General features: G+C 66.5%; 45 protein-coding genes and 1 tRNA gene. 28 read left to right on the forward strand and 18 right to left on the reverse strand.

Features of this window, described 5'->3' with window-relative positions; translation table 11 throughout:
- Positions 1 to 254 precede the first annotated feature (254 nt).
- The 7 genes from AC13GA_RS20090 to AC13GA_RS20120 all read left to right on the forward strand — a co-directional run bounded on the left by AC13GA_RS20090 (position 255) and on the right by AC13GA_RS20120 (position 10471).
- Positions 255 to 686 (forward strand): DUF2946 domain-containing protein, encoded by a 432-nt coding sequence (locus AC13GA_RS20090; RefSeq protein WP_482998820.1) that lies wholly within the window; start codon positions 255 to 257, stop codon positions 684 to 686.
- Between the two features lie 72 nt (positions 687 to 758).
- Positions 759 to 2828, forward strand: a complete 2070-nt coding sequence (locus AC13GA_RS20095) for a TonB-dependent copper receptor (RefSeq protein WP_482998821.1) — start codon at positions 759 to 761, stop codon at positions 2826 to 2828.
- A 302-nt stretch (positions 2829 to 3130) separates the two neighbouring features.
- Positions 3131 to 4237 carry an efflux RND transporter periplasmic adaptor subunit gene (locus tag AC13GA_RS20100; RefSeq protein ID WP_046985475.1) on the forward strand — a complete coding sequence of 369 codons (1107 nt, stop codon included), beginning with the start codon at positions 3131 to 3133 and terminating at the stop codon, positions 4235 to 4237.
- Positions 4234 to 7359: an efflux RND transporter permease subunit gene (locus tag AC13GA_RS20105; RefSeq protein ID WP_046985474.1), complete on the forward strand. Its 3126-nt coding sequence runs from the start codon at positions 4234 to 4236 to the stop codon at positions 7357 to 7359. Before AC13GA_RS20100 ends, AC13GA_RS20105 begins: the two co-directional genes overlap by 4 nt.
- Positions 7352 to 7936, forward strand: a complete 585-nt coding sequence (locus AC13GA_RS20110; RefSeq protein WP_482998822.1) for a GNAT family N-acetyltransferase — start codon at positions 7352 to 7354, stop codon at positions 7934 to 7936. The genes AC13GA_RS20105 and AC13GA_RS20110 overlap by 8 nt, the downstream gene beginning before the upstream one ends.
- 188 nt (positions 7937 to 8124) lie before the next feature.
- Complete coding sequence (locus AC13GA_RS20115) at positions 8125 to 9642, forward strand: alanine/glycine:cation symporter family protein (protein WP_478473952.1); 1518 nt, start codon at positions 8125 to 8127, stop codon at positions 9640 to 9642.
- Entirely contained in the window at positions 9635 to 10471 is an 837-nt protein-coding gene (locus AC13GA_RS20120) for a TrmH family RNA methyltransferase (protein WP_046985471.1), read from the forward strand. Before AC13GA_RS20115 ends, AC13GA_RS20120 begins: the two co-directional genes overlap by 8 nt.
- Positions 10472 to 10617: 146 nt before the next feature.
- Here the strand turns inward: AC13GA_RS20120 and AC13GA_RS20125 are convergent, their stop codons facing one another.
- The 4 genes from AC13GA_RS20125 to AC13GA_RS20140 form a co-directional block, all read right to left on the reverse strand.
- Positions 10618 to 12039 (reverse strand): M28 family peptidase, encoded by a 1422-nt coding sequence (locus AC13GA_RS20125; protein ID WP_136639340.1) that lies wholly within the window; start codon positions 12037 to 12039, stop codon positions 10618 to 10620.
- A gap of 225 nt (positions 12040 to 12264) precedes the next feature.
- Complete coding sequence (gene mscL / locus AC13GA_RS20130) at positions 12265 to 12669, reverse strand: large-conductance mechanosensitive channel protein MscL (protein ID WP_482998823.1); 405 nt, start codon at positions 12667 to 12669, stop codon at positions 12265 to 12267.
- Positions 12670 to 12724: 55 nt separating this feature from the next.
- Entirely contained in the window at positions 12725 to 13441 is a 717-nt protein-coding gene (locus AC13GA_RS20135) for a fumarylacetoacetate hydrolase family protein (protein WP_482998824.1), read from the reverse strand.
- A 75-nt stretch (positions 13442 to 13516) separates the two neighbouring features.
- On the reverse strand, positions 13517 to 13798 hold the full coding sequence (locus tag AC13GA_RS20140; protein ID WP_046985468.1) for a hypothetical protein: 282 nt from the start codon (positions 13796 to 13798) through the stop codon (positions 13517 to 13519).
- Between the two features lie 178 nt (positions 13799 to 13976).
- Between AC13GA_RS20140 and AC13GA_RS20145 the strand changes: the two genes are divergently transcribed.
- On the forward strand, positions 13977 to 14312 hold the full coding sequence (locus tag AC13GA_RS20145) for a Rieske (2Fe-2S) protein (protein ID WP_478473948.1): 336 nt from the start codon (positions 13977 to 13979) through the stop codon (positions 14310 to 14312).
- A 377-nt stretch (positions 14313 to 14689) separates the two neighbouring features.
- On the opposite strand, the gene AC13GA_RS20150 is transcribed toward AC13GA_RS20145, so the two are convergent.
- The 4 genes from AC13GA_RS20150 to thiS form a co-directional block, all read right to left on the reverse strand.
- Positions 14690 to 16537: an SLC13 family permease gene (locus AC13GA_RS20150; protein WP_046985466.1), complete on the reverse strand. Its 1848-nt coding sequence runs from the start codon at positions 16535 to 16537 to the stop codon at positions 14690 to 14692.
- Between the two features lie 27 nt (positions 16538 to 16564).
- The gene (gene trmB / locus AC13GA_RS20155) at positions 16565 to 17299 is read right to left on the reverse strand and encodes a tRNA (guanosine(46)-N7)-methyltransferase TrmB (protein WP_136639339.1); all 735 of its coding nucleotides are present in this window, start codon (positions 17297 to 17299) and stop codon (positions 16565 to 16567) included.
- On the reverse strand, positions 17299 to 18093 hold the full coding sequence (locus tag AC13GA_RS20160) for a thiazole synthase (RefSeq protein ID WP_006387459.1): 795 nt from the start codon (positions 18091 to 18093) through the stop codon (positions 17299 to 17301). The genes trmB and AC13GA_RS20160 overlap by 1 nt, the downstream gene beginning before the upstream one ends.
- 145 nt (positions 18094 to 18238) lie before the next feature.
- A complete protein-coding gene (gene thiS, locus AC13GA_RS20165) occupies positions 18239 to 18439 on the reverse strand; it encodes a sulfur carrier protein ThiS (RefSeq protein ID WP_046985464.1) in 201 nt (66 codons plus the stop codon).
- A 207-nt stretch (positions 18440 to 18646) separates the two neighbouring features.
- On the opposite strand from thiS, the gene AC13GA_RS20170 reads away from it, so the two are divergent.
- The 3 genes from AC13GA_RS20170 (at position 18647) to AC13GA_RS20180 (ending at position 21440) form a co-directional block, all read left to right on the forward strand.
- On the forward strand, positions 18647 to 20482 hold the full coding sequence (locus AC13GA_RS20170) for an autotransporter domain-containing esterase (RefSeq protein ID WP_046985463.1): 1836 nt from the start codon (positions 18647 to 18649) through the stop codon (positions 20480 to 20482).
- Between the two features lie 121 nt (positions 20483 to 20603).
- A tRNA-Gly gene (locus tag AC13GA_RS20175) sits at positions 20604 to 20677 on the forward strand.
- A 358-nt stretch (positions 20678 to 21035) separates the two neighbouring features.
- On the forward strand, positions 21036 to 21440 hold the full coding sequence (locus AC13GA_RS20180; RefSeq protein ID WP_295381748.1) for a DUF805 domain-containing protein: 405 nt from the start codon (positions 21036 to 21038) through the stop codon (positions 21438 to 21440).
- Between the two features lies 1 nt (position 21441).
- Here AC13GA_RS20180 and AC13GA_RS20185 read toward each other — a convergent pair whose 3' ends face one another.
- The gene (locus AC13GA_RS20185; protein ID WP_482998825.1) at positions 21442 to 22482 is read right to left on the reverse strand and encodes a PoNe immunity protein domain-containing protein; all 1041 of its coding nucleotides are present in this window, start codon (positions 22480 to 22482) and stop codon (positions 21442 to 21444) included.
- A 28-nt stretch (positions 22483 to 22510) separates the two neighbouring features.
- On the opposite strand from AC13GA_RS20185, the gene AC13GA_RS20190 reads away from it, so the two are divergent.
- Positions 22511 to 23596 (forward strand): hypothetical protein, encoded by a 1086-nt coding sequence (locus tag AC13GA_RS20190; RefSeq protein ID WP_482998833.1) that lies wholly within the window; start codon positions 22511 to 22513, stop codon positions 23594 to 23596.
- 80 nt (positions 23597 to 23676) lie between these two features.
- Here the strand turns inward: AC13GA_RS20190 and AC13GA_RS20195 are convergent, their stop codons facing one another.
- Together AC13GA_RS20195 and AC13GA_RS20200 are read right to left on the reverse strand one after the other, a co-directional pair.
- Positions 23677 to 24099, reverse strand: a complete 423-nt coding sequence (locus AC13GA_RS20195) for an acyl-CoA thioesterase (protein WP_482998826.1) — start codon at positions 24097 to 24099, stop codon at positions 23677 to 23679.
- Positions 24100 to 24178: 79 nt separating this feature from the next.
- Positions 24179 to 24544: a hypothetical protein gene (locus AC13GA_RS20200; RefSeq protein WP_426355335.1), complete on the reverse strand. Its 366-nt coding sequence runs from the start codon at positions 24542 to 24544 to the stop codon at positions 24179 to 24181.
- 166 nt (positions 24545 to 24710) lie between these two features.
- Between AC13GA_RS20200 and rimK the strand changes: the two genes are divergently transcribed.
- From rimK to AC13GA_RS20230, 6 genes are all read left to right on the forward strand, one after another.
- Entirely contained in the window at positions 24711 to 25589 is an 879-nt protein-coding gene (rimK, locus tag AC13GA_RS20205) for a 30S ribosomal protein S6--L-glutamate ligase (protein ID WP_482998834.1), read from the forward strand.
- Between the two features lie 246 nt (positions 25590 to 25835).
- Positions 25836 to 26312 carry a hypothetical protein gene (locus tag AC13GA_RS20210; RefSeq protein ID WP_046985458.1) on the forward strand — a complete coding sequence of 159 codons (477 nt, stop codon included), beginning with the start codon at positions 25836 to 25838 and terminating at the stop codon, positions 26310 to 26312.
- 94 nt (positions 26313 to 26406) lie between these two features.
- Entirely contained in the window at positions 26407 to 26877 is a 471-nt protein-coding gene (locus AC13GA_RS20215) for a hypothetical protein (protein WP_046985457.1), read from the forward strand.
- A 102-nt stretch (positions 26878 to 26979) separates the two neighbouring features.
- Positions 26980 to 27441 (forward strand): hypothetical protein, encoded by a 462-nt coding sequence (locus AC13GA_RS20220; protein ID WP_295381761.1) that lies wholly within the window; start codon positions 26980 to 26982, stop codon positions 27439 to 27441.
- Between the two features lie 166 nt (positions 27442 to 27607).
- Positions 27608 to 28285, forward strand: coding sequence for a response regulator transcription factor (locus tag AC13GA_RS20225; RefSeq protein ID WP_005410804.1), 678 nt, complete (start codon positions 27608 to 27610; stop codon positions 28283 to 28285).
- 4 nt (positions 28286 to 28289) lie between these two features.
- Positions 28290 to 29618 (forward strand): sensor histidine kinase, encoded by a 1329-nt coding sequence (locus AC13GA_RS20230; RefSeq protein ID WP_478473939.1) that lies wholly within the window; start codon positions 28290 to 28292, stop codon positions 29616 to 29618.
- A gap of 201 nt (positions 29619 to 29819) precedes the next feature.
- Here the strand turns inward: AC13GA_RS20230 and coaE are convergent, their stop codons facing one another.
- From coaE to AC13GA_RS20245, 3 genes are read right to left on the reverse strand one after another with little or no spacing between them, the layout of a single operon-like run.
- A complete protein-coding gene (gene coaE / locus AC13GA_RS20235) occupies positions 29820 to 30431 on the reverse strand; it encodes a dephospho-CoA kinase (protein WP_482998827.1) in 612 nt (203 codons plus the stop codon).
- 11 nt (positions 30432 to 30442) lie between these two features.
- Positions 30443 to 31306 (reverse strand): prepilin peptidase, encoded by an 864-nt coding sequence (locus AC13GA_RS20240; RefSeq protein WP_046985453.1) that lies wholly within the window; start codon positions 31304 to 31306, stop codon positions 30443 to 30445.
- A 7-nt stretch (positions 31307 to 31313) separates the two neighbouring features.
- The gene (locus AC13GA_RS20245) at positions 31314 to 32573 is read right to left on the reverse strand and encodes a type II secretion system F family protein (RefSeq protein WP_482998828.1); all 1260 of its coding nucleotides are present in this window, start codon (positions 32571 to 32573) and stop codon (positions 31314 to 31316) included.
- Positions 32574 to 32925: 352 nt separating this feature from the next.
- Between AC13GA_RS20245 and AC13GA_RS20250 the strand changes: the two genes are divergently transcribed.
- The 3 genes from AC13GA_RS20250 (at position 32926) to pilB (ending at position 35876) form a co-directional block, all read left to right on the forward strand.
- Positions 32926 to 33354 (forward strand): pilin, encoded by a 429-nt coding sequence (locus AC13GA_RS20250; protein ID WP_046985451.1) that lies wholly within the window; start codon positions 32926 to 32928, stop codon positions 33352 to 33354.
- Between the two features lie 159 nt (positions 33355 to 33513).
- Positions 33514 to 33921, forward strand: coding sequence for a pilin (locus tag AC13GA_RS20255; RefSeq protein WP_482998829.1), 408 nt, complete (start codon positions 33514 to 33516; stop codon positions 33919 to 33921).
- 221 nt (positions 33922 to 34142) lie between these two features.
- A complete protein-coding gene (gene pilB / locus AC13GA_RS20260; RefSeq protein WP_478473936.1) occupies positions 34143 to 35876 on the forward strand; it encodes a type IV-A pilus assembly ATPase PilB in 1734 nt (577 codons plus the stop codon).
- Between the two features lie 83 nt (positions 35877 to 35959).
- On the opposite strand, the gene AC13GA_RS20265 is transcribed toward pilB, so the two are convergent.
- Positions 35960 to 37333 carry a sigma-54-dependent transcriptional regulator gene (locus AC13GA_RS20265; RefSeq protein ID WP_482998830.1) on the reverse strand — a complete coding sequence of 458 codons (1374 nt, stop codon included), beginning with the start codon at positions 37331 to 37333 and terminating at the stop codon, positions 35960 to 35962.
- Positions 37334 to 37393: 60 nt separating this feature from the next.
- Positions 37394 to 39007, reverse strand: a complete 1614-nt coding sequence (locus tag AC13GA_RS20270) for a sensor histidine kinase (protein WP_046985447.1) — start codon at positions 39005 to 39007, stop codon at positions 37394 to 37396.
- A gap of 376 nt (positions 39008 to 39383) precedes the next feature.
- On the opposite strand from AC13GA_RS20270, the gene sucC reads away from it, so the two are divergent.
- The 3 genes from sucC (at position 39384) to AC13GA_RS20285 (ending at position 43264) form a co-directional block, all read left to right on the forward strand.
- Entirely contained in the window at positions 39384 to 40553 is a 1170-nt protein-coding gene (sucC, locus tag AC13GA_RS20275) for an ADP-forming succinate--CoA ligase subunit beta (RefSeq protein ID WP_004154430.1), read from the forward strand.
- A 20-nt stretch (positions 40554 to 40573) separates the two neighbouring features.
- A complete protein-coding gene (sucD, locus tag AC13GA_RS20280; protein ID WP_005410793.1) occupies positions 40574 to 41449 on the forward strand; it encodes a succinate--CoA ligase subunit alpha in 876 nt (291 codons plus the stop codon).
- A gap of 180 nt (positions 41450 to 41629) precedes the next feature.
- Positions 41630 to 43264: an NAD+ synthase gene (locus tag AC13GA_RS20285; protein ID WP_046985446.1), complete on the forward strand. Its 1635-nt coding sequence runs from the start codon at positions 41630 to 41632 to the stop codon at positions 43262 to 43264.
- A 92-nt stretch (positions 43265 to 43356) separates the two neighbouring features.
- On the opposite strand, the gene AC13GA_RS20290 is transcribed toward AC13GA_RS20285, so the two are convergent.
- Together AC13GA_RS20290 and AC13GA_RS20295 are read right to left on the reverse strand one after the other, a co-directional pair.
- Positions 43357 to 44559: an alpha/beta hydrolase family protein gene (locus tag AC13GA_RS20290; RefSeq protein ID WP_482998831.1), complete on the reverse strand. Its 1203-nt coding sequence runs from the start codon at positions 44557 to 44559 to the stop codon at positions 43357 to 43359.
- Positions 44560 to 44769: 210 nt separating this feature from the next.
- Positions 44770 to 45657 carry an outer membrane protein assembly factor BamD gene (locus AC13GA_RS20295; RefSeq protein WP_046985444.1) on the reverse strand — a complete coding sequence of 296 codons (888 nt, stop codon included), beginning with the start codon at positions 45655 to 45657 and terminating at the stop codon, positions 44770 to 44772.
- A 113-nt stretch (positions 45658 to 45770) separates the two neighbouring features.
- On the opposite strand from AC13GA_RS20295, the gene rluD reads away from it, so the two are divergent.
- From rluD to AC13GA_RS20315, 4 genes are read left to right on the forward strand one after another with little or no spacing between them, the layout of a single operon-like run.
- Positions 45771 to 46760 (forward strand): 23S rRNA pseudouridine(1911/1915/1917) synthase RluD, encoded by a 990-nt coding sequence (rluD, locus tag AC13GA_RS20300; RefSeq protein WP_080103094.1) that lies wholly within the window; start codon positions 45771 to 45773, stop codon positions 46758 to 46760.
- A complete protein-coding gene (gene pgeF / locus AC13GA_RS20305) occupies positions 46760 to 47530 on the forward strand; it encodes a peptidoglycan editing factor PgeF (protein ID WP_136639329.1) in 771 nt (256 codons plus the stop codon). The genes rluD and pgeF overlap by 1 nt, the downstream gene beginning before the upstream one ends.
- Before the next feature lie 2 nt (positions 47531 to 47532).
- Positions 47533 to 48057 (forward strand): DUF4166 domain-containing protein, encoded by a 525-nt coding sequence (locus tag AC13GA_RS20310; protein WP_169050352.1) that lies wholly within the window; start codon positions 47533 to 47535, stop codon positions 48055 to 48057.
- On the forward strand, positions 48032 to 48469 hold the full coding sequence (locus AC13GA_RS20315; RefSeq protein ID WP_482998832.1) for a thiol-disulfide oxidoreductase DCC family protein: 438 nt from the start codon (positions 48032 to 48034) through the stop codon (positions 48467 to 48469). The genes AC13GA_RS20310 and AC13GA_RS20315 overlap by 26 nt, the downstream gene beginning before the upstream one ends.
- Positions 48470 to 48536 lie beyond the last annotated feature (67 nt).

Here is a 48536-nt window from a genome sequence, read left to right on the forward strand (position 1 = left end):
CGAAGGCGGGGTGGGTCCGGTTGCGGGAGTGTCCGCGGCATGGATGCCGCGGCCAAGCCCCCAGGGATGGGTTTACGGCGTCTCCCGCAACCGGACCCACCCCGCCTACCCACAGGAAGCCCGCTTCTGCTTCGGCTGTTGCTGTTGCTGTTGCTCCAGCTCGCAGCGGGTGCAGGGCGCAGCCCTGCCGATAAACCCCCTCCTGCGACGGTTCGTCGCACGGGTAACCCTGGACCCCGCTCTACACTAGCGGGGTGACCCGCCTGTCCCGCCCGCAGCGCCTTCTGCTCCAGCTCGCCATCCTGGCGACGCTGCTGATGGTGCTTGCGCCACTGGTCAGCCGCGCGCTGCAGGCACAGCCGATGGAGCACGCCGCGATGGCAGGCATGGACCACGCCGCCATGGGCCATGACATGCACGCCATGGCCATGGCCGGGCAAGATCGGCACGGCGCGGCGCCTGCAGCGCCCAGCCGTCCGGCCGACCCCCACGCCATGCATGGCGAAGCCTGCGAATACTGCGTGCTGGCGATGCGCCTGCTGCCGTGGCTGGCCGTGCTGGTGCTGCTGTTGCCGCTGTTGTGGCGGCCGCAGCTGGCGTTCCCATGGTCGCAGCAGGTGCTGCCGGCACTGCGGTGGCCGGCACATGCCGCGCGTGGGCCGCCGCGCTTCTCCATCGTTCGCTGATGTCCCTATCGAATCCGCCGCACGACGCCTGACCGGGCGCCGTGCGCGCGTGCGTACTTTGGAGCTGTTCCGATGAAAATGACTTCCCGCCCTGCGGGCGCCTGCGCGCGCCTGCCGGTTGCCCTTGGCCTGGCCGTGGCCGCATCACTGGCACACGCCGCGCCTGCCGACGAGGCGCGCACTCTCGACACCCTGGTGGTGACCGCCGCTGCACCGTCCTCGCCGCTGCACTGGGTGACCGATCCGCGCCTGCCTCGGCAGCCGGTGCCCGCCAGCGACGGTGCCGATTACCTGAAAACCGTCCCCGGCTTCTCCGCCATCCGCAACGGCGGCACCAATGGCGACCCGGTGCTGCGCGGCATGTTCGGTTCGCGCCTGAACATCCTCAGCAACGATGGCAACCTGATCGGTGCCTGCCCGTCGCGCATGGACAATCCGCTGTCCTACATCGCGCCGGAAAGCTTCGACCGGCTGACCATCATCAAGGGCCCGCAGAGCGTGCGCTGGGGCGCAGGTGCCTCGGCCGGCACCGTGCGTTTCGAGCGCGATACGCCGCGTTTCGACGAGCCGGGCCTGCGTGCCGATGCCAGTGCGCTGGTCGGTTCGCGCAACCGCAACGACCAGGTGCTGGACCTGACCCTGGGCAATCCGACCGGTTACGTGCGTGCGAGCGGCAACCGTTCCGAAGCCGATGACTACAAGGATGGCAATGGCGACGTGGTGCCGTCGAAGTGGCGCAAGTGGAACGGCGACGTGGCCATCGGCTGGACGCCGGATGCCGACACGCTGCTGGAAATCTCCGCCGGTGCCGGTGATGCGATCGCGCGCTACGCGGGCCGTGGCATGGACGGTGCCGCGTTCGAGCGCACCAGCTACGCGGCGCGCTTCGAGAAGCGCAACCTGCCGGGTGCGTGGGACACGCTGCAGGCCAACGTGTACTACAACAATGCCGACCACGTGATGGACAACTACACGCTGCGCACGCCGAACCCGCACAGCATGATGCCGATGCCGATGCCGATGGCCTCGAACGTGGACCGCCGTACCCAGGGCGGGCGGGTCAGTTCCGAATGGCGCTGGCAGGATGTGCAGCTGGTGGCCGGTGTGGATGGCGAGGACAGTCGTCACCGCGGCCGCATGGGCATGGGCCGCGACACCTACCGGCAGGCAGCCTGGGAGACCGATGCCAACTTCCGCCGCTATGGCGTGTTCACCGAACTCACCCTCGGCGCCGGCACCGACCAGCGCTGGATCAGCGGGCTGCGCATCGATCGCGCGAGCGTCCGCGATGAGCGGCAGTCGGTGCGCGGGATGATGGGCAACCGGCCGAACCCGACCGCTGGCCTGCAGCGCAAGGAATGGCTGGGCAGTGGCTTCCTGCGCTACGAGCAGGATCTGGCCGACGGCTTGACCTGGTACGCAGGCCTCGGCCACAGCGAGCGCATGCCTGACTACTGGGAGCTCTTCTCGCCCAACCAGGGACCGGCCGGCACGGTGAATGCATTCAGCGGCGTGCAGCCCGAGCGCACCACCCAGCTTGATGTGGGCATGCAGTACAAGGGCCCGCGCGTGCAGGCCTGGCTCTCGGCGTACGCCGGTCAGATCCAGGACTACATCCTGTTCACCTACCACGGCAGCGGGATGATGGGCATGAGCCAGGCCCGCAACGTCGATGCCCGCATTGCCGGGGCCGAGGCGGGCGTGGAAGTGGCGCTGGCCGAACAGTGGAAGCTGGGCGGCACGCTGGCCTATGCCTGGGGCGAGAACCGCGACCAGCAGCGACCGCTGCCGCAGATGCCGCCGCTGGAGGCGCGCCTGAGTGCGAACTGGGAAGGCCAGCGCTGGAGTGCTGGTGCGCTGCTGCGTGCGGTGACCCACCAGCACCGTGTCGCCGATGGCCAGGGCAACGTGGTCGCCCAGGACCTGGGGCCGAGCGCCGGCTTCGCCACCTTCGCGCTCAATGCGGCTTACCGCTTCAGCTCGCAGCTGCAGCTCAGCGCGGGTGTCGACAACCTGTTTGATCGCACCTACAGCGAGCACCTGAACCTGGCCGGCAGCGCCGACTTCGGCTTCCCGGCCGACCCGGTACGCATCAACGAGCCGGGCCGCAGCGTGTGGATGAAGGTGAACTACCGGTATTGATCCGCCGGGCATGGCCCGGCGCTACCGTCACGCGCCGGGCAAAAAAAACGGGGCCGGATCCCCGCCAGGATCCGTCCCCGCCCGACGCCCTCTGTCGGGCAGCTTCGACTCTACGATGGCAACGTCGGTAATGGGTCGCTGGATACACCCCGACACAAGCCGACACCGCCAGCACCAGCCTTGCACGGAACCGGTTGAAGGCGCTAGCGCGGTGCCGGTTCCACGCCGGTAAACGCTTGGCACATACCGCTTTTGCGGGCCCTTGCCTACACTCGGCGGCCGTGGATCAATCAGGACCGTTCATGTTGGCTCGTATCGCTTCGACCCTGGCCTTCGGCCTCAGCCTGGCCGTGCTGGCCGGGTGCGCAGGCAAACAGGAGGCTGCCGCACGTCGGCAGGGCGAAGCAGTGCCGGTCACCGCGCAGGTCGTGCAGCCCACGCAGTGGAACGACACCCTGCAGGCGCTGGGCACGGCCAAGGCGCGCGAATCGATCAGCGTCACCGCCAAGGTCAGCGAAATCGTCGAGAAGGTGCACTTCGAGAGCGGCCAGCACATCGCCGCCGGTGCGCCGATCGTGACCCTGCGCGGGCAGGCCCAGGAAGCGGCACTGGTGCAGGCCCAGGCCACCTTCCACGAGGCCGACCAGCTGTACAGGCGCCAGCGCGAGCTGGCCACGCAGCGGCTGGTATCCAGTGCCACGCTGGATACGCAGAAGTCGATCCGCGATGCCGCCGAAGCGCGCGTGGCGCAGATGCAGTCGGACATCGGTGACCGCCGTGTGCGTGCGCCGTTTGCCGGCGTGCTCGGCATCCGCCAGGTCAGCCCGGGCACGCTGCTGACGCCGACCACGGTGATCGCCACGCTCGACGACATCGAACACATGCACATCGATTTCCAGGTGCCGGAAGTGGAACTGGCCGCACTCGGCGTCGGCGACAAGGTCAGCGCATCCAGCGTGGCCTGGCCGGGCCGCACCTTCGAAGGCGTGGTCAGTACCATCGATGCACGCATCGATCCGGCGACCCGTGCAGTGACCGTGCGCGCCGACTTCGCCAACAGCGACCACGCGCTACGTCCGGGCATGCTGCTGGACGTACGCCTGTTCCATCCCGAACGGCCGGCGCTGGTGGTTCCGGAAATCGCGGTGGTGCAGGTCGGCCGCGATACCTTCGTGTATCGCATCAAAAGCGACGACAGCGTCGAGCGCGTGGATGTGGTCACCGGTGCGCGCCGTGCCGGCGTGGTCGAGATCAAGCAGGGCCTGGAAGCGGGCCAGCGAATCGTGGTCGATGGCACCGGCAAGCTGCGCCCGGGACTGAAGGTAGCCGCCAAGGACGCAGCACCGGCGAGCGGCGCCAAGCCGGCTGACGCGCCGGCGGCGGTGGTCGCCGAGGGCCACGGCGGATGAAGCTGTCCGACACCTCCATCCAGCGGCCGGTGTTCGCCGTGGTGATGAGCCTGCTGCTGCTGGTGCTGGGCGTGATGTCCTTCACCCGCCTGACCCTGCGTGAGCTGCCTGCCATCGATCCGCCGATCGTTTCGGTGTCGGTGGATTACACCGGTGCCTCGGCGGCGGTCATCGAAAGCCGCATCACCCAGGTGCTGGAAGACGCGCTGGCCGGTATCGAAGGCATCGATACGATCAACGCGCGCAGCACCAATGGCCGCTCGCAGGTCAGCATCGAATTCACCTCCAACCGCGATATCGAGGCCGCAGCCAACGACGTGCGTGATGCGGTCAGCCGCGTTGCCGACCGCATGCCGGAAGAAGCGCGTCCGCCGGAAATCGCCAAGGTCGAAAGCGATGCCGACCCGATCATCTGGTTCAACATGGTCTCCTCGACCATGGACACGCTGGAACTGAGCGACTACGCCGACCGCTACGTGGTCGACCGTTTCTCCAGCCTCGACGGCGTGGCCCAGGTCCGCATCGGCGGGCGCCAGCGCTATGCGATGCGCATCTGGCTGGACCGTGACCAGCTGGCCGCGCGCGGGCTGACCACCGGCGACGTGGAAACCGCGCTGCGCAACGAGAACGTGGAACTGCCGGCCGGCCGCATCGAATCGACCGACCGCGACTTCACCCTGCGCGTGGAGCGCAACTACATCAAGCCCGAAGACTTCGCGACCATCCCGCTGGGCAAGGGCCGCGACGGCTACGTGGTGCGCATGGGCGACGTGGCGAAGATCGAGCTGGCTTCGGCCGAGCGTCGCGCCTACTACCGCAGCAACGGTGAACCGGGCATCGGCCTGGGCATCGTCAAGACCTCCACCGCCAACTCGCTGGATGTGGCACGCACCGCGCGCGCTGAGGCGGAGCGGGTCGCGCTGACGCTGCCCAAGGGCACGCAGATTTTCGTTGCCTTCGACAACACCACCTTCATCGAAGCCGCAGTGGACCGTGTTTACGCCACGCTGGTGGAAGCGATGATCCTGGTGCTGGCGGTGATCTGGCTGTTCCTCGGCAGCTTCCGTGCTGCACTGATTCCGGCAGTGACGGTGCCGGTGTGCCTGGTCGCCGCCTTCATCGCGCTATATGCGTTCGACTTCTCGATCAACCTGCTGACCCTGCTGGCGCTGGTGCTGTGCATCGGCCTGGTGGTGGACGACGCGATCGTGGTGGTGGAGAACGTGCAGCGCCGCATCGATCTGGGTGAACCGCCGTTGGTGGCGTCCAAACGCGGTACCGCGCAGGTGGCGTTCGCGGTGATCGCCACCACGGCCGTGCTGGTGGCGGTGTTCCTGCCGGTCGGTTTCCTTGAGGGCAACACGGGACGGCTGTTCCGTGAACTGGCAGTGGCGCTGGCTGCGGCAGTGGCATTGTCCGCGTTCGTGGCGCTGACGCTGACGCCGATGATGGCCTCCAAGCTGCTCAAGCCCCATACCGGGCAGGCGCCGCGTGGCCTGCATGGTTTCATCAACCGCAACCTGGAGCGCCTGGCCGGGGCCTATGGGCGGGTGCTCGACCACCACGTCGATCGCACCTGGATCTACCTGCTGGTGATGGTGGCTGCCCTGGCCGCCAGCTGGGGCCTGCTCAAGCTGCTGCCATCGGAACTGGCACCGGCCGAAGACCGCGGTTCGTTCCAGATCATGATCGACGGCCCGGAAGGTGCCGGCTACGACTACACCGTGCAGCAGGTGCAGCAGGTGGAAGCGATGCTGGCACCGCATGTCGGCCCTGACAAACCGATCGTGCGCGCCAACCCGCGCGTGCCGGGTGGATGGGGCGCCAGCGAGGAAATGCACACCGGCCGCGTCAGCATCTTCCTGCAGCCGTGGCGCCAGCGCAGCGAGGGCACGCCGGAAGTGGCCAATGAGCTGCAGAAGGAACTGGACACCATCCGCGGCGTGCGCGTACGTACGCAGGTGGGCGGTGGCCTGGTGCGCAGCGGCGGCCAGCCGTTCCAGATCGTGCTGGGCGGCCCGGAATACGCCGAGATCGCGCAGTGGCGCGACCGCATCCTGCTGCGCATGGCCGACAACCCCGGCCTGGTCGGCCCAGACTCGGACTACAAGGAAACCCGCCCGCAGATGCGGGTCAACATCGACCGTCAGCGTGCGGCCGATCTGGGCGTGCCGGTCACCGCGATCGGTTCGGCACTGGAAACCATGATGGGCTCGCGCCGCGTCACCACCTTCGTCGACAACGGCGAAGAGTACGACGTGCTGGTCCAGGCCGGCCGCGATGGTCGCGCCAGCCCGGCCGACCTCGCCGCGATCCGTGTGCGCGCCACCTCCGGCGAACTGGTGCCGCTGTCCAACCTGGTCACGCTGAGCGAAGTGGCCGAGGCCGGCACCCTGAACCGCTTCAACCGGCTGCGTTCGATCACCATCAATGCCGGCCTGGCGCCGGGCTATCCGCTGGGCGAGGCGATTGCCTGGGCGCAGCAGGTCACGCGCGAGGAGCTGCCGCAGTATGCGCAGGTGAACTGGAAGGGCGAATCGCGCGAATACCAGAGTGCCGGCGGCGCGGTGCTGCTGACCTTCGCCATGGCGCTGCTGGTGGTGTACCTGGTGCTGGCCGCGCAGTTCGAGAGCTTCATCCACCCGCTGACCATCATGCTGACCGTGCCGCTGGGCGTGCTCGGTGCGCTGGTCGGTCTGTGGGTCAGCGGTGGCACGGTGAACCTGTTCAGCCAGATCGGCATCGTCATGCTGGTCGGCCTGGCCGCGAAGAACGGCATCCTGATCGTCGAATTCGCCAACCAGCTGCGCGACGACGGGAGAACCGTGCGCGAGGCGATCATCGAATCGGCGATGGTGCGCCTGCGTCCGATCCTGATGACCTCGATCGCCACCGTGGTCGGTGCGGTCCCGCTGGTGGTGGCCGGTGGCCCCGGTTCGGCCAGCCGTGGCACCATCGGCATCGTGATCATCTTCGGCGTGACCCTCTCGACGTTCCTGTCGCTGTTCGTGGTGCCGGCGTTCTACGCGCGGCTGGCGCCATACACGCGCTCGCCGGAAGCGGTGAAGCGCGAGCTGGAGAAGCAGGAGGCGGAGTCGCCGTCGGTGGGTGGGCATGCCTGACCTGACCGCCAGCGGGGTCGGATCCCTTTCCCAAGAGGAAAGGGCTCTGACCCCACACCTGCAGGGCGACGGCTTCCTCCTGCGTCCCTGGCGCAATGAAGACCTCGAATCGCTGCTGCGCCATGCCAACGACGCCGAGGTGTCGCGCGGCCTGCGCGATCGCTTCCCGTACCCGTACACGCGCGAGGATGGCGAGGCCTTTCTGGCTGGCCGCGTGCTGGCGCCGGGCACGCTCAACCTGGCCATCGAGATCGACGGCCAGGCCTGCGGCAGCGTCGGGGCCCAGCAGGGCCATGCCGAGCGCGGGCACATGGCGGAACTGGGCTACTGGCTGGGCCAGTCCTACTGGGGCCAAGGCCTGATGACCCGGGTGGTCGGCCTGTTCGCACCGTGGGTGATGGACGAACTGCGCCTGTTCAGGCTGCAGGCCGGGGTGGTCGACTTCAACCTCGGTTCGGCCCGGGTGCTGGAAAAGAACGGCTTCCAGGAAGAGGGCGTGGACCGCTGCGCGGTCTACAAGCGCGGCGTGCTGCACGACCTGCGCCGCTTCGCCCGGGTGCGCACGCAGCTTCCGTAACCGGCCGCCGGGCACGGTCCGGCGCTAACGTGGGGGGCACGGTCATTGCCGGTAGCGCCGGGCCATGCCCGGCGGAGAACACGCCCCCACATCCGGCGCTATCGCAGCGACCTTCGATCAGGGAGAATCGACCGGTCCCTTCCAGCCGACGGGACGTCCTCACAACCCGCCGACTGGAGAGAGCGCGCGTGGAAGCTACCGTACATTTCATCAACAGCATCATCTGGAGCAAGGCGCTGATCTTCATGTGCCTGGCCGCCGGCCTGTTCTTCAGCCTGCGCACCCGCTTCATGCAGATCCGTGGTTTCGTCGAGATGTGCCGCCTGACCGTGTCCGGCGAGAAGTCCGAGGCCGGCGTGTCTTCCTTCCAGGCGCTGGCCATGTCGATGGCCGGGCGCATGGGCATCGGCAACATCGCCGGCGTGGCCACCGCCATCGCCTTTGGCGGACCCGGCGCCATCTTCTGGATGTGGGTCATGGGCTTCCTCGGCGCCTCCACCTCGTACGTGGAATGCACGCTGGCGCAGATCTACAAGACCAAGGACGCCGAAGGCCGCTACCGCGGTGGCCCGGCCTACTACATTGAAAAGGCCATGGGCCTGAAGTGGTATGCCATGGCCTTCGCCATCGCCACGATCATCGCCGCCGGTTTCCTGATGCCGGGCGTGCAGGCCAATGCCATCGCCGACAGCGTCATCAATGCCTGCCGTGGTACCGCGCTGTGCGGCCCGCTCGATGGCCAGGCCTTCGGCATGGAATCGGCGCAGGCGCTGAAGCTGGGCATCGGCATCGTGGTCGCCCTGTTGCTGGGCGTGGTGATCTTCGGCGGCGTCAAGCGCATCGCCAACTTCGCCGAAGTGGTGGTGCCGTTCATGGCCGCCGGCTTCATCCTGATGGCCATCGTCATCATGATCATCAACTACGACCGCGTGCCGGAAATGTTCGGCATCATCTTCAAGAGTGCTTTCGGTACCCATGCTGCATTCGGCGCGATGATGGGCCTGGCGGTGGAGTGGGGCATCAAGCGTGGTATCTACGCCAACGAGGCCGGCCAGGGCTCGGGCCCGCATGCGGCCGCTGCGTCCGAGGTCTCGCACCCGGCCAAGCAGGGCTACGTGCAGGCGTTCGCCATCTACTTCGACACCATGATGGTGTGCACCGCCACCGCATTCCTGATCCTGGCCAGCGGCACCTACAACGTGTACTCGCCGGTGCCGGGTGGCGCGCCGATCTTCCAGGGCCTGGCCGGCATTCCGGAAGGCGCGGGCTATGCGCAGGCCGGTGTTGAAGCGGTGCTGCCGGGCTGGGGCTCGGCCTTCGTGTCGGTGGCGATCTTCTTCTTCGCCTTCACCACCATCATGGCCTATTACTACATGGCCGAAACCAACCTGACCTACGTCAACCACAACAAGAAGCGCCCGCTGACCGTGCTGCTGCTGCGCCTGGGCATCATCGGCATGGTGGTGTTCGGTGCCTTCCACAACGCCACCCTGGCCTGGGCGCTGGGTGACATCGGCGTGGGCCTGATGGCCTGGCTGAACATCATCGCCATCCTCATCATCCAGAAGCCGGCCATGCTTGCCCTGCGCGATTACGAGCGGCAGAAGAAGCTGGGCCTGGATCCGATTTTCGACCCCGATGCCCTGGGCATCAAGAACGCCGATTTCTGGCGTCAACGCAAGCTGGAGTTGTCCCGTAGTGAATGATCCCTGGAAGAATGCCCGCCGCCCGTCGTCGCGACCGCCGCGGGCCACCCCGCTGCCACCGCGTGAGGGCGGCACCCCGCCACCGCCGGGGCGTGGCAATGACGAACTGCGCCTGTATGGCTGGAACGCCGTGCAGGCCCTGTTCGACAAGCGCCCGCAGGCACTGCGCAAGCTGTACCTGGTGGAATCGCTGATTCCGCGCATGCAGCCGGTGCTGAAGTGGTGCGTGGCCAACCGCGTGGGCTATCGCGTGGTGGAGGAGGGCGACCTCAACAAGCTGGCTGCCACCACCCATCACGAAGGCCTGGTGGCCGACGTGCTGCGTGCGCCGGTGCTGGCGCTGGACGCATGGCTGGCGACGCTGCCGGCTGATGCACCGGCGCTGGCGTTGTGGCTGGACGGTGTCGGCAATCCCCACAACTTCGGCGCGATCCTGCGCTCGGCCGCGCACTTCGGCGTCAAGGCGCTGCTGCTGCCGGCCGGCAGCACGCTGGCGCTGTCCGGCGCCGCGGCACGCGTTGCCGAAGGTGGCGCCGAATCGGTGCCGCTGGTGCAGTTGCCGGACAACGCACAGGCGATGGCGCAGCTGCGAGCGGCCGGTTTCGGGCTGGCAGCGACCCTGGTCGAGGGCGGTGAGGACGTGTTCCGCGCATCGCTGCCGGCACGACTGGTCTACGTGATGGGTGCCGAAGGCGAAGGCATGGACCGCAGCCTTGCCAGCGAATGCGACCTGCAGGTCTCGATTCCCGGCAGCGGCGCGGTGGAGAGCCTGAACGTGGCCTCGGCCACGGCCGTGCTGTTGGCTCAGTGGGTCAGTCGCCGCGATTGAACCTCTGCGCGGGGTCAGATCCCTCGCCACGGCGAGGGCTCTGACCCCGTCCGGTTCCCGATGCAGGATCTGCCGTGGTGGGTGCGAACCTTGGTTCGCACCGCTCCCGCCGCTGCGCTCGCCGGGCATGGCCCGGCGCTACTGCGTCATTCGTTCGGCGGCGTGGTCGCCTTGGCTTCGCTGCCGAAGCTGCCATCGGCTTCCGCCGCCAGATACGCGAACACGGTGTAGGCGGCCACGTTCTGTGCCAGCGCCTTCGGGTCGATCTTGTCCAGCGTGTCGTCGGCGGTGTGGTGCAGGTGGAAATAGTCCGAGCCGTCCTGCGCCAGCCACGCCCATGCACCGCCCTTGGCCGCCAGCGGGCCGACGTCCGGGCCCGGACCACCCTTGTCGGCCTGGTACTCGATGCCCAGCGGCTTCATCACTTCGGCAATCTGCTTCGTCGCTTCGCGCGAGCCTTCCGGGTTCGGCGAACCGGTGTTGAAGGCGTAGATGCGGCCAGCACCGAAGTCGCTCTCGGCGGCCAGCTGGTGCAGGGCCACATCCTTGGCATGCGCTTCGGCGTAGGCCTTGCCGCCATACAGGCCCTGTTCTTCGTTGGCGAACGCGATCACGCGGATGGTGCGCTTCGGCGCCTGCTTCAGCTGGCCGATCAGATGGCCAGCGGCCATGGTGATGCCCACGCCTGCACCGTCATCCACCGCGCCGGTGCCCAGGTCCCAGGAATCCAGGTGACCACCGATCACCACCACTTCCTTGGGCAGGCTGCGGCCGGTGATCTCGCCGATCACGTTGTACGAGGTGGCGGTGCCATCCCAGCCGCAGTCCAGCGCCACCTTCACCGTGGTGCTGCCACGGGCCAGCAGGCGGGCCAGCTGATCGGCGTCGGGCACCGACAGTGCCGCCGACGGCACCGGGGTCAGGCCGTCGTCGAAGCGGGTGATGCCGGTATGCGGCACGCGGTGGGAATCGGTACCGGCCGAACGCATCAGGAAACCGACCGCGCCCTTGCGGATCGCCTCGGACGGGCCCTTGCTGCGGATCGCGCCGCCACGGCCGTAGTCGCGTCCATCGCGGAAGGGCAGCATCTGGTAATCGACGAAGGCGATCTTGCCCTTCAACGAACCGGCCGGTGCTGCCTGCAGCGCAGCCAGGTCGGCGAAGCGCACGACTTCGGCTTCGACCGTACCGCCCGGGCTGCCGCCCAGCGCGGTGATCTGCAGCGGCTGCGGGTTCCTGCCGGTTACGGCGGCGTGTTCACTGCGGCGCTCCCATTTCGGGAAGGTCACCGGCTCTTTCCAGACCTTGTCGAAACCGAGTGCCTTGAACTTGGCTTCGGCCCAGGCCACTGCGCGAGCGTCAGCTTCGCTGCCGGCGATGCGCGGGCCGATCTCGGTGGTCAGCGATTCGACCACCTTCCAGCCGGTGTCGTCAGCCAGCGCCTGGTCGCGCAGCTGCGCAGCGGTGGCCAGCGAAGCCGGGGGCAGGGTGGTGGTGTGCGGCGCTGCGAAGGCCGGGGCGGCCAGCAGGGCGAGGGAGGATGCGATGGCAAGGATGCGGCGACGCATGGACAGCTCCGGGAAGGGACCAAGCCTTGGAGCTTAACAGTCGTTCAGGCCCGCGCATGGGCGGGAGGTCATGGCTGGCGCGAACGCTGTTTTCCGCCACGTCCGGCAAAGCGAAAGCCCCGCCGGAGCGGGGCTTTCGTGCAGTCGCGGTAGTGCCGGCCGCTGGCCGGCACCACGGTTGTTCCGACGTTGCCGGCCAGCGGCCGGCACTACCGGTAGGCCGCCTTATTTCTTCAGGCTGTCGCGGATCTCGCGCAGCAGCACCACTTCCTCGGCCGGTGCGGCCGGAGCGGCTTCCTGCTTGCGGGACAGGCGGTTGATCACCTTGATCACCAGGAAGATGGCGAAGGCCACGATCACGAACTGGATCAGCGTGTTGATGAAGTCGCCGTAGCCGATCACCACGGCGGGGATTTCCTTGCCGTCGGCACCGATGCTGTCCGGTGACAGCGTCCACGCCAGCTGCGAGAAATCCACCTTGCCGATCAGCATGCCCAGCGGCGGCATGATGATCTTCTCGACCAGCGCGGTCACGATCTTGCCGAAGGCCGCGCCGATCACCACGCCGACGGCGAGGTCGATGACGTTGCCGCGCATCGCGAATTCCTTGAACTCGGTGAGCATTCCCATTGTTGTTTTTCTCCGGTGGGGGAAGTGGACAGCGCGCAGGGTAGCGCAGGTGATGTCAGCCGGCGATCACGCCGTGGCGCTCGGCCACGTTTTCCAATCGGGCACTGAAACGGTCGCCGGGCTTCAGCGCGGCCACCCCGGACGGGGTACCCATGAACACAAGGTCGCCGGCACGCAGCTGCCACAGCTTGGACAGCTCATGCAGGATCTCCGGCACGTTCCAGATCATCTGGTCGAGCAGGGCCTGCTGGCGGACCTCGCCGTTGACCTCCAGCGACAGGTTGAGCGCGGCCAGGTCACCCACTTCAGCGGCATGCACGATCTCGCTGATCGGCGCCGAGGCGTCGAAGCCCTTGGCTGCATCCCACGGATGGCCCTTGTCCTTGGCGGCGGCCTGCAGGTCGCGACGGGTCAGATCCAGTCCCACTGCATAGCCGTAGACCAGCGCCTCGGCATCGGCCACGGCCAGTTCACCGGCCGGCGCATCACGGCCGATCGCCACCACCAGTTCCACTTCGTGGTGCAGGTTGGCGGTTGCCGGGGGATAGGGGATGGCATCGTCGTGGCCGACCACGATCGCATCGGCCGGCTTGCTGAAGAACATCGGACGGCCGCGGTCGTCGGCCGCCGGCACCGCGGCGCCCATTTCGCGGGCATGGTCGGCGAAATTGCGGCCGACGCAGTAGATACGGTGCACGGGGAAGCTGCCACCACCCACCACCGGCACACGCGGCAGGGCTACGACAGGAATCACATCGGAGACATCGGACATGCGGGCATCCAGGAAGGGCGTGCCCGCAGTCTAGAACGCATGGCGCCCGCCGTCAGCGGGCGCGGAGGGCGTGGATCAACGCGAGGCCGGCAGCACCGGCTTGCGCACCACGCGGAATTCGCCCTCGACCACGTTCGGGTCGAGAGGACGGGCAGTGCCCGGCTTGCGCGAAGCCAGCAGCTTCCATGCCAGGCCGACCAGGATCATCGCCGCACCGACGAACACGCCAATGAACACCATCGCGGCCAGGATCGCCAGGCCGAGCAGGCCCACGGCAACGCGCACCAACGGGTGACGCGGCTTGCGCGGCGCGAACAGGGTGCGGAACTGGTTGAAGGCGGATGCGCGATTGAACATGGCGGCTCGATAGGCTGGAATCAGCGAAACCAGAGTATCGTGAGGTGCCACTGTCTTTGAGTGAAAAACTCGTTAAATATAGCCTGTGCTTATTACGAATCAATGACTTGTGTTCATGTTGCAGCCAGTCACCTGAGTGGGCGTGCGACAATGCGCGTTTACTGTCCGAGCCTTCGCCATGACTGCCGCTGCTGCCCTGATCGCCCTTGATGCCATTGCCGATGGCGCGTTCGCCGAGGTCGAGGCGGTGGTCGATGGGGATGCCGAGTCGCTGGTGTTGTATCGCGACGGGTCTCAGGTGCGGGCGTTCCTGAACATCTGCCCGCATGCCGGTCGCCGCCTGGACTGGGCACCGGGCCAGTTCCTGAAGAGCCGCGAAGGCCACCTGGTATGTGCAGCGCACGGCGCCTCGTTCGCGCTGGACAGCGGCGACTGCATCGCCGGCCCCTGCAAGGGCGACCGCCTGCGCGCGGTGCCGGTGGACGTGCGCGACGGGCAGATCTACCTGGCCTGAGGCCGGAAGCAGTCGAGCACGGCTCGACTCTACAAAAGTCGTGTCGACCAAGGTCGACACCTACCAACAGCGGTCCATGCCGTTCCGACAGATCGCGGAAATCTGTCGAAGGCGGGGTGAGTCCGGTTGCGGGGGTGTCCGCGGCATGGATGCCGCGGCCAAGCCCCCATGGGTGAGGGCGCTTTGCTTGCGAAGCACTGCTTCGCAAGCGCCCGAACGCACAGCCGCCAGCGGCTGGGCCGGTCTGGGGGTTTACGGCGTCCCCCGCAACCGGACCCACCCCGCCATCCCAAGGAATGCAGGCCGTTGCCGTTGCCGTTGCCGTTGTCGTTGCCTCGGCGGGTGCAGGGCGCAGCCCTGCCAACAAATCCCAACCCTCAGAACATCAGGTTGATCATCAACACCACCACGCACGTATAGATCAGCGACAGTGGTCCGCCGACCCGCCACATTTCGCGTGGGGTGTAGTTGGCCGGGCCGGTGATCATCGAGATCACCGGATTGGAGGCCGTCATCAGGTTGTTGGACGCCGACAGCGCCACGATCAGCGCGAACGCCGTCGGGTTGCCGCCCGCGGCCAGCGCCAGGTTCACCGCAATGGGCACCATCACGATGGTCGCGCCCACATGGCTGATCACCAGCGAGAACGCCGTGGTCAGCAGCGCCAGTGCGACTTCCAGCACCCATACCGGGATGCCGGTGGGCAGCTTGTCGATGGTGTGGCCGGCCACCCATGCCGCCGCGCCGCTGGAGTCCATCGCCCAGCCGAGCGGGATCAGCCCGGCCATCATGAACACTGTTTTCCAGTTGATCGAGGCGTAGGCCTCGTCCATGCGCAGCACGCCGGTCAGCAGCATGCCGGCCACGCCGGTCATCAGGGTCAGCGCCACCGGCAGCTTGCTGGTCAGCGCGATCAGGATGGTCAACGCGAAGATCGCCATCGCGATCTTGAACTTGTGCGGGCGCTGCTCGCCGGTCGGGTAGTCGGTCACCACCACGAAGTCACGACTCCTGGCGGCCTGTGCCAGGTCGGTCCAGATGCTGTGGAACACCAGCATGTCGCCGGCACGCAGCTGCACATCGCGCACGTCCTCGCGGATCACCTGCTTGTCGCGGTTGATCGCCAGCAGGCTGATGCCGCGCTCCTTGCGCAGGCGCAGGTCGGCCGCGCTCTTGCCGATCACGTTCGAGGTCGGTGGCACCACCGCCTCGGAGATGCCGGCGCGGCTGGGGTTGAACAGGTCACCGAGGTGCTTCAGGCGCGAGGACATGCGCAGGAACTGGTTCTGCGCGAAATCGTGGATCTGCTCGCGCGGGCCCATCGCCCCCAGCACGCTGCCGACCCAGATGCGCATTTCCGCCGGTGGCGCCAGGCGGGTGTCATTGCCGGTTTTCAGGGCCAGCAGCAGCGGCGCATCATGCAGGTTCTCGGCTTCGCCCAGGGTCATGCCGACCAGCGGGCTTTCAGCGCTGACCACCAGTTCGAACACGTCGCCTTCGATGCCATAGGTCTTTGCGAAGTAGCTCTCGGTGCGTGCCGGGGTGACCCCGTCGTTGACCAGGCTTTCCTCTTCCACCAGCTTGCGGTCGCCGTAGTAGCGGAAGTACAGCAGCGAAGCGATCAGCAGCGCCACGCCGATCGGCAGCGGCGCGAACATGCGCAGCGGTTCGATGGTGGCCAGGCCCGAGGGCAGGTTGTTGTTGGCCGAGGCCAGCAGATCGTTCAGCAGGATCAGCGGCGAGTTGCCGACCATGGTCAGCGCGCCACCCATCACGATCGCCGCCGAGATCGGCAGCAGCAGCCGCTGCATGGTCAGGCCCGTGCGCGCCGCCAGCCGCGAGGCCACCGGCAGGTACAGCGCCATCACCGACGGATTCTGCATGAAGGACGAGTTCAGGCCGGCGATGGCCGTGGTCATCATCAGCAGCCGCTGCTCCACGCCATGGCCGCGCCGCAGCAGCCATGCGGCCAGCCGGTTCAGCGCCCCGGTGCGGTCCAGGCCGGCACCGAGGATGGTGGTGGCGATGATGCTCATCACCGCGTTACCGGAGAAACCACCGAAGATTTCCTCCGGCGCGATCAGGCCGGTGACGCCGAGCACCACCAGCACCACCAGCGCGACCACGTCGGCGCGGATGCGCTCGAACAGGAACATCGCCATCGTGAAGCCGACCAGCCCGAGCACGAGCTTCATGTCGTTGGTCAGCGTCAGCGCGGTATCCATGTGGGGAGCGGCGTCCTCAGGCGATCGTCAGGTGCGGTCGTACAACAGGTCCCAGACGCCATGGCCGAGCTTCTGGCCGCGGGTCTCGAAGTGGGTCTGCGGCCGCCAGTCCGGGCGCGGCACGCTGCCACGCGGACCGGCGCGGTTGACCAGGCCAGCGGTGGCGTCCAGCACGTCCCACATCTGCTCGGCGTAGTCCTCCCAGTCGGTGGCGCAGTGCAGGCGGCCGCCCGGGCGCAGCTTGCGCACGATCAGTTCGGCGAACGCCGGCTGCAGCAGGCGGCGCTTGTTGTGGCGCTTCTTGTGCCACGGATCCGGGAAGTAGATGCGCACTTCATCCAGCGCGCCATCGGCGATCTCGTTCTGCAGCACCTCCACCGCATCGTGGTGGTACAGGCGCACGTGGTCGGCTTCGTCCTCGGCCAGTGCATTCAGCAGGCGGCCCACGCCGGGGGCGTGCACTTCGATGCCGATGTAGTCGCGCGACGGGTCGTGCTGGGCGGCGAAGCGCATGGCCGCACCATTGCCGAAGCCGATCTCCAGCACTTTGTGCGCGGGGCGCCCGAAGGTCGCGTCCAGGTCACGCGGCTGGCCGCTGTAGTCCAGGCCGAAACGCGGCCAACGCTCGTCGAACGCGCGCTGCTGGGCCGGAGTGAAGCGGCCCTGGCGCAGCACGAAACTGCGCACTTCGCGGCGGCCTTCACTGACGGTGAAGGGCTTGGGCGGGGCCTTGGAACCCGCGCTGTCGAAAGGATTGGTCATCAGCCGATCAACCCGTCAATCGGCGACGACGCACTGGCATAGCGCTTGCGCGGGATTCGCCCGGCCAGGAAGGCCTCGCGTCCGGCTTCGACCGCTTTGCGCATGGCGCTGGCCATCAGCACCGGGTGGCGCGCGCCGGCAATGGCGGTGTTCATCAGCACGCCATCGCAGCCGAGCTCCATCGCGATCGCCGCATCCGAAGCGGTGCCGACGCCGGCGTCGACGATGATCGGCACCTTGGCGTCTTCGATGATCTGCAGCAGGTTGTACTTGTTCTGGATGCCCAGGCCCGAACCGATCGGCGCGGCCAGCGGCATCACCGCAGCGCAGCCGATCTCTTCCAGGCGCTTGGCCAGGATCGGGTCGTCGGAGGTGTAGACCATCACCTCGAAGCCGTCCTTGACCAGCTGCTCGGCGGCCTTGAGGGTCTGCACCACGTCCGGGTACAGCGACTTCTGGTCGCCCAGCACTTCCAGCTTGGTCAGGTTGTGGCCGTCCAGCAGCTCACGGGCCAGGCGGCAGGTGCGCACGGCATCCTCGGCGGTGTAGCAGCCGGCGGTGTTGGGCAGGATGGTGAAACGCTCCGGCGGCAGCACGTCGAGCAGGTTCGGCTCGCCCGGGTTCTGCCCGATGTTGGTGCGGCGGATGGCCACGGTGACGATCTGGGCGCCTGCAGCCTCGGTGGCCAGGCGGGTTTCTTCCAGATCCTTGAACTTGCCGGTGCCGGTCAGCAGCCGCGAGCCATAGGTCTTGCCGGCGATCACCAGCGAATCGGGGGAGACTTGAACGTTCATGGCGCGATTATCGCTTATCCGCCTGAAGATGGGGTCACGTAGAGGGCTGGGTCGGATCCCTTTGCCAGGGCAAAGGGCTCTGACCCGCTGCGAAGTGGTTCTGGGGCAGAGCCCATCGCAATTCGATGGGATCCGACCCCGGCCATCAGCCCCCGCCCAGCGCGTGCACGATCTCCACTACGTCGCCTTCGGCCAGCGCATGTTCGCCATGGCGGCTGCGGCTGACGATCTCGCCGTTGACCTCCACCGCCACCCGGCGCTGCAGCAGCTGCTCGGCCTCGAGCAGGTCGTGGAGGGTCGCCGAAGCGGGCAGGGTACGCGGTTCGCCATTGAGCTGGATGTTCATCCGCTCATTGTCGCTGATGGCACGTCAGGATCGGAATGCTTGCAACTTCCTCCGGGCGCCAACGCTGGCACAGCGCACTGTCAGGCGATCAGGCGACGATCCATGCGGCGGCGCAGCGTGAGCAAAACGCGGCGCGGTGAAACCATTCACCGTGCGCCGGCGTACGTGCGCCGGATTCCTACCTATCTTCCCCACAGGAGTTTCTACATGCAGCTCAGCAAACACCCGATCCGCTCCCTGATGGCGGCCGCGATCGCGCTGGCCGCGCTTCCGGCCATGGCAGGCGAAAACCCGTACTCGAAGGCCGTGTTCTTCGGTGACAGCCTGACCGACGCCGGTTACTTCCGTCCGCTGCTGCCGGCGGCCACCCAGGGGGCCACCGGTCAGTTCACCACCAACCCGGGCTGGGTGTGGTCACAACAGGTGGCCAACTACTACGGCCTCAACAACGGCGCCAACGGCAATGGCCAGAACGGTGACAATTACGCCGCAGGCGGTGCCCGTGTCAGCGTGGACGTACCGAGCGCGCTGGGCGTCATCCCGTCGCTGAAGACGCAGGCTAACCGTTACCTGGCTGCGAACGGCGGCAAGGCAGATCGCAATGCCCTGTACACCGTATGGGGTGGCGCCAACGACCTGTTCGCTGCAGCTGGCGCTCCGACGCAGGCCCAGGCCATCATCGGCGCAGCCGTTACCGATCAGATTGCCCTGGTCGGCGCGCTGAAGCAGGCAGGGGCACAGTACGTGCTGGTGCCGAACCTGCCGAACGTCGGCCTGACTCCTGCATTCCGTGGCCCGAATGCGGCCACCGCCACTGCGCTGTCCGCGGGTTACAACAAGGCCCTGTACGGTGGCCTGAAGCAGGCCGGCATCGAGTTCATTCCGCTGGATACCTTCACCGTGCTGAGTGAAGTGGCTGCCAACCCGGCCATGTACGGTTTCACCAACGTCACCAGCACCGCCTGCAAGATCGATCCGAACAACTCGACGGTCAGCATCCTGACCTGCAATCCGACCAGCTATGTCAGCCCGGATGCGTACCAGACCTATCTGTTCGCCGATGGCGTGCATCCGACCGTCGCTGGCCACCAGCTGCTGGGTCAGTACGCCGTTTCGGTGCTGGAAGCACCGCGCCTGCAGCAGGTGCTGAGCCACTCGGCACAGACCATCGGCCGCTCGCGTGCCGATCAGGTCAGCAATCACCTGGGCGCCCGTCCGGCCGATGGCCTGTCGTGGTGGGGTGGCGTGCGTGGCGACCTGCAGCGCTACGACCACGCGGACCTGTATGACGGCCTCGCTCCGGCCGGCCTGTTCGGCATCGACTGGGCGCGCGACGGCGTGGTGCTCGGCGGCTTCGCCGGCTTCGGCCGCCTGAATGCCGACTTCGGCAACAGCCGTGGCGACTTCACCCAGAAGGACACCACCGCCGGCCTGTTTGCGGCATGGTACGGCGACCGCGTCTGGGTCAACGGCCAGGTCAGCTACACCTGGCTGTCGTATGACGTGAACCGCAAGGTCCAGCTGGGCCCGGCCACCCGCGAGCACGGTGGTTCGCCGGATGGCAGCAACCTCACTGCTGCACTGAACGCCGGTTATGAGTTCGGCACCGAAGGTGGCTTCCGCCATGGTCCGGTCGCTGCGGTGATCTGGCAGAAGGTCAAGATCGACGGTTACAGCGAAAGCGCCGCCGCCGGCACGCTGGCCACCGCCCTGGGCTACGACCGCCAGAACGTCGACTCCACCGTCGGCCGTATCGGCTGGCAGGCCCGCTTCGATGGCGGCACCGTCAAGCCGTACGTGCAGGTGACCTACGACCACGAGTTCGAGGACACCAAGCAGGCCAGCGCCTGGCTGCAGACGCTGCCGGAACTGGGCAGCTACCGCGTGCCGGGCCTGGACTTCGACAAGAACTACGCCACCGCCGTCCTGGGTGCGCGCATGGACCTGTTCGGCCTGCAGGGCAACGTTGGCCTGAGCACCACGGCCGCGCAGAAGCGCGCCCGCGATGCCTCGGTCTTCGCCACCGTCAGCGGCAGCTTCTGATCCAGAGCGGGGTCGGGGTCCTTTCCGCAGGGAAAGGGCTCCGACCCCGTCGCTGCATGGCAGGATGGACCGGCTACCATTGCGCAACACCGGCCGCTCCGCATAGACTTTCCACCGCAACGCGGGCGTAGCTCAATGGTAGAGCTGTAGCTTCCCAAGCTACTGACGTGGGTTCGATTCCCATCGCCCGCTCCATGTTTCCAGGGTATTCACCCCAGGCAGACGCGGCGCAATGGTTGAACCACACCGAAGCCCCGCGTGTGGCGACAGCGCCCTGACTTCTCTCTTCAATGCGTTGGGCTGTGGCTTCTCCGAACCACAGCTCGAGTGGCTTGTTTACAAGACGCATTGCAATCGCGTTTGAATCGTCGGCGCTGAAACCCATGGGTGGCAGTTCGCACCGTGTTTGCGGCTGTGTGGCAGCGATGGCCGGCTCAGGCAACCTCCGCTGTCTGCCCAGCCCGTCGAGCTGCAAGGTTCAGTTGGTGCTGGGCTTGGGGATGCTAAAAGATCGTTAATCGTTGACTCTCATCGTCCGCTGCCCGGAGCGTGAATGATCGCCGCACTCGTGCCCATCAGGCGTTGCTTTGATTTTTCAGGGCGATCCAACCGGAAAGAGTTCTGGTCGTACTCCCTGCTTGCTGCGCTTGTGATGGCGATGAGCTACTCCTTGATGGACGGTGGATACTGGCTGACAGGCACCGTGCTGTTCGATTGGGAGGCCTTCGAGACGCTCCGGACGCTCGGAGGGGTCATGGGGGTTTGCGCTGTCATCCTCCTCCTTCCGCCGATGCTGGCCTTGGCCGTTCGACGACTGCACGACATCGACGAGTCTGGCTGGTACGTCGTGATCGCTTTCATCCCGTTGGGTGTATTCGTCCTCTTCCCCGTCATGCTCCTACCCGGCAGCGAGGAAGACAATCGATTTGGCAGAATCCCCGGCGTGCCTGGCACTTGAATCAGCGCCGGGCGAAATCGGCCAGATCGGCGGGGTAGTGTGGGCAGGACCGCAGCGCGGCATCGTCCCCGCCGTACAGCACTACCATCGCGGCCACCTCAAACGCCCAGTAGCCCCACGCGTTGGGCCCGATCAGGCGCCGGGTCCGCTTCTGTGCCTTCGGTGCCAGAAGGAAGAAGTCTCGGTACTGCACCTGCAGGTAGCTGGCCAGGAGTGAAGGGTCGAACGCTTCACCGTCGCGTAGCGGCGCGAACAGGTCGGCGAACGGTCGCGGATGAAAGACCTCATCACTGGCCTCCACCAGGCCCAGCGCCGGCGCGCTGAGGTAGTCCAGCAAGCGGTCGGTTTCGAAACAGAGCACCTGCTCCACCAGCGCCGGCAGGCGCTCCTGCGCATCCAGCAGCACGCCCAGTGACAACAATTGCAGTGCGTATTCGTAGTGCTGCGTTGTGCGTGGCTGCAACGAGGCGGTCAGCATGATGTCGTGGCCTTGCTGTTGCAGGCTGTCCCTGGCAATGGCCAGCAAACGCGCATGCTCGAGCCACAGATCTGCTACGTCGGCATGCATCTGCTGCAATGCCGTGGGGGCGAAACCGCGGTCGATGCCTTTCAGCAGCAGGTTGCTGCCGGTCTGGGCGGCTGCTTCCCAGCCGTAGGCATGCTCCAGCGCCGCATGCCCCTGCAGCGGATCCTGTGCCGGTTCACCGCCATTGCGCGCATGACGTGCAAGCAGGGCCATGCCCGCGTTCCAGTCCGCCTGCCAATCCGGCAGACGTAACGTGCGGCGCGGTAGGCCCGGCGCCTTCGCCAGGGTTCGCCATCGCGGCAGCACGTCCTGCAGAAGATTCTGGCCCGTCATGGTGGTCATCGATTCCATCATCAACGAAAGTCTAGCGGCAATGCTCGTTCGAACCCCATTGCCTGGCAGTGCATTGAAGGTTTGAATGGTGCGCAGTCGCAGCCACCACACCCGCATGATTGTTGATCGCATCACCCTCCGCCGATATACCCAATGGCTGCCGTTCCTGGCTTGGGTCGCCATCTGCGTGGCCTGGTGGTCGCCCTTGGGCGTGGTCGTTGGCCTGGCCGCATGCCTTGCCCTGGGCGGCGTGCTGCAGCGCTTCGATCTGGTTGGCGATGCCGTAGGCGGCGCACAGCTGCGCTCGCGGGCGACGCTGCCCTTTGCCACTCGGCCGCCCACGCACGATGTGCTGCTGGACTGGGGCGAGCTGGGTATGGGCGGGCCTGCCTACAGCACCCAGATGCTGCGCGATGGCGCCATCGTTGAAGGCGTATCGACCAGCGGCAGCCACGATGCCAGTGGTGAGTGGCAGCAGCTGGCAGGAAGCGCGCTGCGCGTGGCCAGTGGCTACATTGATCGCAGCGAAGCGGTGATCGTCTACGACGAAGCGGACAAGAGGGTGATGCACCTGCTGACGATTGTTCCCAGCCTGTTCTGGCAGGAACTGCACGAGCGTCGGCAGCTTGGCGGGGATGCCGAAGCTGCGGCGTGGCTGCGCGATCTTCCCAGTCGATTGACCACACTGCGCCCCTGTCGGGGTCTATGGCTGGAACAGGAACATCCGGCAGTGGCCGCCGGGTCGCCGCAGGCATTGCGGCATGTCCTGCCTGACGGTCGGGTTCTGCAGGCCATCCCGCTGCTTCCCGACGACCTGCGCCTGACCGCACATCCGTCCCTGTTCACCCGCGTCTGCCCGTACGCCCTCTGCCTTGATGGCGAGGCCAGTGACCGTCATGCCTGCGATCTGGACACGGTCATCGCCAGCCCGTCAGGGCGATGCGTGGCGGTGGCGGGCAGCGTACTTGATGGGGATCTGCGTCCCATCGAGGGTGTGTGGCTCGTCCACTGGCAGGGGCATTGGCAGGCCATCGGCCGCCGTGCGATGGGCGGCAGTGGCAAGACCCGGAGTGGGGCCTGGATCGATGTGATCGCGGTCGGCGATGACGGAACGCTTCGCTGCGAAGCCTATGAGGAACACTGGACGTTCGAGGCGATCACACGCATCCCCACGCCACACACGGCATTGGCGCTGCCTGTGGAATGGCGGGAAACCGCATTGGCCGTGCGTGTCCGCGATGGGTGCTTCTCGTTGCGCCTGCCCCGTGCTGATCAGCGGCACGCATCCCCTGGATGAGCCATGGGGATGTCCCCGGCGATGGCCCTTCCACCGCCAGAGACGGCAAATGGGTGCGGATGACCGGATTTCCGGATGACTCATGTGCCTGCCGATTGCATCAGCTGCGCATACTCCTCGGTAAACAGCCCCGACAACGCCCGGCGCTGCTCTGGCTCGATCACGCGCGAGGCGTTGGCTGTGTAGTCGAAATGCACCATCACGCAGCGCCCGCTGGCCACCAGGGCCTCGAACTGGAACGCCTGCTGCACGATCGACAGCGAGGAGCGGCCGATGTTCTCGATGCGGGTCTCGATGCGCACTTCGTGTCCCGGTTGTATCTGCTGCAGGAAGTCGATCTCGTAGCGGCGCAGGATCAGCGTCAGGTCGCGCATGCTGGCCTCGCGGCTGAAATGCCGGAAGATCTCCTGGCGGCCTTCCTCGAACCAGACGGGCAGGGCGGTGTTGGTGACGTGGCCGAGTACATCCACTTCGGAGAAGCGCGGAAGGATCGTCAGCGGCATGATGCCTCCGGGGCGTAGTGGCTGGGGTCTCCGGCGACGGTGCTGCCTTCGCCGGAGACAGTGCGGCGGCTACGGGCCGTCAGTCTGAGTAGAAGCCGTTGCCGAGGGTGCCGGGCAGGCCGGGTTCGGGCCACGGCATCAGTGACGTGCAGGCGTCATACAGCGTGCAGAAGTCCTGCCGCAGCTGGGCAGGTACCCAGCTGCCGTAGGAAACGTCGGTCGAGTCGCCCTGGCAGGCGTAGGAAACATCGATCCAGCGGGTATTGGCGTGTGAGGCAACGCCCTGGTGCTGTGTCTTGCCCGTGCAGTAGCGCAGGCCCTGGCCGATCAGGGTGTTGTTGGCATCGAAGTAGAGCCGGGAGACTGCATGGGTCGGCGCAGCCTGTACGTCTGCGGTGCCTCCCACCAGGCCAAACAGCAACAACAGCGGAATTCCCATTCGCATCTGTGGTTCTCCTTGGTTTGTGCAAGCCGGCCGTGTCCTGTCCATTGGCCGGCAGGGGCATCTTCGCACAGCACTGCCAGGCGAGCAGATGTCGCCGTTCGCAGAGCATCATCCACCCGCCACACGCCCGCGCTATGCTGCGCGCCTGCCGTCCGATCCCGCCGCGATGAAGCTCGCCATCCTGTCCCGCAACAGCACCCTGTACTCCACCCGCCGGCTGGTCGAAGCGGCGCGCGCGCGCGGCCATACCGTACGCATCCTCGACCCGCTGCGCTGCTACATGCGCATCGCTGCCGATGGCTTTTCGATGCACTACAAGGGCCGGCCGATGACCGGTGTGGACATGGTCATTCCGCGCATCGGCGCCTCGATCACCCGCTATGGCACCGCCGTGCTGCGCCAGTTCGAGCTGATGGGCGCACGCACCCCCAATCCGTCCGATGCGATCCTGCGTTCGCGCGACAAGCTGCGCGCGCACCAGCTGCTGGCGGCCAAGGGCATCGACATGCCGGTCACCGTGTTCGGCGACAACCCCGATGACACCGTCGACCTGCTGTCCATGCTCGGCCCGCCGCCGCACGTGGTGAAGCTCAACGAGGGCACCCAGGGGCGGGGCGTGATCCTCACCGAGAAGGCCAGTGCCTCGCGCGGCATCGTCGAGGCCCTGCGTGGTCTGTACGCCAACTTCCTGATGCAGGAGTTCATTGGCGAGGCCAAGGGCGCCGACCTGCGCTGCTTCGTGGTGGGTGACCAGGTGGTGGCGTCGATGCAGCGGCAGGCGCCGGAAGGTGATTTCCGCTCCAACCTGCATGCCGGGGGGACCGCGGTAGCGGCCAAGGCCAGCCGCGCCGAGCAACAGGTGGCAGTACGTTCGGCCAAGGCACTGGGACTGTCCGTGTGCGGGGTGGACCTGATCCGCTCCGCGCGCGGGCCGCTGGTGCTGGAAATCAATTCCACGCCTGGGCTGGAAGGGATCGAAGCCGCCTGCGGAGTGGATGTCGCCACGCGTATCATCGAGCACGTCGAGAAGCTTAAAAAATCCTGATATTTCAACCAATTATGATTCTCATGGGCAAATGACGCCGGCTTTAACGAGCCTTTAATCGGTGCCGGCGTAGGCTTCAGCGAACCGCAGCTCTGCCTCTCAGCAGGATCGGTATCGGGATACAACTTCAGGCCCAGGCGGGGGCACCGCCTGGGTCTTTTTTATGCCTGCCGAAGGCCCCTTGTGGAGGCCGCGTGACGGCCGTAGAGTGACGCGCATCGTTCCTGGATGGATCGGAGGCTGGCGATGTACCGCATCACGATGATCGCGTTGTTGCTGGGGCTGTCCGGCGCGGCTGCCGCCAAGCCGGAAAAGACCGCCCTGCAGATGGACCGGCAGGCGCCGGTGGCCGGACAGATCCGCCAGGTGGAGGCAGCCCTGGCCACTCCTGAATACGCCGAGTTGTCCAACGAGGACCGCAGCCGCGTGCAGCAGTCACTGGAACGGATCCGCTCGCGGATGGGCGAACGCCAGACCGTGCAGGAGCTGCCACCGCAGGAGCAGGCCGACGTGTTCAACGAGCAGGAGCGGATCAACACCCTGCTGACCCGTGGCCATGACGACAGCCGCCAGATCTGCACCTACCAGCGCACCACCGGCAGCAACATGCCCAAGGGGCGCTGCCTGACCGTGGCCGAGCGGCGCCGTATCGAGGAAAAGGGCAAGGCCCTGATCAACGACCAGCGCAGCTACAGCAACCTCGTTCCGCCTTCCGGGCGCTGATCCCCGTGTCCCACACCTGCCTTGCGCTGCGCATGGCCGCATCGACAGATTCCCGTTTCTAGCCGTTCAATCATGGACGAACATGGAGGTAGTGATGCAACGCATGACCCCGATTGCCCTGATGGTGTGCCTGGGCTTGGCCGCAACGGCGCAGGCGAAGCCAGAAAAGAGTGAAGTGAAGTTCGACGCCAAGGCACCGGTGGCCGAGCAGATCCAGGCCGTCGAAAAGGCGATCAGCTCCGAGAACTACAGCGAGATCGGCCTGGAGGACAAGAGCCGGGTGCAGCAGGCGCTGGGCCGGATCAAGCTGGCGGTGGGTGACCACCAGAACGTGGAGCAGCTCAGCCCGCACGACCAGACCCAGGTCTTCAACGACCAGGAAGTGATCAACACGATCATGACCCGCGCCCACGCCGACAGCCGCATGGTCTGCCGTCGCGAGCGCAGCACCGGCAGCAACATGCCGCAGAGTGTCTGCCTGACCGTGGCGCAACGCCGCAAGGCGCAGGAAGAAAGCCGCAAGGCGCTCAACGACACCCAGCGCTTCAACAACTACAAGCCCTGATCGCAAGGCATCGCCAACGGTCACCCTGCCGAGCGTCCCTTGTGGGCGCATCGGCGGAGTCGTAAAGTTGGTTCCCATTCATGGAAGAACCTGGAGTGCGTTATGTACCGCAAGACCACGCTGGCCCTGATGCTGTCGCTGGGCCTGGTTGCCACTGTGCACGCCAAGGCCGAGAAGCAGGCCGTTCGGATGGACGGCGGCGCACCGGTGGCCGAGCAGATCCGCCGCGTTGAAACGGCCATCGGCAGCGAGGACTACAGCGAGATCGGGCTGGAGGACAAGAGCCGGGTGCAGCAGGCACTGAACCGGATCAAGATCAAGATGAATGGCCGCGAGAAGGTTGATGAGCTTGCGCCGCAGGAGCGTAACGACGTCTTCAACGAGCAGGAGATCGTCAACACGATCATGACCCGTGCCCATGCCGACAGCCGCATGATCTGCCGCCGCGAGCGCCTGACCGGCAGCAACATGCCGCAGAGCGTCTGCCTGACCGTGGCCCAGCGCCGCAAGGCCCAGGAAGAAAGCCGCCGCGCGATGACCGACCAGCAGCGGATGAGCCGCTGACCGACGGCCCCGGCCCAGGCCATTCGCGCCGGTCGCGGTGCCGGTACGAAATGTTAAGAATGGAACCTGTATCGTTCAGCAGGTAGACGTCGCGTCCACTCCGGCAGGTCCATCCTGCAGGGGTGGGCCTGGCCCCCCGACGACCCTTCAAGAACCAGAGGTTCCAGTGCGCATTCTCGTAATCGAAGACAACAGCGACATCGCCGCCAACCTGGGCGACTACCTTGAGGATCGTGGCCACACCGTGGACTTCGCGGCCGATGGTGTCACTGGCCTGCACCTGGCCGTCGTGCACGAGTTCGACGCGATCGTGCTGGACCTCAACCTGCCCGGCATGGACGGCATCGAAGTGTGCCGCAAGCTGCGCAATGAAGCGCGCAAGCAGACGCCGGTACTGATGCTGACTGCCCGGGATTCGCTGGACAACAAGCTGGCGGGTTTCGATTCCGGTGCCGACGACTACCTGATCAAGCCGTTCGCGCTGCAGGAAGTGGAAGTGCGCCTGAATGCCCTGTCGCGCCGCGGCAAAGGCGTGCAGACCCGCGTGCTGGAAACCGGTGACCTGGAATACAACCTGGATACGCTGGAAGTCCGTCGCCAGGGCAAGCTGCTGCAGCTCAACCCGACCGCGCTGAAGATCCTGCAGGCGCTGATGGAAGCGGCCCCGGCCGTGGTGACCCGCCAGGAGCTGGAAACCCGCGTGTGGGGCGAGGAACTGCCCGATTCGGATTCGCTGCGGGTGCACATCCATGGCCTGCGTGCGGTGGTCGACAAGCCGTTTGAAGTGCCGCTGATCCAGACCCGCCATGGCATCGGATACCGCATCGCCACCCCGGAAGCCTGATTCCGTGGCAGCCAAGGGGGAGCGCCGACGCACGCCGTATCGGCGACGCCTGCGCAGCCGCATCATCGTGTCGTTCGTGTTGTTGGGCTTCTGCCTGACAACACTGTTCGCGTTCGCCACCAACTGGGCCCGCATGCGCGTGGAAAACCAGCTGGTGGAGGACGTGATCAACCACAACATCGAAGAGTACGCCCGCCGCTTCTATGAGCACCCGGGGCGTAATCCGGCCGTGCCTGTGCAGCAGATCCGTGCATACGCCTACTCGGCCGACAAATTCGACAAAGCGCGTGAATCCTGGCCGCAATGGGCCGATCTGCAGAACGGCAACTACAACCTGAGCGGCACCGACGAGCAAGGACAGCCCTACGCTTACAAGCTCGCCGTGCGCAAGGCGAATGACGCCTGGTTCTTCCTCGCCTATGACATGACCGACAGCGTGCGCGGCGGCAAGCAGCTCAACCGCGCGCTGGTGCTGTCGGTGCTGGTGTTCAGCGTGCTGTCGCTGGTGCTGGGCTGGTGGTCGGCGTCGAAGGTGATGAAACCGGTGTCGGATCTGGCCGCGCGGCTGCGCGCCTACCGCGGCGGTACCAGTGACCCAGAACCCCTGGCGCCACGTTTCCCCGACGATGAAGTGGGGCAGTTGGCCCAGGCGCTGGACGACTATTCGTCGCGGCTGACCGAGGTGGTGCAGCGCGACCGCGAGTTCAACGCCGACGTCAGCCATGAACTGCGCACGCCGCTGGCGGTGATCCGTGGCGCTACCGAACTGCTGCTGACCCGGCCCGGCCTGGACGAGAAGGTGCTGCAGCGCCTGCAGCGCATCCAGCGCGCCGAACAGCAGTGCAGCGACCTGATCGGCGCGCTGCTGCTGCTGTCGCGCAACGAGCGCGGGCAGGGCACCAGCAACGTCGCCCGCGTGGCCGAGCAGCTGCTCGATGCACACCGCGCACAGCTGGGCGGCAAGCCGCTGGAGCTGCTGCTGGAAGGCGAGCGCAACCTGGTGATCGATGCGCCCGAAGCGGCCCTGTCGGTGGCGCTGGGCAACCTGATTGGCAATGCGGTGAAGTACTCGCAGGATGGCGAAGTACGCGTGTTCGTCGGCACCAACTCGGTGTCGGTGACCGACAGCGGTCCGGGCCTGAGCGAAGAAGACGCCGCCAAGCTGTTCCAGCGTGGCTACCGCGGCACCCATGCCGGCCATTCGCAGGGCGGTGGTATCGGCCTGTCGATCGTCAGCCGCCTGTGCGACCTGTACGGCTGGCAGGTCAGCGTGCGCCCCGGCGGCGAACGCGGCGTGATCGCCACCCTGACGTTCTCGCCGAAGCCACTGTAAACGGTAGATGCCGACCTTGGTCGGCGCTGGCCCTGACGACCATGTAGAGCCGAGCCCACGCTCGGCTGCCTTGGGCTCCCGGAACCGAGCATGGGCTCGGCTCTACAGTAGACCTGCGCCATGCATGGACGCCCGATCAGTAGATCCGCGCCCCGCGTGGATGCGCTTCGGTAGTGCCGGCCGCTGGCCGGCAACCCGGCCTCAGCCCCCGGCCAACCCCAGATACCGTGCATGCAGCCGTTCCACCTGCACCTGCAGGTCCTCCGGCTGCCCATCATTGACCACCACGTCATCGGCCAGCGCCAAGCGCTGTGCGCGGCTGGCCTGCGCAGCAATCATCTGGTCGGCCAGCGCGGCGTCGATGCCGTCACGCAGCATCAGCCGGGCATGCTGCACGGCTTCCGGCGCATCCACCAGCAGCACCCGGTCCAGCCACGGATAGGCCTGCCGCCCACCAACCTCCGTCAACAGCGGAATGGCGGCAATTGCATAGGGGCTGGCGGCCTGCTCGCACTGCTGTTGCATCAGCAGGCGGATGGCCGGGTGGGTGATGGCTTCCAGTGCCGTCCGCTCGGCCGGGTCGGCAAACACATGGGCGCGCAGCCGGGCCCGGTCCAGGCCGCCATCGGCCAGCAGCATGTCGGTGCCGAAGCGCTCGGCGATGCGGGCCAGCGCCGGGCTGCCAGTGGCAACCACGGCGCGGGCGGCCAGGTCGGCGTCGGCCACCACGATCCCCAGCGCTTCGAAGCGCCGGGTCACTTCACTCTTGCCCGAGGCGATGCCGCCGGTCAGGCCAACCACATAGCGGCTCATGGGGACTCCCCTCAGCGCAGCCCGCTCATCACCATGTATTGCTCCACCAGCGGCGCACCCCACATGAAGTACAGCCAACCAGCGATGGCCAGATAGGGCCCGAACGGGATGGGGGTGGCGCGGTCACGGCCCCGGCTGTACAGCCAGATCGAGCCGATGATGGCGCCCAGCACCGAGGACAGCAGGATGATCGGCAGGATGCCCTTCAGCCCGCACCAGGCGCCCAATGCGGCCAGCAGCTTGAAATCGCCATGGCCCATGCCTTCCTTGCCGGTCAGCTGCTTGAACAGCCACCAGACCGTCCACAGCGACAGGTAACCCACCGCCGCGCCCACCAGGGCGGGCTTGGCCGGCATGTACAGGTTGTCGATGCTGCCTATCAGCCCCAGCCACATCAGCGGCAGGGTCAACTGGTCGGGCAGCAGCTGCGTGCGCAGGTCGATGCCGGACAGGGCAATCAGGAAGCAGGTCAGCACGATGGCGCCGAAGCCCTGCCAGCCGAAGCCGAACTGCCAGACGCAGGCCAGCACCAGCACCGAGGTCAGCGCCTCCACCAGCGGGTACTGCAGCGAGATCGGCGCCTTGCAGTGCCGGCATTTGCCGCCCTGGATGATCCAGCTGAACAGGGGGATGTTCTCGTACCAGCTCAGCTTGTGCTTGCAATGCGGGCAGTGCGACGGCTCCACCACGATCCCCGGTGGGGGGGGTTCATAGAAGTCCGGTTCCTCCAGGACTTCGCGCGCATCGCGCTTCCACTGCCACTCCAGCCGCTTGGGCAGGCGCAGGATGACGACGTTGAGGAAACTGCCCAGCAGCAGTCCCAGGGCGGCCGCGGCGGGGTAGCCGAGGCCGGGATGCTGGTCGAGAAAAGCCATGTATGTGTTATCCGACGACGGCGCCGAGTTTGAAGATGGGAAGGTACATGGCAATCACCATGCCGCCAACAATGGTACCAATGAACACCATGATCATCGGTTCCAGCAGGCTGCTCAGGGCATCCACCGAATTGTTGACCTCCTGCTCGTAGTACTCCGCCACCTTGAACAGCATGGCGTCCAGCGCACCGGCCTCTTCGCCGATGCCGGTCATCTGGATGACCATGTGCGGGAACAGGTTGGTCTGCTTCATCGACATGTTCACCGGGTAACCCACCGAGACGTCGTCGCGCATGCGCAGCACCGCCTCTTCGTACACGGTATTGCCGGTGGCGCCGGCCACGATGCCCAGCGCCTCCACCAGCGGCACGCCGGCCTTGAAGGTCACCGCCGTGGTGCGCGAGAAGCGGGCGATGGCGCTGTTGTGCATGATCTGCCCGATCACCGGCACCTTCAGCACGAAACGGTCCATCGCATGCTGCATCTTGGGTGAGCGCTTGTAGGCCATGACCAGGCCGACCGCCGTACCGATCGCGACCAGCAGCATCAGCCACCACCACGACACCATGAATCTCGAGAGGTTCACCACCAGCTGGGTGAAGGCGGGCAGCTCGGCGCCGAAGCTCTTGAACACGTCCTCGAACTGCGGCACCACGAACACCAGCATGATGCCGCTGACCAGCATGGCCACCACAACCACCATGATCGGGTAGAACAGCGCCTTCTTGATCTTGCCCTTCAGCGCTTCGATGTTCTCCTTGTAGGTGGCCACCGTGTCCAGCACGGTTTCCAGCACGCCGGCGCCTTCGCCGGCCCGCACCAGGTTGCGGTACAGCTCGTCGAACTGCACCGGGTGCTTGCTGATGGCCTCATGCATCGAAGAGCCGCCTTCGATGTCGGTGCGGATGGTGTCCACCAACTTCTTCATCCGCGGGTTCTTGTGCCCGCTGGCAATGATGTCCAGCGACGACACGATCGGCACGCCGGACTTCATCATCGTGGCCATCTGCCGGCTGAAGAAGGCGATGTCCTTGGCCTTGACCGGGCTGCCGGCGGCGCCGAACAACGGTTTCGACTTCGGCTTGACCTGACCCGGGTTGATGCCCTGGCGGCGCAGCTCGGCACGCAGCAGATTGGCGTTCTTGGCCAACTGCTCGCCCTTCATTTTCACGCCCCGCTTGTCGGTCCCCACCCAGACAAACGGCTGCAGCTCCATGGTGGCGCGTGCCACCGGCTCTTTCTTGATCGCACTGCGACTGACAGACATGTTGGCTCCCCAAGACCCGCCATCCCCAGGCGGGTAACTAGCCGTGGATGGTAGCGGGTTCAAGGCCGGATGGGCAGTTGGCGGGCGGCCCAGCGTGCGATTTCGTGCCGGCTGCCGGCCAAAGGTGACGCACTGCGTCACATTGCCGCGTCCATCGCAGATTCGGATGCGGGGGGTTCCCATCCACGAAATTGCTGCCATCATGGGCGCGGGGAAATCCAGGGGGAGGCGTGCCGGGGTTGGCACGCAACCTGCGTTGATCCACCCGCAGGGTATGGGGCCCGCTCAACCGGCGCTGTCCGGTCCGATCCCGTGCACTGAACTCAACCACCACTATCTTGGGGATGTACCAATGAAGAACCAGAAGGGCTTCACCCTTATCGAACTGATGATCGTCGTCGCGATCATCGCCATCCTGGCTGCCATCGCACTGCCGGCTTACCAGGACTACACCTCGAAGTCGAAGGTCACCGCTGCGCTGGCCGACCTGGCTGCGCACAAGACCCAGTTCGAGATGGAAGTCAGCAATGGCAAGACTCCGAATCTGCAGACTGCGGGTTTCCAGGCTGACAACACCGGCAACTGCTCGAAGATTGACGTTGCAGATACCGGCATGACCTGCACCATCCGTGATCCGGGTCGTATCGGTGGCGCTTCGACGCTGAAGCTGGCCTATGCCGAAGCTACCGTGGATGACAAGGGAACCATCACCAAGGCGGGTGGCTTCACCTGCACGCTGACCGACGTCAAGGAAAAGTACGCTCCGGCCGGCTGCAAGTAATCAAGCTTGGCTGATAGGCTGAGAGATGCGGGGGCCACGCAGGCCCTCTGTATTTTGACGGCGAACACAAGGCCCGCTTCGGCGGGCCTTGTGCTGACTGGAGTACGAATCCCGGTCAGCACGCAGCAATGGGGATTGCTGGATCACACAGGGGGAGTCATGAACACGCAGAAGGGCTTCACGCTCATCGAGCTGATGATCGTGGTGGCCATCATTGCCATTCTGGCGGCCATCGCGACGGTGGCGTTCCAGCCATACATCATCCGTACCCAGCTGACAGCCGCGCTGGCCGACATCAGCCCGGGCAAGATGCTGGTTGAAACGGTCATCTATGAAAACCGCTCGGCCAGTCTGGTCACCCCCGAGTTCATCGGCGGCGCCCAGAACGCCCACTGCTCGAACGTGGAAGCCGAACTCGGCGACTCCGGCGTCGGCCATATCAGCTGCACCTTGAAGGGCCACAGCGTGCTGGAAGGCAAGGACCTGATCCTGCGCCGCTCGGCCGAGGGCATCTGGAGCTGCGACGGCAGCGCCTTCGAAGCGCGCTATCGCCCGAGCGGCTGTTGATCACACTTCTGCGCTCCGATGGGATGCTGGCCGACCCTTGACGGGGCTATCATCACCGGGGGAGTCAGGATCGTGCCTGCCGGGTAGGGAGTGCCAGGCGAGGCAGTGTTGCTCATGGATTGGCGATGCCGTTGGCCGTTGGCTGCGGCAGGTTCTGCTGCCCCGTGCGGTGCCCGTACAAGGCGCACGGCAGTGCATGACCCCATGAGCCAAGGATTCATATGAACGCTGTAACCACCGCCAATCTTGTCGGCATCACCGGCCTGGCCCGACGCCTGGTACAGGACGGCGCCCTGGACGAGACCACGGCTCGCGACGCCATGGCCAAGGCCGCGGCCGCGCGCCAGCCGCTGCCCACGTGGTTCGCGCAGAACAAGCTGGTCAATGCCTCGCAGCTGGCCGCCGCCAACGCGGTCGAGTTCGGCATGCCGCTGTTCGACGTGTCCACCTTCGATGCCAGCCAGAACGCGATGAGCCTGGTCAGCGAGGAGCTGCTGCGCAAGCACAACGTGCTGCCGCTGTTCAAGCGCGGCGGCAAGCTGTTTGTCGGTACCAGCAACCCGACCCACTCGCTGGACGAGATCAAGTTCCACACCAATCTGGTGGTCGAGCCGATCCTCGTCGACGAGGACCAGATCCGCCGCACGCTCGAACAGTGGCACGCCAGCCATGACACCATCGGCGACGCCCTGGGCGGTGACGACGACGGCATGGGCAACCTGGACGTCGCGGCCGGTGACGAAGATCTCGGCACCAGCAGCGGCGACTCCGGCATCGATGCCAAGGGCGACGACACCCCGGTGGTGAAGTTCGTCAACAAGGTGCTGGTCGATGCGATCCGCAAGGGCGCGTCGGACATTCATTTCGAGCCCTACGAAGACGATTACCGTGTGCGCCTGCGCATCGACGGCCTGTTGAAGATGGTGGCGCGCGCGCCGGTGAAGTTGAACCAGCGCATCGCCGCGCGCCTGAAGGTGATGGCGCAGCTGGACATCGCCGAGAAACGCGTGCCGCAGGACGGTCGCATCAAGCTCAACCTGTCCAAGACCAAGCAGATCGACTTCCGCGTCAGCACGCTGCCGACCCTGTTCGGCGAGAAGGTGGTGCTGCGTATCCTGGATGGCAGCGCGGCCAAGCTGGGCATCGACAAGCTAGGCTACGAGCCGGACCAGCAGAAGCTGTTCCAGGACGCCATCCACAAGCCGTACGGCATGGTGCTGGTGACCGGCCCGACCGGCTCGGGCAAGACCGTGTCGCTGTATACCGCGCTGGGCATCCTCAACGACGAGACGCGCAACATCTCCACCGCCGAAGACCCGGTGGAAATCCGCCTGCCCGGCGTCAACCAGGTGCAGCAGAACAACAAGCGCGGCATGACCTTTGCTGCGGCGCTGCGCTCGTTCCTGCGCCAGGATCCGGACATCATCATGGTCGGCGAAATCCGCGACCTGGAAACGGCGGAAATCGCGATCAAGGCGGCGCAGACCGGTCACATGGTGCTGTCCACGCTGCACACCAACGACGCGCCGCAGACCATCGCGCGCCTGATGAACATGGGCATCGCGCCGTACAACATCACCAGCTCGGTGACGCTGGTGATCGCCCAGCGCCTGGCACGCCGCCTGTGCGGCAACTGCAAGCGGCGCTCGACCCTGCCGGAGCATGCGCTGCTGGCCGAGGGCTTCACCCAGGCGCAGCTGGACGCGGGCATCGAGCTGTATGAAGCGGTGGGCTGCGATGAGTGCACCGAGGGCTACAAGGGCCGTACCGGTATCTACCAGGTGATGCCGATGACCGATGAGATCGCCACCATCGTGCTGGCCGGCGGCAATGCACTGCAGATTGCCGAGGCGGCGCAGCAGATCGGGGTGAATGACCTGCGGCAGTCGGCGTTGAAGAAGGCGGCGGCAGGCGTGACCAGCCTGGCCGAGATCAACCGCGTGACCAAGGATTGACGTCGATCCCCGCCATGCGTGGATGACGTCGGTCGGCATCGGGTCAGAGCCCTTTCCTGCGGAAAGGGATCCGACCCGGCTGATTACTCCATTCCCAGCTTCTTCAGCTTGTAGCGCAGCGCGCGGAAGGTAATCCCCAGCTGCGCAGCAGTGCGGGTCTTGTTCCAGCGGTTCTCTTCCAGCGCGCGCTGGATGGCGCTGCGCTCCAGCTGCTCGATGTACGAGGGCAGGGCGGCGCTGCCGGGCTGCAGGTCGGCCACGGCTTCGGCGGGCGCGGCACTGCCGGGCGCACGCGGCGCGTGCTGCGGCAGGCGCAGGTCATCGGCGCCGATGCAGTCTTCCTCGGCCAAGGCCAGCGCGCGTTCCAGGATGTTCTCCAGTTCGCGCACGTTGCCGGGGAAGGCGTACTGGGCCAGTGCCTCCAGCGCCGACGGCGCCAGCAGCGGGGTGGCGCGGCCGTGGCTGCGGGCCAGGCGTGCCAGCACGGCCGCGGCCAGCTCCGGCAGGTCCTGGCGACGCTCGCGCAGCGGCGGCACCCTCAGTTCGATCACGTTAATGCGGTAGTACAGGTCGTGGCGGAAACGCCCGTCCTCGACCAGCTCGGCCAGATCGCGGTGGGTGGCCGATAGGATGCGCACGTCCACCGGTTCTTCGTTGGCCGCACCGACCGGTCGCACCGACTTCTCCTGAATCGCGCGCAGCAGTTTCACCTGCATCTGCAGCGGCAGCTCGGCCACTTCGTCCAGGAACAGGGTGCCGCCGTGCGCGGCCTGGAACAGTCCGGGCTTGTCGGCGTGGGCGCCGCTGAAGCTGCCCTTGCGATGGCCGAAGAACTCGCTTTCCATCAGCTCGCCGGGAATGGCGCCGCAGTTGACCGGAATGAACGGTCCGGCCGCGCGCGCGCCCTGGGCGTGGATGGTGCGTGCGACCAGTTCCTTGCCAACGCCGGACTCTCCCAGGATGTAGACCGGCGCCTGGCTGCGCGCGACCTTGCCGATGGTGGTGCGCAGCACGTCCATGGCCGGCGAAGCGCCCAGTAGGCGTGCGCCTTGTTCGGCATTGGGGCCGGGCAGCGGGCGTTCGGCGTTGTTGAGTTCCAGTGCGTGCTTGACCAGTCCACGCAGCACGGCGATGTCCACCGGCTTGCTGACGAAGTCGAAGGCACCGGCCTTCAGTGCTTCCACGGCCAGGTCCATGCTGCCGAAGGCGGTGATCATCGCCACCGGCGTGCGCGGGTAGTGCTGGGCAATCTCGCTGACCAGTTCGATGCCGTTGCCATCGGGCAGCCGCATGTCGGTGATGCACAGGTCGTACGGATTGCTGGCCAGCAGCTCGCGCGCTTCGGCCAGGTTGGCGGCGGTACTGATACGCAGCCCCATGCGGCCGAGGGTCAGTACCAGCAGTTCGCGGATGTCGCGTTCATCGTCGACGACGAGGGCGCTGCGGGTTTCGTTCATGGGCGTGAAAGATAAACGAGGGGGCTGGAAGCGACAAATGTTTGACGCACAGAATCAGAATCAGGTGGGCAACAGCGTGTGCGGGCCGGGCAACACCAGACGGAAGCAGGAGCCGCCCGCCGGCACCGGAATGTAGTCGAGCCGTGCCTGGTTGGCCCGGCACAGTTCGCGGGCGATATACAGGCCCAGGCCGGTGCCATGCTCGGAGGTGGTGAAGAACGGCCGGAACAGCTGCGCGGCAACGCTCTCTGGAATACCCGGACCACGGTCCATCACGTCGATCACCGCGCTGCGCTCGTGCTGCGCCACGCGCAGCCGTACGCGTGCGGGTTGCTGGCCGATGCGGCCGTACTTCAGTGCGTTGTGCACCAGCACGGTCAGCACCTGGTAGAGATGCTTCGCATCGACCTGGGCCATCACCGAACTGTCGTTGATGATCGGCTCGATGCTGTCGGTCTCCAGCGTCTGCCCCTGTTTGTACTCCAGCACGAAGCGGCGCACGAACGCGGCCAGGTCTACGTTCTCGGGGGTGGCGCGCTCGCGCCGGGCCAGGCCCAGCACGCTCTCGACGATGCCGTTGGTGCGCTGGCACTGCTGGCGGATGATCTGCAGCAGGCGGCGGTCGCTTTCGTTGAAGCCGGTGCCTTCCTCCAGCAACTGCACGGCGTAGTTGATCGCCGCCAGCGGATTGCGGATCTCGTGCGCCAGGCTGGCCGAGAATCGCCCCATCGCCGACAGGGTGAGTGATTCGGCGCGGCGCGAGACCACGCTGGAGTCGTCCAGGAACACCAGCGCCAGTTCGCTGCCGGCCAGCAGGCGGGCAAAGCGCGGCTGTACCTCGGGCTGGTCGGGGTTGAGCTGCAGCGGCAGCTCGTCCTGCGCCCAGCCGTTGCGCCAGCGCTGCAGGCGGCGGGCCAGTTCCGGCGCGGCGCTGGTCAGGTCCAGGCGCCCACTTTCGCCGTTGCCATCGCTGTCGCCCAGCAGCATCGAGGCGGCTTCGTTGGCCAGGGTGATGCGACTGTCGGCATCCACCACCAGCACGCCGGTACGCATGCGGCGGATGATCAGTTCGTTGATCTGGAACAGGTTGGCCACTTCATCGCCGCGCTGGTTGGCCAGTTGCTGGTTGCGGCGCGCGCGGTTGCCCACCTGGAAGCTGATGAAGGCCAGCGCCAGGTAGCTGGTGGCGAACATCGCCAGCTCGGCGAGGGTGCGTGTGGGGTCGCCCCCTTCCAGTAGTTTCCAGCTGTATTCCGCGCCCGTGGCCAGGCTGGCCGCGATCGCCAGGCCCAGGCCCCAGCTCAGTGGCAGCAGGGTGGCAGCAGCGGCGATGTTGAACAGCAGCGACATCGAGATGCCGGCGCTGGCACCGGGCAGTGCATGTGAGAGCAAGGTGGCGGCGATGATGTCGACCAGCACGCTGCTGACCACGATCGGGCGCAGCCAGCGCTCGTTGCGGCCGATCACCAGGGCCAGCAGCGACAGCAGCAGATAGATCGCCGCGACGGTATCGGCCAGGCGCGGGTGATGCGCTTCGCCGACCATGGCCGACAACGGGCTGTACAGCAGGCCGGCGATGACCGCGGCGATCAGCACCCGGTACAGCGCGAAGAAATACAGCTCACGCCGCGGAATCGATTCGATGCGGTCGATCAATGAAGCACTGGGTGACACGCCGGAACTCCCCTTCTGGCTGCCTGGGTCTGGAATCTGCGGCGGGCCTGCCTGGCATCCCCTGAAGCCGGCCGGTACGTCGCGTCGATGTGGCGTCGAGTCTGCTCGATTCGACCAGTATAGGGCCCCCGGGCGGGCGCCGTCGGCGCGGCCCGGATCGCGCATTTGGCCCGCTGTGGATACCGGTGGCCAGCGTCGGCCGGGGCGCAACTGCCTGAATGATGGTGGAAATCTGGCCGGGTCTGGCGTTTTGTACAGACTTCTTTGCGCCCCGGCGCTGGCTCGGCCACAATAGTGGGCCCGCCGCGGTCCATGCCGGCGCCCCGCCGGGGCCCTGAGGAATTGCGTGCGGTCGTTCCTATTCCCACGGTGACGCATGAATTTCCACGAATACCAGTCAAAACAACTGCTTGCCGAGTACGGCATCCCGGTCCCGGCCGGCAAGGTCGCTGCGACCCCGGACGAAGCTGTTGCCGCTGCCAACTCCCTGGGCCAGGGCCCCTGGATGGTCAAGGCGCAGATCCACGCTGGCGGCCGCGGCAAGGCTGGCGGCGTCAAGTTCTGCAAGACCACCGACGACGTGAAGGCCGCTGCGGCCAAGATGCTCGGCACCAAGATGGCCACCTACCAGACCGCTGGCGTTGAACTGCCGGTCAACCTGGTGCTGGTGACCACCGCCGGCGAAATCGTCAAGGAACTGTACCTGTCGGTGCTGGTTGACCGTGGCACCAAGACCATCACCTACATCGCTTCTTCGGAAGGCGGCGTGGAGATCGAGCAGGTCGCTGCTGAAACCCCGGAGCTGATCCACTCGCTGAACGTCGATTTCGTCGAAGGCGTGCAGGGTTACCACGGCCGTGATTTCGGCTTCAAGCTGGGCCTGACCGCCAAGCAGGCCGGCCAGTTCGCCAGCATCATGGTGAACCTGTACCGCCTGTTCAACGAAAAGGACCTGGCGCTGGTTGAAATCAACCCGCTGGCCATCCTGGACGACGGCAACCTGTACGCGCTGGACGGCAAGTTCGACAGCGACGACAACGCCGCGTTCCGCCAGAAGGCCCTGGTCGCCATGCGCGACAAGACCCAGGAAGATCCGACCGAAGTGATCGCTTCGGAGCTGGACATCAACTACGTCACCATGGACGGCAACATCGGCTGCATGGTCAACGGCGCAGGCCTGGCCATGGCCACCATGGACGTCATCAAGCTCAACGGCGGCGAGCCGGCGAACTTCCTGGACGTGGGCGGCGGTGCCAACAAGCAGCGCGTCATCGAAGCCTTCAAGCTGATCCTGTCCTCGGACAAGGTCGAAGGCATCTTCGTCAACATCTTCGGCGGCATCGTCCGCTGCGACATGATTGCCGAAGGCATCATCGCCGCCGTGAAGGAAGTGGGCGTCAAGGTTCCGGTCGTGGTGCGCCTGGAAGGCACCAACGTGGAAGAAGGCAAGCAGCTGCTGCGTGACAGCGGCATGGCCATCATCCCGGCTGACAACATCAACGATGGCGCCAAGAAGATCGTTGAAGCTGTCAAGAACGCTGCCTGATCCGACACCAAGGAATTCCCATGTCTGTTTTGATTAACAAGAACACCAAGGTGATCGTGCAGGGCTTCACCGGCCAGCAGGGCACCTTCCACGCCACTCAGATGATCGAGTACGGCACCCAGGTTGTTGGCGGCGTGACCCCGGGCAAGGGTGGCACCACCCATATCGACCTGCCGGTCTTCAACACCGTTGCCGACGCCGTGCAGAGCACCGGCGCCAACGCTTCGGTCATCTACGTGCCGCCGCCGTACGCGGCCGACGCGATCCTGGAAGCCGCTGCTGCCGGCATCAAGGTCATCGTCTGCATCACCGAAGGCATCCCGGTGCTGGACATGCTGCGCGTCAAGAACGTGCTGACCCGTTCGCATCCGGACACCGTGCTGATCGGGCCGAACTGCCCGGGCGTCATCACCCCGGGTGAGTGCAAGATCGGCATCATGCCGGGCCACATCCACCAGCCGGGCAAGATCGGCATCGTGTCGCGTTCGGGCACCCTGACCTATGAAGCGGTCAAGCAGACCACCGAAGTCGGCCTGGGCCAGTCCACCTGCATCGGCATCGGTGGTGACCCGATCAACGGCCTGAACTTCGTCGACTGCCTGAAGCTGTTCAACGAAGACCCGCAGACCGAAGGCATCATCATGGTCGGCGAAATCGGCGGCGACGCTGAAGAAGCCGGCGCCGAGTACATCAAGAACCACGTGAAGAAGCCGGTCGTCGGTTTCATCGCCGGTGCGTCGGCTCCGGCCGGCAAGCGCATGGGCCACGCCGGTGCGATCGCCTCGGGCGGCAAGGGCACTGCAGAAGGCAAGTTCGCTGCCATGGAAGCCGCTGGCGTCGTCACCGTGCGTTCGCCGGGCGACCTGGGCGCTGCCATCGCCAAGCTGGTGAAATAAGATCGACTGCCTCCGGCAGACGATTCTGTAGAGCCGGCCGCTGGCCGGCTGCTTGAAACAGAAAGGCCGCCTCCGGGCGGCCTTTCTGCGTCTGGTGTGGGGTCAGATCCATTTTGCTGCGCAAAAGAGATCTGACCCCGGCGTTACAATGGCCGCATTGCAACCACAGGCTGGATTCCCATGGCTTCGATCCGCATCGCGATGGCGCAGTTCGACTTCCCGGTCGGCGATGTCGCCGGCAACACCGAGCGCATCATCGAGATGATCGGCCAGGCGCGCGACGAGTACGGCGCCGAGCTGGTGATGTTCCCCGAGCTGGCCGTGAGCGGTTATCCGCCGGAGGACCTGCTGCTGCGCCCCGGTTTCCTGTACGAATGCGAGCAGGCGATGACCCGCATCGCAACCGCCTGCCGTGGCATCACCGCCGTGGTCGGCTGGCCGCAGGCAGCAGGTGCGGTGGTCTACAACGCCGCCAGCGTGCTGCGCGATGGCCTGGTCGAGCAGACCTACCGCAAGCGCGAACTGCCCAACTACGCGGTGTTCGACGAGCGTCGCTACTTCGATGTCGATCCGGATGGCGGCAGCTGCGTGTTTGAGGTCAACGGCATTCCGGTGGGCCTGCTGATCTGCGAAGACCTGTGGTTCGCCGAGCCGCTGGCCGACACCGTGCGCGAAGGTGCGCAGCTGGTGGTGGTGCCCAATGCTTCGCCGTACGAGCGCGGCAAGCACGCCCAGCGCGATGCCGTGCTGGCCGCGCGAACCCGCGAGAGCGGGGCGGCGATCGCCTATCTCAATGTGGTCGGTGGCCAGGACGCGCTGGTATTCGATGGTGCTTCGGTGGTGGCCGACGGCGACGGTACCGTGCATCCGGCCGCGGCGGCCTTCGTCGACCAGTGGCTGGTGGTGGAGTACGACGGTGAAACCCGTCGCTTCATGCCGCACGTGTGGATGGACGATGGCGACGAGAGCATGGACGCGCTGGCCTGGCGTGCTGTGACCCGTGGCATCCAGGACTACTGCCGCAAGAACGGCTTCAGGAAAGTGTGGCTGGGCCTGTCCGGTGGCATTGACTCGGCGCTGGTGCTGGCGATGGCCGTGGATGCAATGGGTGCCGAAAACGTCACCGCAGTGCGACTGCCGTCGCGCTACACCGCTGGCCTGTCCAATGATCTGGCCGCCGAACAGTGCCAGGCGCTGGGCGTGAAGCTGGAAGCGGTGTCGATCGAGCCAGCATTCAAGGGCCTGATGGAATCGCTGGCGCCGATGTTCGAAGGCACCACCCCGGACGTGACCGAGGAGAACCTGCAGTCGCGCAGCCGTGGCGTGATCCTGATGGCGCTGGCCAACAAGTTCGGCGGCCTGCTGCTGACCACCGGCAACAAGAGCGAGTACGCGGTGGGTTACGCCACGATCTACGGCGACATGTGTGGTGGCTACGCGCCGCTGAAGGACCTGTACAAGACCGAAGTATTCGGTCTGTCGAAGTGGCGCAACACCGTGGGCGGTGCGCCGGTGATCCCGCCGGCGGTGATCAGCCGCCCGCCTTCGGCCGAACTGCGCGAGAACCAGCTGGACCAGGATTCGCTGCCGGCCTATGACGTGCTGGACGGCATCCTGTACCGCTACATCGACCAGGAGCAGTCGCGCACGGAGATCGTTGCGGCCGGTTACGACGCGGCCGTGGTCGACCGCGTGCTGCGCCTGGTGCGCATCAGTGAGTGGAAGCGGCACCAGGCCGCGCCGGGGCCGAAGGTCTCGCGGCGTGCGTTCGGCCGTGAGCGCCGCTACCCGATCAGCAACGGCTACAAGGGCTGAGCGCAGGTCGCCGGGCAGGGCCAGGCGCTACCAGGTAGTGCCGGCCGCTGGCCGGCAATCCCGTAGACCACGTATCCACGCATGGCGTGAATCTACCGGGCCTGGTCGAGCAGCTGTTCGAAGCCGGCGGTTTCGGTGGCTTCGTCGAACGGGCTGTCCCCCAGCCGCGCACGCACGAACGCCAGGCCATCCGCAGCCGCCGCATCCAGCGTGCCGCGGTGGTCGACCGGATAGCGCCGGAATGCCACGGGCTCTCCACGCAGGACCAGCCCCGCGGCATACAGCAGGGTGGTCAGGTACGGCACGTCGCGGTCCTCGCTGCCATGGCCCAGCATGAGCGGCTGGCTGAAACCGCGGCGCGGCACGCCCAGGTAGTCGTGCAGCAACGTCCAGATGCCCGCCACGTCGGTCAGCGGTGAGATGAACATCGCGCCGGTATCGGCGCCTTCCAGCGTGGCGGCCAGTTCGCCCAGGCATTGCCCGCGCGCCAGCGCGACCCGTGCACGCCCCTCATCGCTGAGCACGCGGTCGATCTGCGGGGCGACCTGCAGCAGGCCATCCAGCAGATAGGCGTGATAGGCGTTGAGCGCGCCGGGATTGGCGGTGCGGTTGTCCGGTTTCATCACCAGCGCGGTCAGTTCGACGGCGGTGGGCGTGCCGGTGGTGAAGCTGCCGCGGTACCGCAGTGATGGTCCGCCGTAAGCATCCGCGATGTGGCCGGCAGCAAGCGCGGCGGCACCGCCCTGCGAATGGCCAACCGAGACCCAGCGCGGCGACAGTGTGGTGCGGCCGAGGTACTGATGGCTGGCCTTGACCAGATCGATGGCGTTGCGTGCGGCGGTGCGCACGTGCAGGTAGGCGTGGTCACCGGGGCTGCCGAGGCCCTGGTAGTCGGCGGCGACGACGGCATAGCCCTGTGCCAGGAACAGGTCGAGGAAACGCCCGTCGCGTTCAGGCTGGTAGGGGCCGGACACGGAGGGGGCGCAGCGATCGGCGATGCCCTGGGTGCCGTGTGCCCACGACACCACCGGCCAGCCACCGACCGGAGCCGCGCCGGCCGGCAGGTACAGCAGGCCGGTGCCTTCGGCCAACTGGCCACGGTGGTCTGGGGTGCGGTAGTGCAGCTTGTAGGCCTGGGCGGCCGCAGACGGCACCCAGCCGGCGCGATAGGGTGCGGCGGAGAGCAGGTCGCCGGGGGCGGCCGGGGTGGCGCCCAGCGGGCCGGAGGCCAGCGCCAGCACGGCCGAAGCGATCAGGGTGGTCAGGTGCCGCAAACGGCGGGGCGGTGGTGTCATGGGGCGCTCCTTGCCGGCCAGGATGGCCGTTGCGCCGCAGTGTGGAGGGCCTTGCCCGCGCCGATTGGGACCGGCGTCGCATCCACCGGGGATTCGGAGAATTCCTAGGCGGCACCCGGGAAGCCGTCGCGCGTGGAGCGTCCTGCTGAGAGCAGTCGAGCACGGCTCGACTCTACAGAAAGAAGAAAGGCCCCTCGCGGGGCCTTTTTCTTACTTCTTTTCCAGTCGCGCGTTGCGCTGGCCGGTGCTGGCGGACTTCTCGCCGGCGAACGGGTTCAGCTTGCGGACCATCCACGGGTACTTCGGCCACTTGCCTTCCAGCCACGGGTGGTCCGGCTGGTTCAGCTGCAGGACGCGGCGGGCGTCGTCGGCCAGGGTCTTGTTGCCCAGGTGGGTGTAGGAATCGGCCAGGACGGCGACGGCGTCGTACTGGAAGGCGCTCTGCGGGTAGGTTTCCAGCAGGTAGTTGGCGCGGCCCGCGGCCGAGACCCATGCACCGCGGCGCATGTAGTACAGGGCGTTGTCCAGCTCGTGCTGGGCGAACACGTCACGCAGCTCCAGCATGCGCTGGCGCGCATCAGCGGCGTAGCGGCTGTTCGGGTAGCGGTCTACCACGATGTTGAAGTCCGAGTACGCCTGGTGCGGCGTGGACAGGTCGCGGCGGCTTGCATCCAGAGACCATACGCGGCGAAGGAAAACCGTACTGCGGTTGGAGTTGGCCAGGCCGCGCAGGTAGTACAGGTAGGCGATGTTGCGGTGGGTCGGGTAGGTACGGATGAAGCGGTCGATGCTGGACACCGCGTCATCGTGCTTGCCGGCCTTGTACTGGGCATAGGCGGTTTCGATCATCGCCTGTTCGGTGTACGGGCCGTACGGATACTGGGCCACCAGGCGGCGGAAGCTGCCTTCGGCGCCGCTCCAGTTGCCACCCTGCATCAGCTTGTGGCTCTTCTCGTACAACTGTTCGACCGGCGTCCCTTCATCGGGGCGATCACCCTTCTTGGCACCACGATGGCAACCGGTGGCGGCGATGACCAGCACCAGCAACAGGGCGGTGAGGCGGACGGGCGCAGAGAGCATGACGGAGCGTCGGATCATGAGGTCGAGGCGGGACGCGGCTGGAATACGAAGGGTCGATGATAGCCTAGTGTCCTGTCCAGCGACTGAAACCGGCCGCCGGGACCCCAAAATTTCAAAGAATGCCCCCTGCCATGTCTGAACAACCCTCTGAATCGGCCCGCCAGGCCATCGTCCCCGACACCTCTGCCGGCCGCCGTTTCGACGCGGTCGTGGCCGAATTGTTCCCCGAATACTCGCGTTCGCGCCTGACCGAGTGGATCAAGACCGGCGATGTCCTGCTGGACGGCGCCCAGGCCCGCCCGCGCGATCCGCTGCGCGGCGGCGAGGTGGTCACCCTCACCGTGGTGCTTGAAACCCAGACCGACGCCCAGCCGGAGGACATCCCGCTGGACGTGCTGTTCGAGGACGAGTACCTGCTGGTGATCAACAAGCCGGTCGGCCTGGTGGTACACCCCGGCGCCGGCAACCACAGCGGCACCCTGGTCAACGCCCTGCTGTTCCGCGACCCGTCGGTGGCGGTGCTGCCGCGCGCGGGCATCGTGCATCGCCTGGACAAGGACACCAGCGGCGTGATGGTGGTGGCCAAGACCCTGGAGGCGCAGACCGCGCTGGTCGAACAGCTGGCCGCACGCGACGTGCACCGCCAGTACCTGGCCATCGTGATGGGCGCGCTGGTGGCCGGCGGCACTGCCGATGCGCCGATCGACCGCCACCCGCGCGACCGCCTGAAGATGGGCGTGCGCGAGGATGGCAAGGAAGCGGTGACCCATTACCGCCTGCGCGAGCGTTTCCGTGCACATACCGCCCTGGAATGCCGCCTGGAAACCGGCCGTACCCACCAGATCCGCGTGCACATGGCACACATCCGCCATCCGATCGTGGGCGATCCGCTGTACGGCGGCGCGCTGAAGCTGCCCAAGGGCGCCAGCGACGAGCTGGTGGCCGCGCTGCGCGGCTTCAAGCGCCAGGCGCTGCATGCCGAGACGCTGGAGTTCGTGCACCCGATCACCGGTGAGACGGTGCGCAACACTGCGCCGGTGCCGGCCGACATGCTGCACCTGCTGAAGGTGCTGCGCGAAGACAGCGACGCCTTCGCCGCACGCGAGCGGGACCGCTGGTGATGGCTGCCGCGCTGCCATTGCTGCAGGCGGACTGGCCGGCGCCTGCGGGCGTCCACGCGCTGACCACGCGGCGGCATGGTGCCGGCATCTCGCCGGCGCCGTTCGCGCAGTTCAACCTGGGCAACCGGCACGCGGCCGATGGTGACACCCCGGCCAACGTCGAGCACAACCGCCAGCTGCTGCAGCAGGGGTTGGCGCTGCCGTCGGCGCCGCATTGGCTGCGCCAGGTGCACAGCAGCACCGTACTGCGCTTCAACGCGCCGCCAGTGGCCGGTGCCAGCGAACCGGTCGCCGACGCCGCGGTGACCTCGGTGCCGGGCGTGGTGCTGGCGATCCTGACTGCTGACTGCCTGCCGGTGGTGTTCGCCGCCGTCGATGGCAGCGAGGTGGGCGCCGCCCATGCCGGTTGGCGTGGCCTGGCCGACGGCATGCTGGAGGCCACCGTGGCCGCCATGCAGACGCCACCGGCGCAGCTGCGCGCCTGGCTGGGCCCGGCGGCCGGACCGGCCGATTACGAGATCGGCGAGGAGGTCTATCACGCCTTCGTCGGCCACGATCCGGCCGCCGAGGCTGCATTCATGGCAACCCGTGCTGGCCACTGGAAGGTGGACCTGTTCGCCCTGGCCCGGCAGCGCCTGCAGGCGGCGGGGATGGACCCGGCGCAGATTCACGGCGGTACGGTGTCGACCATGGCCGATCCGGACCTGTATTCGCACCGGCGCGATCGTCGTACCGGACGCATGGCAACCCTGGCCTGGATCGCGCCCTGAGCGTGCCGCTGTTCGCGCGCGTGCTGGGGCCGGCCTTCGCCACCCTGGTCGCACCGGTGCAGGCACTGCATGCCGCGCCGCTGCCCTGCCGCTACGTGGGCCAGGCGCGGATCGAGCGCGGCCGGCACTGGCTGGTGCCGCTGCTGGCCGCGCTGGCGCGGTTGCCAAGGGATGGCGAGGCGCTGCCGACCGAGGTGGCGTTCAGCGCACACGGGCAGGGTGAACGCTGGGCACGACGCTTCGGCCGCTGGCCGATGGTATCGAGGCTGTGGGCGCACGAAGGGTATCTGCACGAGCAGTTGGGTGCGGTGCGTTTTGAGTTCGACCTGCAGGCCCGCGACGGTGGCATCGACTGGTCGGTGCGGCGGGTCTGGGCATTTGGCCTGCTGCCGCTGCCGACGCGCTGGTTTGGTGGCGTACGTTGCCGCGAGGCCTGGGACGACCAGCGCTACACTTTCCTGGTCGATGTGACCTTGCCCTGGGCAGGAGCCCTGATCCGCTATGAAGGCTGGCTCGAACCGCAGTGAAGCCGCCACCGACGCGGGCGGCGCGGTGATCGTGTTCGATGGTGTCTGCGCACTGTGCAACCGCTGGGTGCGCTTCCTGCTGCGCGTTGATCGCAAGGGACGCTATCGCTTCGCGGCAATGCAGGGTGCGCAGGGCAGCGCCCTGCTGCGCGCGCACGGGCTGGATCCGCGGGACCCGATGTCGTTCCTGTTGCTGGACGAACAGGGCGCCTGGACCGATACCGATGCGATCCTGCGCGTGCTGGCAGGACTCGGTGGTGGCTGGCGCCTCACTGGTGCGTTGCGCGTGCTGCCGCGCAGCTGGCGCGACGCGGCGTACCGCGCGCTGGCCCGCAACCGCTATCGCTGGTTCGGGCGGCATGACGGCTGCTATCTGCCGACACCGGAGCAGGCCGCACGGTTCCTGGATTGAAGAAAAAAGGGGACGGAGGGGATTAAGTCGTTTGTGCACAAACGACTTAATCCCCTCCGTCCCCTTT

This window comes from Stenotrophomonas sp. 22DLJC03, from assembly GCF_056861405.1.

Coding starts and splice junctions, on each gene's coding strand:
- AC13GA_RS20215 (WP_046985457.1), top strand. CDS start 26,407: ATGCAACGCATGACCCCGATTGCCCTGATGGTGTGCCTGGGCTTGGCC.
- rimK (WP_482998834.1), top strand. CDS start 24,711: ATGAAGCTCGCCATCCTGTCCCGCAACAGCACCCTGTACTCCACCCGC.
- AC13GA_RS20185 (WP_482998825.1), bottom strand. CDS start 22,482: ATGGCGACCCAAGCCAGGAACGGCAGCCATTGGGTATATCGGCGGAGG.
- AC13GA_RS20290 (WP_482998831.1), bottom strand. CDS start 44,559: ATGACACCACCGCCCCGCCGTTTGCGGCACCTGACCACCCTGATCGCT.
- AC13GA_RS20145 (WP_478473948.1), top strand. CDS start 13,977: ATGACTGCCGCTGCTGCCCTGATCGCCCTTGATGCCATTGCCGATGGC.
- AC13GA_RS20160 (WP_006387459.1), bottom strand. CDS start 18,093: ATGAACGTTCAAGTCTCCCCCGATTCGCTGGTGATCGCCGGCAAGACC.
- sucC (WP_004154430.1), top strand. CDS start 39,384: ATGAATTTCCACGAATACCAGTCAAAACAACTGCTTGCCGAGTACGGC.
- AC13GA_RS20170 (WP_046985463.1), top strand. CDS start 18,647: ATGCAGCTCAGCAAACACCCGATCCGCTCCCTGATGGCGGCCGCGATC.
- pilB (WP_478473936.1), top strand. CDS start 34,143: ATGAACGCTGTAACCACCGCCAATCTTGTCGGCATCACCGGCCTGGCC.
- AC13GA_RS20180 (WP_295381748.1), top strand. CDS start 21,036: ATGATCGCCGCACTCGTGCCCATCAGGCGTTGCTTTGATTTTTCAGGG.
- AC13GA_RS20285 (WP_046985446.1), top strand. CDS start 41,630: ATGGCTTCGATCCGCATCGCGATGGCGCAGTTCGACTTCCCGGTCGGC.
- AC13GA_RS20315 (WP_482998832.1), top strand. CDS start 48,032: ATGAAGGCTGGCTCGAACCGCAGTGAAGCCGCCACCGACGCGGGCGGC.
- AC13GA_RS20140 (WP_046985468.1), bottom strand. CDS start 13,798: ATGTTCAATCGCGCATCCGCCTTCAACCAGTTCCGCACCCTGTTCGCG.
- sucD (WP_005410793.1), top strand. CDS start 40,574: ATGTCTGTTTTGATTAACAAGAACACCAAGGTGATCGTGCAGGGCTTC.
- AC13GA_RS20095 (WP_482998821.1), top strand. CDS start 759: ATGAAAATGACTTCCCGCCCTGCGGGCGCCTGCGCGCGCCTGCCGGTT.
- AC13GA_RS20255 (WP_482998829.1), top strand. CDS start 33,514: ATGAACACGCAGAAGGGCTTCACGCTCATCGAGCTGATGATCGTGGTG.
- coaE (WP_482998827.1), bottom strand. CDS start 30,431: ATGAGCCGCTATGTGGTTGGCCTGACCGGCGGCATCGCCTCGGGCAAG.
- AC13GA_RS20105 (WP_046985474.1), top strand. CDS start 4,234: ATGAAGCTGTCCGACACCTCCATCCAGCGGCCGGTGTTCGCCGTGGTG.
- AC13GA_RS20295 (WP_046985444.1), bottom strand. CDS start 45,657: ATGATCCGACGCTCCGTCATGCTCTCTGCGCCCGTCCGCCTCACCGCC.
- trmB (WP_136639339.1), bottom strand. CDS start 17,299: ATGACCAATCCTTTCGACAGCGCGGGTTCCAAGGCCCCGCCCAAGCCC.
- AC13GA_RS20100 (WP_046985475.1), top strand. CDS start 3,131: ATGTTGGCTCGTATCGCTTCGACCCTGGCCTTCGGCCTCAGCCTGGCC.
- AC13GA_RS20240 (WP_046985453.1), bottom strand. CDS start 31,306: ATGGCTTTTCTCGACCAGCATCCCGGCCTCGGCTACCCCGCCGCGGCC.
- AC13GA_RS20245 (WP_482998828.1), bottom strand. CDS start 32,573: ATGTCTGTCAGTCGCAGTGCGATCAAGAAAGAGCCGGTGGCACGCGCC.
- AC13GA_RS20250 (WP_046985451.1), top strand. CDS start 32,926: ATGAAGAACCAGAAGGGCTTCACCCTTATCGAACTGATGATCGTCGTC.
- AC13GA_RS20220 (WP_295381761.1), top strand. CDS start 26,980: ATGTACCGCAAGACCACGCTGGCCCTGATGCTGTCGCTGGGCCTGGTT.
- AC13GA_RS20135 (WP_482998824.1), bottom strand. CDS start 13,441: ATGTCCGATGTCTCCGATGTGATTCCTGTCGTAGCCCTGCCGCGTGTG.
- AC13GA_RS20125 (WP_136639340.1), bottom strand. CDS start 12,039: ATGCGTCGCCGCATCCTTGCCATCGCATCCTCCCTCGCCCTGCTGGCC.
- thiS (WP_046985464.1), bottom strand. CDS start 18,439: ATGAACATCCAGCTCAATGGCGAACCGCGTACCCTGCCCGCTTCGGCG.
- AC13GA_RS20110 (WP_482998822.1), top strand. CDS start 7,352: ATGCCTGACCTGACCGCCAGCGGGGTCGGATCCCTTTCCCAAGAGGAA.
- rluD (WP_080103094.1), top strand. CDS start 45,771: ATGTCTGAACAACCCTCTGAATCGGCCCGCCAGGCCATCGTCCCCGAC.
- AC13GA_RS20195 (WP_482998826.1), bottom strand. CDS start 24,099: ATGCCGCTGACGATCCTTCCGCGCTTCTCCGAAGTGGATGTACTCGGC.
- pgeF (WP_136639329.1), top strand. CDS start 46,760: ATGGCTGCCGCGCTGCCATTGCTGCAGGCGGACTGGCCGGCGCCTGCG.
- mscL (WP_482998823.1), bottom strand. CDS start 12,669: ATGGGAATGCTCACCGAGTTCAAGGAATTCGCGATGCGCGGCAACGTC.
- AC13GA_RS20210 (WP_046985458.1), top strand. CDS start 25,836: ATGTACCGCATCACGATGATCGCGTTGTTGCTGGGGCTGTCCGGCGCG.
- AC13GA_RS20200 (WP_426355335.1), bottom strand. CDS start 24,544: ATGCGAATGGGAATTCCGCTGTTGTTGCTGTTTGGCCTGGTGGGAGGC.
- AC13GA_RS20150 (WP_046985466.1), bottom strand. CDS start 16,537: ATGGATACCGCGCTGACGCTGACCAACGACATGAAGCTCGTGCTCGGG.
- AC13GA_RS20265 (WP_482998830.1), bottom strand. CDS start 37,333: ATGAACGAAACCCGCAGCGCCCTCGTCGTCGACGATGAACGCGACATC.